Raw genomic sequence first — 55,772 nt, 5'->3', positions numbered from 1 at the left:
GTCGCTGCGCTGCCAGCCGTGCTGGGCGTCGAGCGGCATCTGCTCGATGAAGCGCAGCTCGTAGTCGTTGTCGACGGCCCATTGCAGCAGCTCGGGGGCCTCGTCGTCGTTGACGCCGCGCATCAGCACGGTGTTGACCTTGACGGGGGCGAGGCCGGCGGCCCGTGCGGCCTCGAGGCCGCCTATGACGTCGTGGTGGCGCTTGCGGCGGGTGAGGGCCTGGAAGACGTCCGGGCGCAGGGTGTCGAGGGAGACATTGACCCGGTCCAGGCCCGCGTCGCGCAGCGCGGCGGCGGTGCGCTGAAGGCCGATGCCGTTGGTGGTCAGCGACAGCCTGGGGCGCGGCGCCAGGGCGGCGCAGCGCTCGACGATACCGACGATGCCGGGGCGCAGCAGCGGCTCGCCGCCCGTGAAGCGGACGTCCTTGACGCCGAGGTCGGTGACGGCGATCCGCACCATCCGGACGATTTCGTCATCGGTCAGCAGCTCGGGCTTGGCGAGCCACTGGAGGCCTTCCTCGGGCATGCAGTACGTACACCGCAGGTTGCAGCGGTCGGTGAGCGAGACGCGCAGATCTGTGGCGACGCGCCCATACGTGTCGATCAGCATGTTTCGCCTCCCGCGGGGTTGGGGGTCCCGGGTGCGGCCGGACCCGCCCCCGTAGTGCTGAAGCCTACGTGACGGGTCCGACATTCAACAGTCTGTTGATATCACCGTGGTGATCAGTGGGCGCCGGCGCCGGTGAGGGCGCGTACCTCCAGCTCCTTGTACTTCTCTATGTCCGCTTCCTCGCGGGACAGGACCGTGCCGAGCCAGCCGAGGACGAAGCCCAGCGGGATGGAGACGATGCCGGGGTTGGTCAGCGGGAACCAGTGGAAGTCACTGCCGGAGAAGAGGGCCTCGGGCGAGCCGGAGACCACCGGGGAGAAGACCACCAGGACCACGGCGGAGATCAGGCCGCCGTAGATGGACCACGTCGCGCCCTGAGTTTTGAAGCCCTTCCAGTAGAGGCTGTAGAGGATGGTCGGGAGGTTGGCGGAGGCCGCGACCGCGAAGGCGAGGGCGACCAGGGCCGCCGCGTTGAGTTTGGTTGCGTACATACCGAGGACGATCGCCACCGCGCCGATCACGACCGCCGCGATCTTGGCGACGACGACCTCGTTCTTCTCGGTCGTCTCCCCCTTACGGATCACATTGGCCCACAGGTCGTGGGCGAAGGAGGCTGACGAGGCCAGGGTGAGCCCCGCGACCACGGCGAGGATCGTCGCGAAGGCGACCGCCGAGATCACCGCCAGCAGGATCGCGCCCCAGGTCGAGCCCGCGCCGCCGCCGACGGCCTCGGCGAGCTGCGGGGCGGCGGTGTTGCCGGACTTGTCGACGGCGGTGATCTTCGCCGCGCCGACCAGGGCGGCGGCACCGAAGCCGAGCGCGATGGTCATCAGGTAGAAGACGCCGATGATGCCGATCGCCCAGTTCACCGACTTACGGGCGGCCTTGGCGGTCGGGACCGTGTAGAAGCGCACCAGGATGTGTGGCAGGCCGGCGGTGCCCAGGACGAGGGCGAGGCCGAGCGAGATGAAGTTGATCTTACTGGTGCTGTCGACGCCGTATTTCAGGCCCGGCTCCAGGAACTTCGAGCCCTGGCCGCTCTTCTCGGCGGCTGCGCCGAGCAGCGAGGAAACGTTCCAGTTGAACTTGTTGAGCACCAGGATCGTGATCAGCAGGGTGCCGAGGATCAGGAGCACGGCCTTGATGATCTGCACCCAGGTGGTGCCCTTCATGCCGCCGATCGTCACGTAGAGGACCATGACGATGCCGACGAGCGCGACGATCAGCCGCTTCGGCCCGTCGCCGGTGACCCCGAGCAGCAGCGAGACGAGCGCGCCGGCGCCGACCATCTGCGCCAGCAGATAGAAGATCGAGACGACGATGGTGGAGGTGCCGGCCGCCGTACGGACCGGGCGCTGCTTCAGCCGGAAGGCCAGGACGTCGGCCATGGTGAAGCGGCCGGAGTTGCGCAGCGGTTCGGCGACCAGGAGCAGGGCGACGAGCCAGGCGACCAGGAAGCCGATGGAGTAGAGGAAGCCGTCGTAGCCGACCAGGGCGATGGCGCCGGCGATGCCGAGGAACGAGGCGGCGGACATGTAGTCGCCGGAGATCGCCAGGCCGTTCTGGAAGCCGGTGAAGGAACGGCCGCCGGCGTAGAAGTCGGTGGCGTCCTTGGTCTGGCGGCCGGCCCAGACGGTGATGGCGAGGGTGGCGAGGACGAAGACCGCGAACAGGCTGATGATCAGGGTGCGGTGCTCGCTCGCGACGGCCGCCGCGAGCGGGACCGTGTCCTGGGCGGTGGTCAGCGGCGCGCTCATTCGGCTTCCTCCAGACGGCTCTTGAGCGCTGCGGCGCCCGGGTCGAGCTTGGCGTTGGCATAGCGGGAGTAAAGCCACGCGATGAGGAAGGTGGTGACGAACTGCGCGAGTCCCAGGACGAAGGCGACATTGATATTGCCGACGATCTTGGTGCCCATGAAGGAGTCCGCGTAGCTCGACAACACCACGTACAGCAGGTACCAGGCGATGAAGGCCACCGTGACGGGGAAGGTGAAGTTACGGTACGAGCGCCGGAGTTGGCCGAACTCCGTGCTTGCCTCGACCTCGGAGTAGGAGGCCGGGGTCGGCGGACTGGAGGTGCTGGAGGTGCTGGAGGGTGGTGCGGAATCCACGGTTCCTCCTGTGGGGCGGAGCGGGTGTGGCGGCGACGTGCGGGAGTGTGTGACGTGAGGTGCGCCACGTAAAGATCGGACTCGCGCATGGTAAAGGCCGGGCCACAGGCTTCGACAGGGGGCGGTAATTGAAAATTGGCCCTCTTTCGACCCTCCGTCACGAACCCCTGTACGAAATGGAATCCGAGCTTTCCGCCGGGATCCATTGAAGGCACCCTCTGACCAGCGCTAGTTTCCATCGTCATGTACCCGTCCAAAGGCAACCCTGCCGCCGGACGGGTCGCTGGACGATTGGAGAACCCATGGTTCCGCTGGCTAACCGGCCAGGGTGGCGTCCGAGACGGCGCCGCGCGCTCGCGATACCCATCGGCTTCGCGCTGGCGAGCGCGCTGGTGCTCCTGCCCAACTCGGCCTCTGCAGCGACGACCGGCAGCACGACGACCACAGCGGCGGCGGCCGACGGCCCGCTGTTGTCGTACGTGGTGAACACCAGGCCCGACCGCTCCACCATCAAGTCCGTCGAGCGCGCGATAATCGCGACCGGCGGCGAGGTCGTCACCAGCTACGACAAGATCGGCGTCATCGTCGTCCACTCGGCGAACCCCGCCTTCGGGCCGACGATCCGCAAGGTGCGCGGGGTGCAGACGGCCGGCGCGACCCGCACCGCCGCGCTCTCGGCGGCCTCGACCACGGACGAGGGCGCGCCGGAGGTGCTCACCGCCGCCCAGGTGGCCAAGGCGCAATCCCAGGCCGCCGACGGGCAGGAACCGCTCGAGGCCAACCAGTGGGATCTGCGGGCCATCGGCGCCGACAAGGCCGCCAAGATCAACCCGGGCAGCAGCAAGGTCACCGTCGCCGTCCTCGATGTGGGCGTCGACGACACCCACCCGGACCTGACCGCCAACTTCTCCGCCTCGCAGTCCGCGAACTGCGTCGGCGGCGTGGCGGACACGAGCTACGGAGCCTGGCGCCCGTACACCACCGCCAACTATCACGGCACCCACGTGGCCGGCGAGATCGCCGCCGCGCGCAACGGCATCGGGGTCGCCGGGGTTGCCCCCGGCGTGAAGGTCGCCTCCATCAAGGTGGCCGACCCGGTCACCCAGCTCTTCTACCCGGAGAGCGTGGTCTGCGCCTTCGTCTTCGCCGCCGACCACGGCGTCGAGATCACCAACAACAGCTACTACATCGACCCGTGGCTCTACAACTGCCTCGACGACCCGGACCAGTTGGCCATCGTCGACGCCGTCAACCGCGCCTCGCTCTACTCGCAGAGCAAGGGCGTCCTCAACGTCGCGTCGGCCGGAAACTCCAACGACGACCTCGACTCCAACGCGATCGTCGACGAGTCCAGCCCGGACGACTCGACCGCGGTCACCCGCACCGTCGATCCGCACAAGTGCTTCGACATCCCGACCCAACTGCCGGGCGTCGCCACCGTGTCCGCGACGGGCGTGCAGAACCTCAAGTCGTACTACTCCAGTTACGGCCTCGGGGTCATCGACGTCGCCGGCCCCGGCGGTGACAAGTACCAGATCCCGGACACCCCGGACGCCAACGGCCGGATCCTGTCCACCCTGCCGGGTAACACGTACGGCTACCTGCAGGGCACCTCGATGGCGAGCCCGCACGTGGCCGCCGTCGCGGCGCTGGTGAAGAGCACGCACCCCCTCGCCACCCCGGCGCAGGTGCTGTGGATCCTCAAGGCCGAGGCCGACAACCCCGGCTGCCCGACCGGGATTTACGACCCCGACGGCAACGGCGTCGAGGACTCGACCTGCACTTCGGGCAAGGACGTCAACAGCTTCTACGGCTCCGGCATCGTCGACGCGCTCGCCGCGGTGAAGTAGCCGGCGCGCACCGCCCTCGGGACGCTCAGAGCTTGACGAGCGTCTTGAGGGCGGTGCGGTCGTCCATCGCCGCATAGCCGCCCGGGACGCCCTCCAGGCCCACCGTGAGGTCGAAGACCGGGGACGGGTCGATGGTGCCGTCCAGCACGTCGGGCAGCAGCTCGGGGATGTACGTACGGACCGGGGCGACCCCGCCGCGCAGCGCGATGTTGCGGTTGAACATGATGCCCAGGTCGAGCCCGGTGCCGCTGCCGTGGGGGACGCCGACGTAGCCGATGGCGCCGCCGTCGCGGGTGATGCCGACGGCGGTGCGCATGGACTGCTCGGTGCCCACGGCCTCGATGACCGCGTGGGCGCCCTTGCCCCCGGTGAGCTCGCGGACCGCCTCGACGGCGGCGTCCCCCCGCTCGGCCACGATGTCGGTGGCGCCGAACTTCCGGGCGATGTCGGTACGTACGGTGTGGCGCCCCAGCGCGATGATCCGCTCCGCGCCCAGACGGCGGGCGGCCAGCACGCCGCACAGGCCCACCGCGCCGTCGCCGACCACGGCGACCCTGCTGCCGGGCTTCACGCCGGCGCCCACGGCGGCGTGGTGGCCGGTGCCCAGCACGTCGGACAGGGACAGCAGGGCGGTGAGCAGCCGCTCGTCGGAGGCCGCCTCCGCGGGGAGCTTCACCAGGGTGGCCTCGGCGAAGGGCACCCGTACGGCCTCGCCCTGGCCGCCGTCGGAGCCCACCGAGCCCCAGAAGCCGCCCGCCGGGCAGGAGGTCGTCAGGCCCTCGACGCAGTGCTCGCAGGTGCCGTCCGACCAGACGAACGGCGCCACGACAAGGTCCCCCGCCTTGAGTCCCGCCACCTCGGAGCCGGTCTCCTCGACCACGCCCAGGAACTCGTGCCCGATCCGCTGGCCCGGCTGCCGCGGCGACTCCCCCCGGTACGCCCACAGGTCGCTGCCGCAGATGCAGGCCAGCACCACCCGCACCACGGCGTCCCCGGATTCCTTGATCGCGGCGTCCGGTACTTCCTCGACCCGGATGTCGCGAGGGGCATTGATGACGGTCGCGCGCATGGTGTGTCCTTGTCGGTGCTCAGGTGGTGATCGAGGTCCTTTCACGGTACCTGAGCAGGCCCGAGGCCAGCGCGTACTGGGCTGCCGCGTAGGTCAGCATGATCCAGAAGCCCGGCGCGCCGGTGATGATCAGGGTGTCCGACAGCAGGAACAGCGCGCCGCCCACCGCCGCGCGCGGGCCTCGCGTCGTCGCGGCAGCCGCCATCGCGGGCGGTTGCCCGGAACCAGGGGTCCAAGGGGCTTGCCCCCTGGTTTCGGGCAGGGGCTGGGTGGGGGAAGAGCCGCTGTCACCCGCAGCAGCGGTCACGCCGCACGCTCAGCGACGGGCTCTGGGGCCGTGGGCGCCGGGGGCGCCCAGCCGGGGCCGCGGAAGACGCGACCGGCGCGTTCGCGCCAGGTTTGGGCGGCGCGGAGGTCGCGGGCGATGGCGGCGTATTCGTGGGTGGCGACGCGGAGGGGGTTGTAAGTGGAGATGTTCTTGGTGAGGCCGTAGACGGGGCGGTCGGTCTCGGGGGTGAAGGAGCCGAAGAGGCGGTCCCAGAGGATGAGGATGCCGCCGAAGTTACGGTCGAGGTAGCCGCCTTGGGAGGCGTGGTGGACGCGGTGATGGGAGGGGGTGTTGAGGATGTACTCGAAGGGCCGGGGCAGCTTGTCGATGCGCTCGGTGTGGATCCAGAACTGGTAGACGAGGTTGGCCGACGAGCAGAAGGCGAGGGCGGCCGGGTGGACGCCGCAGGCGATCAGGGGGAGGTAGAAGGGCCAGACGGTGAGGCTGGTCCAGGGCTGGCGCAGGGCGGTTGAGAGGTTGAACTTCCGGCTGGAGTGGTGGACCACGTGGCAGGCCCACAGGATGCGGATGACGTGGTGGCCGCGGTGGGACCAGTAGTAGAAGAAGTCCTGCACGAGGAGCATCAGCGGGACCGTCCACCACAGCACGGGGACGCGCAGCGGCGTCAGCTCGTAGACGGCGGTGTAGATCGCGACGATCGGGATCTTCCAGGCCAGGTCGAAGACGAGGCTGCCGAGCCCCATGGAGATGCTGGTGGCGGCGTCCTTCGCCGCGTACCCGGCGGAGTCCTCGTCGGGGTGGAGGCGGTAGCTCACGATCTCGACGACGGTGAGCAGAACGAAGGCAGGTATGGACCACACCACGACATCGGGCAGGTTCGGCATGCGTGCACCGTAAAGGCGCACGGCGGCCACGGCTAGATGTTGTTACCGAGAAGTATGTAAGACGTGGTGTCAGCGACGCTCACACCCCGGCCGCCCCCAGTAGCGACCCCACCCCGTACGTCACCGCCATCGCCAGCGCGCCGCCGGCCACGTTGCGCAGGATCGCCGGGCGGACCGGGGCCGCGCCGAGGCGGGCGCTGCCCCAGCCGGTCAGGACGAGGGCCACGAGGACCGAGCCGACAGTGATCGGCAGGCGGAGGGCCGTGGGCGGCAGCACGATGGCGAGGAGCGGCAGCAGGGCGCCGACGGTGAAGGCCAGGAAGCTCGCCCCGGCGGCGTGCCAGGGGTTGGTGAGCTCGTCGGGGTCGATGCCCAGCTCGATGCTGGCGTGAGCGCGCAGGGCGTCCCGGGCGGTGTACTGCTGGGCCACTTCCCGGGCCAGTTCGGGGGTGAGCCCCTGCTCCTCCAACAGCCCGGCCAGCTCGGCGAGTTCGGCCTGCGGCTCGGTGCGCAGCTCCCGCGCTTCCTTCGCCAGGGCGGCCTTCTCCGAATCGCGCTGGGTGCTCACCGACACGTACTCGCCGGCCGCCATGGACAGCGACCCGGCCAGCAGTCCCGCAAGGCCCGCCGTGAGCAGGGCGCTGCGCGAATTGGTGGCCCCGGCGACGCCGACCACGAGGCCGGCCGTCGAGACCACGCCGTCGTTGGCGCCCAGCACGGCCGCCCGCAGCCAGTTGAGCCGCGCGCCGATGTCGCCGTTGTGGGCCTCGTCGTGCGTGGGTGTCTCGTCGCTCACCCGCAGAGCGTACGGCTTACGGGGGTTCGGCCACTGTCAGTGGCGACCCGTATTGTGTTCCACCATGCACGCGTCCCTGATTCCGCAGCAGCCGTGGCCAGAGGCCTACCCCGACGGATACGCCGTCGTGGATGTCGAGACCACCGGGCTGGGCCGCGACGACCGGATAGTGTCGGCGGCCGTCTACCGGCTGGACGCCCGGGGCGACGTGCAGGACCACTGGTACTCCCCCGTCAACCCGCAGCGCGACCCGGGACCCGTGTGGATCCACGGCCTCACTAGCCGGATGCTCGCCGACGCCCCCCTCTTCCCGGAGATCGCCGCCGAGCTGGCCGAGCGTCTCGACGGCCGGGTCCTGGTCGCGCACAACGCGGTCTTCGACTGGTCGATGCTGGCCCGCGAGTACTCCCGCGCCAACTCGGCTGCGCCCGTGGAGCACCGGCTGTGCACCATCGTGCTGTCCAAGGAGCTGCGGCTGCCGCTGGCCAACCACAAGCTGGAGTCGCTGGCCGCGCACTACGGCGTCGCACAGCAGCGCGCCCACCACGCGCTGGACGACGCCCGCGTGCTGGCCGAGTCCTTCCGGCCCAGCCTGCATCTGGCGGCGGCCGCCGGGATGCGGCTGCCGCTGCACGCCTGCCGGCCGCTGACCGAATGGGTCGACGGCGGCATGTCCGGCCGTTCCAGCGGCTCGGCCGGCTACCGCTCGACGTACCGGCCGATGAGCTGGCGGCCGTCCCGCAAGCGGCCTGCGTGCCCGTACCCCAATCCGGGGCGGATGGCGGCGGACGGGCCGCTGGTGCAGGGCATGCGGGTCGCCTTCTCGGGTGACACGGCGATCGACCGGGAGCTGCTGGAGGACCGGGCCACCGACGCCGGGCTGCATGTGGCGTCGTCGGTGAGCCGGCTCACCAGCCTGCTGGTCACCAACGACCCGGACTCCCCCAGCACCAAGGTCGCCAAGGCCGGTGAGTTCGGGACGCGGGTCATCGACGAACGGCGCTTCGTCGAGCTGCTGAAGGCAGTGGCTCCCGCGCCGGATGTCCACGGCTGACCCTCCGATCGGGTGGTGCCGCCGCGACGCACCCGGCTTCCGGTTGCCGGGTCCGGCGCCGCGCCGCAGTCTGGGCCCCATGGCCCGATGTGAAGTGTGCGGAAACGACTACGTCATGAGCTTCGAGGTGCACGCCCAGGGGGCGGTGCACGTGTTCGACAGCTTCGAATGCGCCATCCACCGGATGGCCCCCATCTGCGAGCACTGCATGGTGCGGATCGTCGGTCACGGCGTCGAGGTCGACGGCCGCTGGTACTGCGGCGGTCACTGCGCCAAGGCGGAGGGCGCGGCCGGCATCGTCGACCGGGTGGGCTCGCTGCCGGCCTGAGCCACGGCCCGAGCGGGCCCCCTCCGGTAGGGCGCCGGGACAGCGGATGTAACGTCGATGCCGTGTACCGCTTCCTGTTGTCCCGGCAGTGGGTGATCCTCACGCTGGTCGCCCTGCTCGTCATGCCCACCATGTACCGGCTGGGCTTCTGGCAGCTGCACCGGCACGACCGTAAAGACGCGACCAACCAGCTCATCCACCGGAATATGGCCGCCAAGGCCGTGCCGGTCGAGTCGCTGACCGGGCCGGCGCGGACCGTGCCGTCCGCGGACACGTACCGCACGGTCCTCCTGCAAGGGCATTACGACACCGCTCACGAGCTGGTCGCCCGGCAGCGCACGGCAGCTGACGGCAGCAGCATCGGCTACCACGTCATCACGCCGCTGGTGCTGGCCGACGGCAAGGCCGTGCTGGTCAACCGGGGCTGGATCGCCGCCGGGAACGACCTCACCACGTTTCCGAAGGTCCCCGAGGCGCCCACCGGCGAGGTCACCCTCACCGGGCGGCTGCGCCCGGACGAGACCACGGCCGAGACAGGTATCCGCAACCGTGCCGGCCTGCCCGCCCGCCAGATCTCGCTGATCAACAGCACCCTGGTCACCAACCAGGTGCCCGAGACCCTGGTCGGCGGCTACGTCGAGCTGGCCACCACGTCCCCCAAGCCGACCGGCAAGCAGCCCGAGCTGATTGCCGAGCCCGCCGACATCAGTTCCGCGCTCAACATGGGCTACGCCATCCAGTGGTGGCTGTTCACCGCCATGGTCCCGGTCGGCTGGGTCATCCTGGTCCGCCGCGAGCGCAGGGAACGCCTCGCGGCGAAGGCGACGACCGAGGGCCGGGCCCTGGAGCCGGACCCGGCAACCGCCGGAGTCGCGTCCCCCTAGCCCGCAGGGGCACCCTACAGAGACGGGACCACCGATCCGTAGATCCTGAGAGAGGCGGGCACGGTGCCAGGACTCATCGAGGACTACGCGCTCATCGGCGATCTGCAGACCGCCGCGCTGGTCGGCAGGGACGGCTCCATCGACTGGCTGTGCCTGCCCCGGTTCGACTCCGCCGCCTGCTTCGCCGCTCTGCTCGGCGACCAGGAGAACGGCCACTGGCGGATCGCCCCGGCCCATGGGCCCGGAAACTGCGCCCGGCGCTCGTACATCGGAGACACCCTGGTCCTGGAGTCGGTCTGGGAGACCGGCTCCGGCACCGTCAAGATCATCGACCTGATGCCACAGCGCGATCGCGCCCCGGACGTCATCCGCATCGTCGAGGGCGTGTCGGGCCGCGTGGAGATGAAGGGTGAGCTGCGGCTGCGCTTCGACTACGGCAACATCGTCCCCTGGGTGCGGCGGGTCGACGGCCACCGGGTCGCTATCGCCGGGCCTGACTCCGCGTGGCTGCGCAGCGAGCCGGAGGTCCATACCTACGGCAAGGACTTCTGCACCTACGCCGAGTTCGCGGTCTCCGCGGGCGAGCGGGTCGCCTTCGTCCTCACCTGGCACCCCTCGCACGAGAAGCGACCGCAGCTGGTCGATCCGTACAAGAGCCTGGAGCAGAGCCTCCAGGACTGGGAGAAGTGGGCCTCCCAGTGCCGCTACGACGGCCCGTGGCGGGACGCGGTGCTGCGCTCGCTGATCACCCTCAAGGCACTCACGTACGCGCCCAGCGGAGGCATCGTCGCCGCCGCGACCACCTCCCTCCCCGAGGAGATCCGGGGCGTACGCAACTGGGACTACCGCTACTGCTGGCTGCGCGACTCGACGCTGACCCTCAACGCGCTGGTGACCAGCGGTTTCATGACCGAGGCCGCCGAATGGCGGGACTGGCTGCTGCGCGCGGTCGCCGGAGACCCCGCCGACCTGCAGATCATGTACGGCATAGAGGGCGAACGGAGGCTGGCGGAGACCGAGATCCCGTGGCTCGACGGCTACGAGGCCTCGCTGCCGATCCGGGTCGGCAATGCGGCGGTCGACCAGCTTCAGCTCGACGTGTACGGGGAGGTCATGGACTCCCTCTTCCTCGGTCACGCCGCCGGGATGCCCACGGAGCAGCACACCTGGGCGGTCCAGCGCGCCATGATGAACTTCCTTGAGGGCAAGTGGCGCGAGCCCGACGAGGGCTTGTGGGAGGTGCGCGGCGACCGGCAGCACTTCGTGCACTCCAAGGTCATGGCCTGGGTCGCCGCCGACCGCGCCGCGCGCACGCTGGAGAGCCGGCCCCAGCTCAAGGGCAGCCCGGCCCGGTGGCGGGCGATGCGCGACGAGGTGCACCGCGAGGTGCTGCGCAAGGGATTCGACCCGGTGCGCAACACCTTCACGCAGTTCTACGGCTCGCGGGAGCTGGACGCCGCGACGCTGCTGATCCCGCAGGTCGGCTTTCTTCCGGCGACCGACCCACGGGTCATCGGCACGGTCGAGGCGGTCCGGCGCGAGCTGGACCACGGCGGGTTCGTACGCCGGTACACGCTGGAGGAGAGCAGCGTCGACGGCCTGCCCGGCGGTGAAGGGTCCTTCCTCGCCTGCTCGTTCTGGCTGGCGGACGCCCTGCACAGGACCGGCCGGGAGGACGAGGCCCGGGTGCTGTTCGAGAAGCTACTGGCGCTGCGCAACGACGTCGGGCTGCTCGCGGAGGAGTGGGACGCGGTCGAGGGCCGCCAGCTCGGCAACTTCCCGCAGGCGTTCAGCCACATCGGCCTGGTCAACACGGCATTGACGCTGTCCGGCTTCGACGGCGCCCGGCAGGGCGTCAGCTGACCCGCGAGGCCCGGTGGCTGACGGCCCGCAGCCGTGCCTCCGCCGGGAGTGCGGGCAGGGCGGCCGAGGTGCGGGCGCGCTCCAATACGTAAGTGTCGAGCTCGGTGAGCAGGGCGCCGGGGTCGGCGTGCGGGGCGAGGGCGAGGAGCAGCCGGACGGTGGGGGCATCGAGCAGCGTGGTGAGGGCCGCCTGGGCGTGGGCGACGCCGGGGAGGCTCTCGGCCTCGGCGGCGACGATGTGCTCCAGGGCCCGGCCGCGCAGCATCACGCCCTGGCCGTCGCCGCTGTCGCGGCCTTCCACCTGGATCTGGCGGATCCGGCGGTCGCGGAACTGCGCCAGCAGCCACCACAGCGCCACGAGGACGACGATGCCGAGGACCCCGATCGCCGTGGGCCACCACCAGTGCTCGCCCCGGTAGCGGCGGCGGGCGGTGGCGCTGAGCAGGACGTCATGCGCGCTGCCGTACGGCCAGTGGCCGAGGCCGCCCGCCAGCACGGCCAGGCCGACCGCGAGCAGCACCAGCCCGGTCAGCCCGAGCATCAGCCGGTTGACGGTGCTCCGCATCCCGCCCTCACCCCCCTGCCGTGCGGCGGACCGACAGCGCCAGCGCCGGCGGGCGGGCCAGGGACAGCCGCGCCAGCCCGTCGGCGAGCGCGGCGTCGAGGTCCGCGCGCACGGAGTCGGTGTCCCGGTGGTTCACTTCGGCGCGCACCCTGGCCCGCCGCCGGCCGACCGAGACCCGCGCCGACCGGACGCCGGGGACCTCCATCGCGCGGTCGCGCAGGGCGAGTTCGGCGGCGTGGCGGTCGAGCCCGGCCCGGATGGGGGTGGTGTCGCGGCGCATGGGAAGCACGGCCCGCAGCCCCGGCGTGGCGGCCAGCAGCAGGAGCCAGAGGCCGATGGCGGCGGCGACCGCGGCGCCCGTGACGACCCAGACGTCGTTCAGCGGGCGGCTCGCCAGTTCGTGGGCGAGCGTCCTGCGCCAGGTCATCCCGGGCCGGTGGGCGCGTACGGCCGTGACGTCGTAGAGCAGCAGCCCTGCCGTGCCGAGTACGACCAGCGCCGTCAGGGCGGCCGGGATCCTGCGGGCGGACCAGAAGCGCCGGGCGCGGGGCGCGGCTGTCGCGGTGGTGGGCGGGGTCTCGGTCGGGGCGCTCATCTGACCCTCCCTTCTTCCGCGCGGTGCGTGGCCGGCGAGTGCAGCCGCTCCACCTCCACGGCGACCTCGGGGACCGTGATGCCGGTCAACGCCTCGACGCGGTCGGCGACATGGCGGCGTACGGTGCGGGCCACGGCAACGATGTCATTGGGGTAGCCGAGTTCGACCGACAGCCGGACGTGGGCCTGCCCGCGGCGCATCGCGACGGAGGCGTTGGGTTCGGTGCCGGGGGGCACGTGCTGGGCCTGGGGCGCGTCGGACAGGGCGTCACGGGCCGCGCGGGCGGCGATCTTGGCGATGACGCGGTCCGCGATGCGCAGTGAGCCTCGGTCGGCGGCGGCGGTGGTCACCGGTGCCCTCTCACGGTCACCGGCGCCGGTCGCGGCCGCGAAAGAAGTCGCCCAGCTCCATGTCGCCGTCGAGCAGCCGTCCTGCGACGAAGCCGATGGCGCCGAGCGCTGCGACCAGCAGGAAGGCGGCGAACCCGCCGAAGTATCCGGCGAAGCCGAGCGCCATTCCCGCGATCAGGCCCACCACGGCATTGCTCATCAACGGCACCTCACTGGACCCTCTGCTCGGTCTGCTCGTCATCGTAGTCGTCGGGCAGCTTCACATCGCCGACCGCGATGTTGACCTCGACGACCTCGAGGCCGGTCATCCGCTCGACCGCCGCGATCACGTTCTCCCGCACCACGCGGGCGACTTCGACGATCGCCACGCCGTAGTCCACCACGATGGCCAGGTCGAGCGCGGTCTGCACTTCGCCGACCTCCGCCCTGACGCCGGGCGTCTGCGTCTTCCCGCCGGGGACCCGGTCGCGTACAGCGCCGAAGGTGCGGGAGAAGCCGGTGCCGAGGGCGTGCACGCCCAGGACGTCCCGCGCGGCGAGCCCGGCGATCTTCTCCACGACGCCGTCGGAGATGGTGGTCCGACCCCGGGTGGCCGGATCGCCGAGGGGTGCCCGCCGTCCCGACACGCCCGGGCCCACGCCCGGACTGGTGCCCTGCTCCAGGGTCTTGCCGTTGCCGGCGCCCTCCAGCGCGGTGTCGCTCATCGCGAGTCGTCCCCTCTCCGGTGCGGGCTGGTCCATGCCCCACACTAGGTCCCGGAGGTGATACCTGCGATGACGTCGGACCGTTTGGCTCAAGCCGTACGCGACCAGGTCGCCATCGGCCGCATCCTGCCGCTCGGCGGGCCCGCCGACACGGCCTGGATCACCGAGCAGGCGGCAGCGGAGGTGCTGCGTTCGGCGGCCGCCGCGTTGGGCTCCGTACGAATCACAACCCTGCGCATCGGCCAGGACGGCCACGTGGCCGCCGACTTCGAGGCCACCCCCGACCGTCCGCTGCCGGTCACCTCCGACGCCCTGCGGCGCGCGCTTTGGGACGCCGCGCACGACCGGCTCGGCCTGGAGGTGACCGCCGTCGACCTGACGGTCACCGGGCTCCTGGACGAGGCCCCGCCCCCGCCGGAGCGCGGGCCCGTGTCGACCGACCCCGGTCCGGGGCCGGTCCCCGGCCTGGCCGGAGTCACCTCGCGACTGGGCGGGGCGGGTTCTGAGGCGTACTTCCAGATCGTGGTGGCGGCCGGTCACCGAGCGTTGGACGTCGCCCGGGCGGTCAGGGAGATGGCGGCGCCGCAATCGGTGCTGATCACCGACGTGGAGTAAGTGGAGTAAGAGGCCGCGCAAATAGGTGGGGCGGGGGAAGGAGCGTGTCGAGGGCCGAGTCTGGCAAGGCGGTGGGGGCACTCCCCCCCAGACTCCGTCCGGGGGGAGGACCCCCACCCAGCCGCCAGGCTGGGGGACGTCGTCGACCGACGACAACGCCGCCAGGCGAGAGCCATCGGCACGCGACACCGCCCCACCTATTCGCGCGGCCTCTAACCCGGCGGCCCCGGCCCATCAAGAACCGTCCACTCCCGCGTGGTCCCGCAGGCGGCGGCCCTGCGCGGCGCGCTCGGCGCCGCGCTGGTCGTCGTACGTACGGCCGGAGCCGTCCCGCAGCAGCGCCTTGGTCTCGATGACGGCGTCGCGGGGGGCGGCGAGGAGCACGCCGGCGAGGTCCTTGACGGCGGCGTCGAGCCCGGCCGCGGGCACGACGATGTTGGCGAGGCCCATGCTCAGGGCGTCGTCGGCCTTGACAAAGCGGCCGGTGGCGCAGATCTCGAGCGCGCGGGAGTAGCCGACGAGGTCGAGCAGCGGCTTGGTGCCGGTGAGGTCGGGGACGAGCCCGAGGCTGGTCTCGCGCATGGCGAACTGCACGTCGTCCGCGACGACCCGCAGGTCGCAGGCGAGGGCCAGCTGGAAGCCCGCCCCGATGGCATGACCCTGGACGGCGGCGATGGAGACGATGTCATTGCGCCGCCACCAGGTGAAGGCCTCCTGGTAGGAGGCGATGGTGGCGTCGAGTTCGGCCTCGGAAGCGCGTGCGAGGTCGATGAAGGACGGTTCGCCGTCAAAGCCTTCGGGGGTGAACGCCTGGCGGTCGAGCCCTGCGGAGAAGGACACGCCTTCCGCGCGCAGTACGACCACCCTGACACTGCCCGGCAGCAGCCGGCCGGCCTCGGCCAACGCCCGCCACAGAGCGGGCGACTGGACATTCCGCTTGCCCGGGTTGCTCAGCGTGACAGTGGCGAGGTGGAGGGGTTCCTCCGCCGTGAGCCGTATGCCGTCACGGTCGAGCAGCACAGTGGGGTCGGACATCGGGCACCTCCGAGCGAACCGCGGATTCGATTACCGAAGAGTAACCACCCGGTCGGTCATCAATGCGACCGGGTGGCACCGCAACGGATACCGGAAAACCGCGAACCGCAACCACGAGAGGTGCCGACGTCCGTCAGGACGCGGGGACCTTCTTGCCCCGTGTCGCTCCGCCGCGCCCACGCAGGGACACGCCGGACTCGCTGAGCATCCGGTGAACGAAGCCGTAGGAACGGCCGGTCTCTTCGGCCAGTGCCCGGATGCTCGCACCGCCGTCGTACTTCTTCTTCAGGTCTGCCGCGAGCTTTTCGCGCGCGGCTCCGGTTACCCGGCTGCCCTTCTTCAGAGTCTCGGCCACCCGTGCCTCCTCCAGGGAAGTGCGCTTCGGACTCTCATGATCACCCCTTGGGCGCTTCCTGGCCACCCATTCGGCAAGGTCCGTGCGACAACATTTCCGCCCCGACAGGCGCCCGGGGCCCCGCATTCCCGGCCCCGGAGCGAGTGTCGTGAAGAAAGGGCAGGTCACCATGGTCGGTAAGGAGTTTCCCCACGTGACACGGCTGATCGACACAGAGAGTCGCCATGGGACGGATCACCACGCCGGGGTATGAGCTCATCTCACACAGATGAAGGATCACCCGTAGGCCGAATGATCCATACGGTTGATCCGACCGAGGACGTCAGGCCAGCGAGACGAGGTCCGCGTAGTCCTCGCCCCAGAGGTCCTCGACGCCGTCGGGCAGCAGGATGATCCGCTCGGGCTGCAGCGCGTGCACCGCGCCCTCGTCGTGGGTGACGAGCACCACAGCGCCGGTGAAGGTGTGCAGCGCGCCGAGGATCTCCTCGCGGCTGGCCGGGTCGAGGTTGTTGGTGGGCTCGTCGAGCAGCAGCACGTTGGCGCTGGAGACCACGAGCGTGGCCAGGGCGAGGCGGGTCTTCTCGCCGCCGGAGAGCACCCCGGCGGGCTTGTCGACATCGTCACCCGAGAAGAGGAACGAGCCCAGCGTCTTGCGGATCGCGACCAGGTCCATGTCGGGCGCGGCCGAGCGCATGTTCTCCAGGACGGTGCGGTCCGGGTCGAGGGTCTCGTGCTCCTGCGCGTAGTAGCCGAGCTTGAGGCCGTGGCCGGGCTCTACCTGCCCGGTGTCGGGCTTCTCGACGCCTGCGAGGAGCCGCAGCAGGGTGGTCTTGCCGGCGCCGTTGAGGCCGAGGATGACGACCCGCGAGCCCCGGTCGATCGCCAGGTCGACGTCCGTGAAGATCTCCAGCGATCCGTACGACTTGGACAGACCCGTGGCCATCAGCGGCGTCTTGCCGCACGGCGCCGGGTCGGGGAAGCGCAGCTTGGCGACCTTGTCGGACTGCCGTACCTCGTCCAGGCCGGCGAGCAGCTTCTCGGCGCGACGGGCCATGTTCTGCGCGGCGACGGTCTTGGTGGCCTTGGCGCGCATCTTGTCGGCCTGCGAGTTGAGGGTGGCGGCCTTCTTCTCGGCGTTCTGACGCTCGCGCTTGCGGCGCTTCTCGTCGTCCTCGCGCTGCTGGAGGTACTTCTTCCAGGTCATGTTGTAGATGTCGATGTGGGAGCGGTTGGCGTCCAGGTAGAAGACCTTGTTGACGACCGTCTCGACCAGGTTGATGTCGTGGGAGATCACGACGAAGCCGCCGCGATAGGTCTTCAGGAAGTCCCGCAGCCAGCTGATCGAGTCGGCGTCGAGGTGGTTGGTCGGCTCGTCGAGCAGCAGCGTGTCCGCGTCCGAGAACAGGATCCGCGCCAACTCGACCCGGCGGCGCTGACCGCCGGAGAGGGTATGCAGCGGCTGGCCGAGTACGCGGTCGGGCAGGCCGAGGGCGGCGGAGATGGTGGCGGCCTCGGCCTCGGCGGCGTAACCGCCCTTGGTGAGGAACTCGGTCTCCAGGCGCTCGTACTTCTTCATCGCCTTTTCGCGGGTGGCGCCCTGGCCGGTGGCCATCCGCTGCTCGTTCTCGCGCATCTTGCGCAGCACCTCGTCCAGCCCGCGGGCGGACAGGATGCGGTCGCGGGCGAGCACGTCGAGGTCGCCGGTGCGCGGGTCCTGCGGGAGGTAGCCCACCTCGCCGGAGCAGGTGACGGTGCCGGCCGCGGGCTGGCCCTCGCCGGCCAGGACCTTGGTGAGGGTGGTCTTGCCGGCGCCATTGCGGCCGACAAGGCCGATGCGGTCGCCGCGGGCGATACGGAAGGAAGCGGACTCGATGAGGACGCGGGCTCCGGCGCGCAGCTCAAGACCGGTGGCAGTGATCACGGGAAAGACTCCAGGGCGTGGCGGACGGCAGTGCGGACGGTCGAGGTCGTGCGGTGCCGTCTAATGCGCGAGGAGAACTGCCATGCGACCAGTCTACCGGGCGGGGGCCACCGGATTGCCAAGCGGTTTTTCGGTCACCCGCACTCTATGGACGACGTAACGCGGACAAACACCGAGAAGGTGCTGTACCCGGCCACCGGCTTCACCAAGGGCGAGGTGCTGGATTACCGGGAGCCGGTCGCCCCGGCCCTGCTGCCCCGCGTCCGCGGACGCCCGGCCTCCTTCAAGCGCTTCCCGGACGGGGTGGACGCGGAGGGCTTCTTCCAGAAGAACGCGCCGCGCGGCACCCAGGACTGTCACCGACGCCCACCAGGCGCGGGCGGTGGCAGCAGGCGCCGAGGTCGTCATGCCGCTGACCGACCAGGTCTACGGATCTCGGGACTACACGGCCCGCGACCCCGAGGGCAACCTCTGGAGCTTCGGGACGTATCTGCCGCAGATACCGCCGACAGCGGGCTGACCGCAGCCTGAGTCACTCGGCTCCTGTGTGCACCTGGAAGGCGGCGCGGCGCATCGCCTTGGCCAGGGCCGGGTCCGGGTGGGCGGAGGCGAGCGCGACCAGCACCTGGACGGTGCGGGGGTGCCCTATGGCGGTCAGCTCCGCCAGGAGGCGGGGCACCGAGCCCTGCAGGGCGGCCTCCAGGTGGCTGACCAGCAGATGGCTCTCGCCGTGCTCGGCGACGGCGGCGGCGGTGTCCACCCAGAGCCAGGTGGCCTCTTCGCGGGTGAGGAGTTCGGCGGCGGCGTCGGGGTCGCCGCCTTCCTGCTCGGCGATCCACATCAGCGCGTAGGGGCGCAGCGAGGGCTCGTCCGTGACGGCGCGCACGGCGGGCTCGGCGGGGGCGCCCACGGAGCGGAGCACCTCGAAGGCGAGGCCGCGCAGCAGGGCGTCGTCGCCGCGGGCGACGTCGAGCAGTTCGGCGACCGCCTGGGCGACCGGGCGGGCGGCGAGCCACGCCTGGTGCTCTGCGCGGGCCGGCCGGGGGGAAAGGCCGACGCAGGCCTTGAGCATCTCCTCGGCGGACTGCTCGATGTTCCCGGCGGGGCCCTGGGCAGCCACGCAGATCTGCTCCAGCTTGACCCATACCGCCCAGCTGCCGAGCGCGGTGATCGTCACCTCTTCCGCGCTCCCGGGGCCGCGCGGATGCAGGGAGCCCACGCGGGCGAGGGCGTCCAGGGTCCAGTCCAGGAGCTGCGGCAGCTCGTCCCGGCTGCCGCTGCTGCCGTCGGCGGGGGGCTCATGGCGTTCCTCGCGCAGCTCGGCCACGCGCTGCCGCAGCAGGTCGAGCAGCACGGCGACCGCCACGGGCCCGGAGGACAGATGCAGGAGGGAGAGCAGCTGAGGGGCGGCCTCGACGACCTCCGCGACCAGCGAGGGGTCGGCGCCCTCGCACGCGGGGTGCTCATCGGCGGGGTGCGCGAGCGACCACGCGTCGAAGAGGGCGACCCAGCCGCGCAGCACGGCCGTGTCGTCCCGGTCCCAGGCGCGCAGCCGCCAGCCCGGGCGGGCGGAGCCCTTGTGCAGCTCGATCAGCCCGGCGAGGCGTGCCCGGTCCCATGCCGCCCGCACCTGCCGGTCCGTCAGCCGCAGCGCGGCCGAGGCCCGTTGGACGTCGGCGTCCCGCAGTATCCCGCCGGCCCCCGGGCGGGCGGTGCCGGTCGCCATGCCGGTCGCGGCGTCCGCCCAGCGGGCCAGGCGTACGGCATCGACGAGCTCGTTTCTGGCCCGGCGGGCGAGTTCGGACAGCGGCGGGGTCCCCTCCGGTGGTCTGGGCGGACGTGAGCGGCGCGCTGCGGCGGCGCGGGGCGCGGCTGCCATCGGCCTGCGGGGGACGAGGCGGAGCGGAGTGTCTCGCGGGATACGGGACGTCACGGGAGCAGTCTTGCGGGTGAGTACCCGGATTCCCAAACGAGCGCCTCCGCCGAGCGGTTGACCATGGGTGATTTGTCGTGATGGTGATATTTTGCACCCGCGCCGGGCCGCCGGGCGAGGTCAGACCAATGGCGTCAGGAAACGGCGCAGTGCTTCCTCGTAGCTCTCCGGGTCGCGGTTCCACATGGCGGCGTGCGGCGCGTCCGCGACGGCTTGGAGGGAGACGAGGTCGGGTCGGGATTCGGCGAGGTGCCGGGAGGGCCCCCAAGGGGCGAGGGTGTCGTCCGGGCCGTGGACGATCAGGGTGGGGACGCGAAGGCGCGCCGGGTCGGCCGAGTCGGTGATACGGGCCGCGTGCAGGCCGGTGCGGCCTTCGGCGGCGCGTACGCCGAGCGGGAGCAGCGGGGCGGGGACCCCGTGGTTGGCGGCGGCCTCGCGGACCGTGGACCGCCAGTCCAGGACGGGCGAGTCGAGGACCAGGCCGCTGACCCGGTTGTGCAGCGGGGAGTGGTCGGCGGCACGCAGCGCCATGGTGGCGCCGATGGACCAGCCGTAGAGCACGAAGCGCTGGGCTCCGTGCCGGACGGCGTAGCGCATGGCCGCGTCGAGGTCGCGCCATTCGGTGTCGCCGAGGTGGGCGATGCCGTCCGGGGAGCGGGGCGCGCCGGGGTCGTTGCGGTAGGTGATGTCCAGAACGGGGATGCGGCAGCGGTGCAGGGCGGGCACGACGACGAGCGAGTGCTCGCGGGTGGTGCCGAGGCCGTGGGCGGTGATGACCCAGACGTCGCGGGCGCCGGGGATGAACCACGCGGGCAGCAGGCCCAGTTCGCCGCGGACCTGGACCTCGCTGAAGTCCAGGCCGAGCGCCTCGCGCGGGTCGCCGGCGTAGACCTGCGGGGTGAGACGCACCGCCGCACCCGGCTTGAGGGCGCCGCGCTGGACGTGGCGCAGGCGGCGGGTCACGGAGTCGGGCGCCGTGGAGGTGATCTCCCCGACCTGGGCGTGGACGCCGTCGCCGGTCAGCCCGTAGACGCCGGGCCGGGCGGAGGCGAGGGTGCGGGTCAGGGTGACGTGGGTGTCATCGGCGGCGTGCACGGTGAGCGGCGGCTCGGGTTCGGCACCGTCGCGGGAGGGCTTCAGGGCGAAGCTCGAGGCGTACCGGCCGGCCGCGACGGCGGCGGTGCCGGCGCCCAGGATTGTCATGGCGGTCAGGGCTGCCGCGGTTCGGAGGCGCATCCGTACCAGTGTCGGCGCCGTGCGGCGCGACGGCCAGTGGGCGTCCTCAAACGCCGGACGGGCTGAGACAGGAGCAGCTAGTTGTGCGGGCCGTAGTCGCGGAGTTTTTCCGCTACGCGGGCCAGTTCGCGCTTGGAGAGCAGCGAGGGGGAGAAGCCGTCCACGGAACGGGCGGCGAGCCAGACCTGGCACATCCATTCGAGCTGGGCGGTGCGCTCGTACGCCTGATCGAGGTCGTCGCCGTAGACGATGGTGCCGTGGTTGCGGATCAGGCAGCCGGTGCGCTCGCGGAGGGCGTGGAGGACGTTGGCGGCGAGCTCTTCGCTGCCGTACGTGGCGTAGTCGGCGACGCGGATCTTGCCGCCGAGGGCGGCCGCCATGTAGTGGATGGCGGGCAGCTCGTAGAGCAGGGTGGAGACGGCGGTGGCGTGCACGGCGTGGGTGTGGACGACGGCCCGGGCGTCGGTGCGGAGGTAGACGGCCAGGTGCATGGGCAGTTCACTGCTGGGCCGCAGCTCGCCGACGACCTGCTTGCCGTCGAGATCGACGGCGACGATGTCCTGGAGGCCGATGCGGTCGTACGGGATGCCGCTCGGGGTCACCAGGATGAGGTGGCCGACCCGGGCGGAGACGTTGCCCGACGTGCCGACCACCAGTCCGTCGTCGACCATGCGGCGGGCCGTGGCCACCAGTTGCATCCACGGCTGCTCCAGACCGTCCCGGCCTTCGCGCTCCGACATTCGCCCCACCTCCGAGCCCTGATCCTGACAGGTTGCTCGTTGCCGCGCGCTCCCGGGGCGCAGTAACGTCCCGCCAAATCCTTCCGCGCCGATAAGCCATACGAATACAGAGGCATCCATGACCACCGTCAACGGCGGAATCTCCTTCTGGTACGCACAGGAGGGCATTCCGGCACCGCGCGAGCCGCTGCCCGGCGACACGACCGCGGACGTGTGCATCGTCGGCGGCGGCTACACCGGCCTGTGGACCGCGTACTACCTGAAGAAGGCCGTGCCGTTCCTGCGCATCGTCGTCCTGGAGCAGAAGTTCTGCGGCTACGGCGCCTCGGGGCGCAACGGCGGCTGGCTCTACAACGGCATCGCCGGCCGGGACCGCTACGCCCGCCTGCACGGCCATGAGGCCGCCGTCGCCCTCCAGCGGGCCATGAACGACACGGTGAGCGAAGTGGTGCGGGTCGCCGCCGAGGAGGGCATCGAGGCCGACATCCACCAGGGCGGCGTGCTGGAGGTGGCCTACTCCCCCGCCCAGCTGGCCCGGCTGAAGGCCTTCCACGAGGCCGAGGTCGCCTTCGGCGAGAAGGACCGGCTGCTACTCGGCGCGGCCGAGTCCGCCGAGCGGATCCGGGTCGCCGGGACGGCCGGCGGCACCTGGACCCCGCACGGCGCGCGCATCCACCCGGTGAAGTTGCTCCAGGGGCTCGCCCGGGCGGTGGAGGCGCTGGGCGTGGCGATCCACGAGTCGACCCGGGTGACCGAGATCCGCCCGAAGCACGCGGTCACCGCCTACGGCACGGTGCGGGCGCCCTATGTGCTGCGCTGCACCGAGGGGTTCACCGCCTCCGTCAAGGGTCAGAAGCGGACCTGGCTGCCGATGAACTCCTCGATGATCGCGACCGAGCCGCTGCCGGAGCACATCTGGAAGACCATCGGCTGGGAGGGCCGCGAGACCCTCGGCGACATGGCGCACGCCTACATGTACGCGCAGCGCACTGCCGACGGCCGGATCGCGCTGGGCGGCCGGGGCGTTCCGTACCGCTTCGGCTCGCGTACGGACAACGACGGGCGTACGCAGGCGGCGACCATCGAGGCGCTGCGCGAGATCCTGGTCCGCTTCTTCCCGGCCACGGCGGGCGTGGCGATCGACCACGCGTGGTCCGGCGTCCTCGGCGTGCCGCGCGACTGGTGTGCGAGCGTCGAGTTGGACCGCTCCACCGGGCTCGGCTGGGCCGGCGGCTATGTCGGCAGCGGTGTCGCCACGGCGAACCTCGCGGCGCGCACCTTGCGCGACCTCGTGCAGCTGGACTCCGGCCAGGCCCACGGCACGGCGCTCACCGCGCTGCCGTGGGTTGGGCACAAGGTGCGCAAGTGGGAGCCTGAGCCGCTGCGCTGGGCCGGGGTGCACGGGATGTACGCGGCCTATCGCGGCGCGGACCGCCGTGAGCTGACCGGACGCAGCGCGGAGACGGACCGGGTGGCGCAGCTCGCGGACCGGGTGGCGGGGCGCCACTGAGGGGACCGATTCGGTGGCGTGGCGGCTCTGGGCGGGAGCTCTGAGGGGGCGCATGATGCCCTCTCAAGGCGAACAAGGCGTGTCCTTCAGGCGAATATTTCGGACGCGTTTCATGCGGCACCGAGCGGCCGCCCTTCGTTCACCTTCCGTTCATTCAGGGTCCGTACGGTCGCCACCGCCACTGTCGGATCAAACGATTGCCTGGGTAAATGGAACACGTCACGCTCCTGATCGGAATCGTGATCATCACCGCTCTCGTGTTCGACTTCACGAACGGTTTCCACGACACCGCCAATGCGATGGCCACCACCATCTCCACTGGCGCACTCAAGCCCAAGACGGCGGTGGCGATGTCCGCCGCGCTGAATCTTGTCGGTGCCTTCATCTCCGTCCAGGTCGCCCTGACCATCTCCAAGGGCATCATCGACGAGAGTGCGGGCGTCCATCCTGAAGTGATCTTCGCCGGTCTGGTCGGCGCGATCCTCTGGAACCTGGTCACCTGGTACGCCGGGCTGCCCTCCAGTTCCTCCCACGCACTGATGGGCGGCCTCATCGGCGCCACCGTCGCCTCCGTCGGCCTGGCAGGGGTCAACGGTGAGGCGGTTGCCGAGAAGGTGCTGATCCCCGCCATCGCCGCGCCGATCGTCGCGGGCATCGCCTCACTGCTGGCGACCCGCCTCACGTACCGGATCGGCCGCGACGCCGACCCGAAGGCCACGGCCAAGGGCTACCGCGCCGGCCAGATCGCCTCGGCAGGTCTGGTCTCGCTCGCGCACGGCACCAACGACGCGCAGAAGACCATGGGCGTCATCACCCTCGCCCTGGTCACGGGCAAGGTCATCGCCCCGGACGCCAACCCGCCGCTGTGGGTCATCATCTCGTCCGGCATGGCCATCGCGCTCGGCACCTTCATCGGTGGCTGGCGGATCATCCGCACCATGGGCAAGGGCATCACCGACATCCAGCCACCGCAGGGCTTCGCCGCCCAGACCGGCGCCGCGACCGTGATCCTCGCCTCGTCCCACATCGGTTTCTCGCTGTCGACGACGCATGTGGTCTCCGGCTCCGTCATGGGTGCCGGGCTCGGCCGCAAGGGCGGCGTCGTGCGGTGGAGCACCGCGGGCCGGATGCTCGCCGCCTGGGCGCTGACCCTGCCGGCCGCCGGCCTCGTCGCGGCGGGCGCCGCGCTGCTGGCCGACCAGGGCACCTGGGGCGTCGCCGTGGTGGCTCTCCTCGCGGCCGCCGGATGCGCCACGATCTGGGTCGCGTCGCGCCGCAAGCCGGTCGACCACACCAACGTCAACGACGGGGCGGTGGACGAGACCGGTGTGGTGACCACCGCGATCGCCGCCGTCACCCCGCCGCCGGCCGGCTCCCTGCCCGCGGACGGTCTGACCGCGACCATCCCGGCCCCGGCCGGCACCCCGGTGGCCCCGGTCTCCCCCACCGACCCCGCGCAGGCCACGGCCTGACGGCCCCGGACACCCGGAAAAGGAACCCCACCCCATGAACATCGATTGGGCAGCTCTCGGCTCCGTCCTCGGCGTCAGCCTCGCCGTCACTGTCGGCCTCGTCGGCGTCTTCACGCTCGGCATCGTCGGCCTCTCCAAGGAAGGCGCGGTGGCCGCCCGCACAGGCGCGTACGCCGCGTTCGCGGTGTGCGCGGCCGCGGTGGCGTACGGGATTTACATCATCGTCGCCTGACCGCCGCCTGATCGCGGCCTGACGGGCCGTCGCGTACGCCGGAGCGGGGCACGGACCAAGTCCGTGCCCCGCTCACGTTTGTGCTCGTGTGCGTACTCGTGTGTGTCTTCACACATCTCCCGATGCAGGTCAAGGGTGAGTTGACGGGCATTCGCGGCGCGTGGTGGACTTCCGGGGCCAAGCGGCGGCAGGAGAGGAAGTCCGGTGAGAATCCGGCGCGGTCCCGCCACTGTCACCGGGGAGTGCACCTCCGCACGTGGTCACGGCTCGTACGTCGGGCTGGAAGGCCGGAGGTGTGCCGATCCGGGAGCCAGGAGACTCTCACCGCCGGTCACGTCGAACCAGGGCGCGGACCCTGAGTGAGGACATCTGCAGATGCCGCGTGCCCACACGTACGGCGCTGTGCTCGGCTTTGTCGCCGACCGCGCATTCGGCGACCCCCGGCGCGGTCATCCCGTCGCCGCCTTCGGTCGCATCGCGGGATCTCTCGAACGGCGCCTGTGGCGTGACCACCGGGGCCGGGGTGCGCTCTACACGGCCCTGTGCGTGGGCGGAGCGGTGGCCGGCGCCGCGGTGGCCTCCCGGGTCGTACGTTCTTCCGCTGCCGCGTCCGTGGGGCTGACGGCCGCAGCCACCTGGGCCGCGCTCGGCGGGACTTCGCTGGGGCGCGAGGCTCGGGCGGTGGGGGCCGCGCTTGAGGCCGGTGATCTGGCGGCAGCGCGGGAACGGCTGCCGAACCTGTGCGGACGCGACCCGCAGGCCCTGGACGGGCAGCAGATCGCGCGGGCCGTCGTCGAGTCCGTCGCCGAGAACACCTCGGACGCGGTGGTCGGCGCGCTCGTGTGGGGTGCGGTGGGTGGCGTACCGGGGCTCGTCGGCTTCCGGGCCGTCAACACGCTCGACGCGATGGTCGGGCACCGGTCGGCCCGGCTGCGCCGCTTCGGTTGGGCGTCGGCGCGGCTCGACGACGTTGTGGGGTGGCCCGGTTCGCGGCTGACGGCGGTCCTTGTGGTGCTGGCGGGGGCGGATCCGCGCGGGGCGTGGCGGGTGTGGCGGATGGATGGGGCGGCCCATCCCAGTCCTAATGCGGGGCCGGTTGAGGCTTCGTTCGCGGGGGCGCTGGGTGTGCGGCTGGGCGGGACGCTGGCTTACGGGGGGCGGGTTGAGCACCGGCCGGTTCTCGGGGGTGGCAACCGGGCGGTGGAGGTCGCGGATATCGAGCGGGCGGTTCGGCTTTCGGGGCGGGTGAGTTTGCTGGCGCTGGCCGTTGCGGTCGGGGGTCGGCTGGCGTGGGCAGTTCTGTCTCCCCCAGACCTTCTGGGAGGCGCCCCCACCACCCCGCCCCTTACCGAAACCGGGCTCTCCCCCAAACCTTCGTTTGGGTGGGGGTCCTCCCCCTGGCTTCGCCGGGGGTGCCCCCACCGGCCGAAGGCTGGGGGAGTGTCCCCACCGGCCGAAGGCTGGGGGAGTGCCCCCAGGTCCTCAAACGCCGGACGGGCTGAATCATGAGCGGCGGGGCGCTGTTGGTGGCCGGGACCACGTCCGATGCCGGGAAGAGCGTAGTGACAGCGGGCATCTGCCGGTGGCTCGTCCGGCAGGGCGTGCGCGTTGCGCCGTTCAAGGCGCAGAACATGTCGCTGAATTCGTACGTGACGCGCGAGGGCGCGGAGATCGGCCGGGCCCAGGCGATGCAGGCGCAGGCGGCGCGGATCGAGCCGACGGCGTTGATGAATCCGGTGCTGTTGAAGCCGGGCGGGGATCGGACGAGCCAGGTGGTGGTGCTGGGGAGGCCGGTGGGCGAGATGAGTGCGCGGGGGTATCACGACGGGAGCCGGGCGCAATTGCTGGACACTGTCGTGGGGTGCTTGGAGGAATTGCGTGGGCAGTATGACGCGGTGATCTGCGAGGGGGCGGGGAGCCCGGCGGAGATCAATCTGCGGCGTGGGGACATCGTGAACATGGGGCTGGCGCGGGCGGCACGGTTGCCGGTGGTGGTGGTCGGGGATATCGACAGGGGCGGGGTGTTCGCGTCGTTCTTCGGGACGACGGCGCTGCTGAGCGCGGAGGACCAAGCCCTGGTGGCCGGGTACATCGTGAACAAGTTCCGGGGCGATGTGTCGCTGCTGGAGCCGGGGCTGGAGATGATGCGCGGGCTGACCGGGCGGCCGTTCTACGGGGTGTTGCCGCACCGGCACGGGCTGGGGATCGACCAGGAGGACGGGCTGGAGATCGCCCGGGAGCGCAGGGCGGCCGGGCCGCCGTACGGGGAGGACGTGCTGCGCGTGGCCGTCGCCGCCGTGCCGCTGATGTCGAACTTCACGGATGTGGACGCGCTGGCGGCCGAGCCGGGTGTGGTCGTGCGCTTTGCCGACCGACCCGAGGAACTGGCGGACGCCGACCTGGTGGTGGTGCCCGGCACGCGCGGCACCGTCAGAGCCCTGGCGTGGCTGCGGGAGCACGGGCTGGCCGACGCCATCAAGCGGCGGGCGGCGGAGGGGCGGCCGGTGCTGGGGATCTGCGGCGGGTTCCAGGTGCTGGGCGAGTCGATCGAGGACAAGGTCGAGTCGCGGGCCGGGACCGTGAAGGGGCTCGGGCTGCTGCCGGTGCGGGTCCGGTTCGCGGCGGAGAAGACGCTGGCGCGGCCGGTCGGCAAGGCGTACGGGGAGCCGGTGGAGGGTTACGAGATCCACCACGGGGTCGCCGAGCTGCGCGAGGGCGGCGACGAGGCCTTCCTGGACGGCTGCCGGGCCGGCGCCGTGTGGGGTACGCACTGGCACGGTTCACTGGAGAGCGACGGCTTCCGGCGCGCCTTTCTGCGCCGGGTCGCGGAAGCCGCCGGGCGGCGGTTCGTACCGGCGCCGGACACGGCGTTCGCCGCGCTGCGCGAGGAGCAGTTGGACCGCCTCGGCGATCTGATCGAGGAGCACGCAGACACCGCCGCGCTGATGCGGCTCATCGAGGACGGCGCACCCGCCGGCCTCCCGTTCGTAGCCCCGGGGGCACCGTGAGCACCGTACTTCTGCTGTCCACCGCCGACACCGATCTGCTGGCCGCGCGGGCGTCCGGCGCGCCGTACCGGATCGGCAACCCGACGCGGGTGGACGCGGCGGCGGACCTGCCCGCGCTGCTGGCGGGCGCCGACATCGCCGTCGTACGGCTCCTGGGCGGCAAGCGGGCCTGGGAGGACGGGCTGGGCGCGCTGCGGGCCGCCGGGATTCCGACGGTGCTGCTGAGCGGTGAGGCGGTGCCGGACGCGGAGTTGATGGCGGAGTCGTCGGTGCCGGCGGGCGTGGTGGCGGAGGCGCTGCGCTATCTGGTCGAGGGCGGGCCGGGGAACCTGCGGGAGCTGGCGCGGTTCCTGTCGGACACGGTCCTGCTGACGGGCGAGGGCTTCGAGCCGCCGGCCCCGATGCCGGACTACGGGACGCACGGCTCGTACGCGTACGAGAAGGGCCGCCCGACGGTCGGCGTGCTCTTCTACCGGGCGCACGAGCTGTCGGGGAACACGGGCTTTGTCGACACGCTGTGTGAGGCGATCGAGGCGAAGGGCGCCAACGCGCTGCCGGTGTACTGCGGTTCGCTGCGCGGCGCGGACGCCGGGCTGTACGAGCTCCTGCAGCGGGCGGACGCGATCGTCGCGACGGTGCTGGCGGCCGGCGGGACCCGGGCGAGCGACGCGAGCGCCGGCGGGGACGACGAGGCGTGGGACATCGGGGCGCTGGCGGAGCTGGACGTGCCGGTGCTGCAGGGGCTGTGTCTGACGTCGTCACGGGCGGCGTGGGACGCGTCGGACGCGGCGCTGTCGCCGATGGACGCGGCGATGCAGGTGGCGATCCCGGAGTTCGACGGACGGCTGATCACCGTACCCTTCTCCTTCAAGGAGCAGGGCGAGGGCGACGTGCCGGTGTACGTGGCCGATCCCGAGCGGGCGGCGCGGGTGGCCGGGATCGCGGTGCGGCACGCCGCGCTCAAGCACAAGCCGAACGCGGAGAAGCGGCTGGCCGTGGTCTTCACCGCCTACCCCACCAAGCACTCGCGGGTCGGCAACGCGGTCGGCCTGGACACGCCCGCGTCGGCGGTGCGACTACTGGACGCGCTACGGGGAGCGGGATACGGCGTTGACGGCTACCCGGACCATGGGGATGAGCTGATTCATCGACTTATCGCTGCCGGTGGCCATGACGTGGAGTGGCTGACGGAGGAGCAGTTGGCCTCCGCCCCCGCTCGGGTGCCGCTCGCCGACTACCAGCGGTGGTTCGCGGGGCTGGACGACCAACTGCGCGAGGGCATGCTGCGGCACTGGGGAGAGCCGCCGGGCACGCTCTACGTGGACGGCGAGGACATCGTGCTGGCGTCGCTGCAGTTCGGCAACATCGTCATCATGATCCAGCCGCCGCGCGGGTTCGGCGAGAACCCGATCGCGATCTACCACGACCCCGATATGCCGCCGTCGCACCACTACATGGCGGCCTACCGGTGGCTGGAGCTCTCGTTCGGCGCCGACGCGATCGTGCACATGGGCAAGCACGGCACCATGGAGTGGCTGCCGGGCAAGGGCCTCGGCCTGTCGGCCGGTTGCGCGCCCGACGCGGTGATGGGCGCACTGCCGCTGGTCTACCCCTTCATTGTCAACGACCCGGGCGAGGGCACCCAGGCCAAGCGTCGCGGCCACGCCACGGTCGTGGACCACCTGGTGCCGCCGATGGCGCGGGCCGACTCGTACGGCGACCTGGCGAAGCTGGAACAGCTGCTGGACGAGTACGCGATGGTCAGCGACCTCGATCCGACGAAGGCCCCGGCCGTACGCAGCCAGATCTGGACGCTGGTGCGGGCCGCAGAGCTCCACCACGACCTGCATGTGGACGACCAGCCGGACGACGACGACTTCGACGAGTTCGTCATGCACGTCGACGGCTGGCTCTGCGAGATCAAGGACGTCCAGATCCGGGACGGCCTCCACATCCTCGGCGGCGGCCCGGTCGGCGAGGCCCAGGTCAACCTGGTGCTGGCGGTGCTGCGTTCGTCCCAGGTGTGGGGCGGCGTCGGCGGCGCCCTGCCGGGTCTGCGGGCGGCGCTGGCGGCGTGGTTCGGCCTGGAGGAGAAGTCGCTGCTGGCCGAGCCGGGCGCCCGGGTGGAGGTGCCGGCCTCGTTGACCGCGCTGGCGGAAGGGCCTTCCCGTACGGCCTCCGACGCCGTGGACCTGCTGGAGACGCTGGCCCGGCGGCTGGCGGAGGCCATGGAGGCCGACGGCTGGGCGACCGGCGCGGCCAAGAGCGTCGTGGCGGAGGTCCTCGGGCACGAAGTGCCGGACGCCGTAAGGGTGCTGGAGTTCGCGGCGGAGGAGGTCGTGCCCCGCCTGGCCCGTACGACGGATGAGATCGACAACATCCTGCGCGCCCTGCGCGGCGGCTACGTCCCGGCCGGCCCGTCCGGCTCGCCCACGCGCGGCCTGGTCAACGTCCTCCCGACCGGCCGCAATTTCTACTCCGTCGACCCCAAGGCCATTCCGTCGCGGCTGGCCTGGGACGTCGGCACGGCCCTCGCCGACTCGCTGCTGGCCCGGCACCTGGCCGACACCGGCGCGTACCCGAAGTCCGTGGGCCTGACGGTCTGGGGCACGTCCTGCATGCGTACGCAGGGCGACGACATCGCCGAGATCCTTGCCCTGCTCGGCTGCCGGCCCGTGTGGGACGACGCGTCCCGGCGGGTGACCGGCTTCGAGGTGGTGGGGCTCGAGGAGTTGGGCCGTCCGCGTATTGACGTGACCGTGCGGATTTCCGGGTTCTTCCGGGACGCCTTCCCCCATGTAGTGGCCTTGATCGACGACGCCGTACGTGCCGTCGCCGAGCTCGACGAGCCGGCCGACCAGAACTTCGTACGCGCCCACGCCGACGAGGACACCGCCCACCACGGCGACCGGCGAAGGGCGACGGCTCGTATCTTCGGCTCCAAACCGGGCGCTTACGGCGCGGGGCTGCTGCCTCTCATCGACGCACGCAACTGGCGCAGCGACGCGGACCTCGCCGAGGTGTACGCGGTGTGGGGCGGCTACGCGTACGGGCGCGGGCTCGACGGGCGGGCGGCGCGCGGTGACATGGAGCAGGCGTTCAGGCGGATCCAGGTCGCGGCGAAGAACGTCGACACTCGTGAGCACGATCTGGTCGACGCGGATGACTACTTCCAGTACCACGGCGGCATGGTCGCCATGGTGCGCCATCTGGCGGGCGTCTCCCCGGAGGCGTACGTCGGCGACAGCGCCATGACCGACCAGGTCAAGACCCGGACCCTGGGTGAGGAAACGCACCGGGTCTTCCGCGCGCGGGTCGTCAACCCGAGGTGGATGGCGGCGATGCGGCGGCACGGCTACAAGGGTGCGTTCGAGATGGCCGCGACGGTTGATTATCTGTTCGGGTACGACGCGACGGCGGGTGTCGTGGACGACTGGATGTACGAACGGCTGGCGAGCGAGTACGTCTTCTCCCCGGAGAACCGGGAGTTCATGGAGAAGTCCAACCCCTGGGCGCTGCGCGGGATCAGCGAGCGGCTGTTGGAGGCGGCGGAGCGGGGGCTTTGGGCGGAGCCGGAGTCTGCGACGCTTGACCGTCTCCGCGAGACGTACCTCCAGCTCGAGGGCGATCTGGAGGGCGACGCGTGAGCGGCGGCTCGGGCCCGGGCGTCTCGCTCCCCTACCCCGCCCCTTCCCGAAACCAGGGGGCCGGCCCCCTGGACCCCCGGCCCGCCACCGTCGAGGTACTCGCCGTTGCCGGGTGCAGGTGGGTTGTGCCCACCTCCCCCAAAGCTTCCTTTGGGTGGGGGTCCCCCCGCCCAAGGCTGGGGGACCCCCACCCTCGGACTCCGTCTGGGAGGTACCCCCATATCGCTTCGCTCGCCACAGCGGAACGCCTGCCCACAACCCCAAGGAGCGCCGCATGAGCACCCCTTACCCCTTTAGCGCGATCGTCGGGATGGATGATCTGCGGCTGGCGTTGCTGCTCAACGCGGTCTCCCCAGCCGTGGGCGGCGTGCTGGTACGTGGCGAGAAGGGCACTGCCAAAAGCACCGCCGTACGCGCCCTGTCGGCGCTCATGCCGGAGGTGAAGGTCGTGCCGGGGTGCCGGTTCAGTTGTGATCCGGGAGCGCCGGATCCGGCGTGCCCGGATGGGCCGCATAAGTCGACGGACGGGACGGCGCGGGCCGCGCGGATGGTGGAACTGCCGGTCGGGGCGTCGGAGGACCGGCTGGTGGGGGCGCTGGATATTGAGCGGGCGCTGGCGGAGGGCGTGAAGTCTTTCGAGCCGGGCCTGCTCGCGGCGGCGCACCGGGGGGTGCTGTATGTGGACGAGGTGAATCTGCTCCACGACCACCTGGTGGACCTGTTGCTGGACGCGGCGGCCATGGGGGCGTCGTACGTGGAGCGGGAGGGCGTGTCCGTGCGGCACGCGGCGCGGTTCCTGCTGGTGGGGACGATGAACCCGGAGGAGGGGGAGCTGCGGCCGCAGTTGCTGGACCGGTTCGGGCTGACGGTCGAGGTGGCGGCGTCGCGGGAGACGGACGAGCGGGTCGAGGTGGTGCGGCGGAGGCTGGCGTACGACGAGGATCCGGCGGGGTTCGCGGGGCGTTGGGCAGATGAGGAGAGCGCGCTGCGGAAGCGGATCGCTGGGGCCCGTGCGTTGTTGCCGGAGGTGCGGCTGGGGGACGGGCCGTTGCGGCAGATCGCGGCGACGTGCGCGGCGTTCGAGGTCGACGGGATGCGGGCGGACATCGTGATGGCCCGTACGGCGACGGCGCTGGCGGCGTGGGCGGGCCGCACGGAGGTGCTGGCGGAGGACGTACGGCAGGCGGCGCTGCTGGCGTTGCCGCACCGGCGCAGGCGCAACCCCTTTGACGCGCCCGGCCTGGACGAGGAGAAGCTCGACGAGACGCTGGAGCAGAACCGGGGCGGGGACGAGGACCCGGACCCCGACCCGGACCCCGATGGCCCGGATGACGGCGGCGGGCAGCCGCCGGAGGACGGACCTGGCGACGGCGAAGGGACTGAGCCGGCCCAAGGCACCGCCCCTGCTACCGGCGGCGAGCAGAAGACCGCCCCCGCCGGGGAGCCGTTCAAGGCGAAGGCGCTGAGCGTGCCGGGGCTCGGCGAGGGCGCCGCAGGACGCCGCTCAAGGGCGCGGACGGCGCACGGGCGGACGACGGGGGCCCGGCGGCCCCAGGGCGCCCTGAGCAAGCTGCACTTGGCGGCGACCGTGCAGGCGGCGGCCCCGCACCAGCGGGCGCGGGGGCGTAGTGGTGCCGGGCTGGTGATACGTAAGGACGACTTGCGGCAGGCCGTACGGGAGGGCCGCGAGGGCAACCTCGTCCTGTTCGTGGTGGACGCGTCCGGGTCGATGGCGGCGCGGCAGCGGATGAGCGCGGTCAAGGGCGCGGTGCTGTCACTGCTGCTGGACGCCTACCAGCGACGGGACAAGATCGGGCTGATCACCTTCCGGGGCAGCGGGGCCGAGTTGGCGCTGCCGCCGACGTCGTCGGTGGAGGCGGGCGCGGCGCGCCTGGGCATGCTGCCGACCGGCGGCAGGACGCCGCTGGCGGCCGGGCTTCTGAAGGCCCGCGAGGTGTTGCGCGTGGAGCGGCTGCGGGACGCGTCGCGGCGGCCGCTGCTGGTCGTGGTGACCGACGGCCGGGCGACGGGTGGCCAAGAAAAAGGTGCAGGGTCCTCCCCCAGCCTGGCGGCTGGGTGGGGGCGCCCCCAGCGAAGCGAGGGAGAGTGCCCCCACCAGCCGGAGGCCGGGGGAGCTTCCGCAGAAGGGCGGGGGCGGGAGACCGGCGGGCCGGTGGCGCTCGCGTCGCGGGCGGCGCGGCTGCTGGCGGCCGAGGGCGTGGCGTCGGTGGTCGTGGACTGTGAGTCGGGGCCCGTACGGCTCGGGCTGGCGGGTGCGCTGGCGCGGGATCTGAGCGGCGCCGCCGTGACGCTGGAGGAATTGCGCGCGGACACCGTGTCCGCGCTCGTACGGGACGTACGCAGGAGGGCCGCGTAATGCCGCAGGGAAAGCCGAGCGTCGTGCCGGAGGACGGGCTGACGACGCGGCAGCGCCGCAACCGGCCGCTGGTCGTGGTGCACACGGGCATCGGGAAGGGCAAGTCGACGGCGGCCTTCGGGCTGGCGCTGCGGGCGTGGAATCAGGGCTGGCCGATCGGGGTGTTCCAGTTCGTGAAGTCGGCGAAGTGGAAGGTCGGCGAGGAGCGGGCGCTGCGCGTGCTCGGCGACTCCGGCGAGGGCGGGACCGTCGCCTGGCACAAGATGGGCGAGGGCTGGTCCTGGGTGCAGCGGGACCTGGAGACCAGCGAGGAAGCCGCCCGGGAGGGCTGGGAGCAGGTCAAGCGGGACCTGGCGGCGGAGACGTACGGGCTTTACGTGCTCGACGAGTTCGCCTATCCGATGCACTGGGGCTGGGTGGACACCGACGAGGTCGTCGCGGTGCTGCGCGACCGGCCCGGGACGCAGCACGTCGTCATCACCGGCCGCAACGCGCCCGAGAAGCTGGTGGTGGCCGCCGATCTGGTGACCGAGATGGGCAAGGTCAAGCACCCGATGGATGTCGGCCAGAAGGGCCAGAAGGGCATCGAGTGGTGACCTCGTCCTCGTCCAACGTCCCCCGGCTTGTGATCGCCGCGCCGGCCTCCGGCAGCGGCAAGACGACCGTCGCCACCGGGCTGATGGCCGCCTTCGCGGAGGCCGGACTCGCCGTGTCCCCGCACAAGGTCGGGCCCGACTACATCGACCCGGGGTACCACGCGCTGGCCACGGGGCGCGTCGGCCGCAATCTCGACGCGTACATGTGCGGGGAGGAGCTGGTCGCTCCGCTCTTCCTGCATGGTGCGGCCGGTGCCGATCTCGCGGTGGTCGAGGGCGTCATGGGGCTGTACGACGGCGCCTCGGGGCAGGGCGAGCTGGCGTCGACCGCGCATGTGGCGAAGCGGCTGCGGGCGCCGGTCGTGCTGGTCGTCGACGCGTCGTCGCAGTCGCGGTCGGTGGCCGCCCTGGTGCACGGCTTCGCCTCCTGGGACCCCGAGGTGCGGGTCGCGGGCGTGATCCTCAACAAGGTCGGCTCCGACCGCCACGAGGCCTTGCTGCGGGCCGCCCTGGACGAGTCCGGGGTGCCGGTGCTCGGCGCCCTGCGGCGCGACGGTGCGCTGGGCGCGCCCTCGCGCCACCTCGGGCTGGTGCCCGTCGCCGAGCGGCGGCCGGAGGCCCTGGAGTCCGTGCGCGCGCTGGCGGCACGGGTACGCGCCGGGTGCGACCTGGAGGGGCTGCTGGCGCTGGCGCGCAGCGCTCCCCCGCTTGCGGCTGCGCCGTGGGACGCGGCGGAGGTGGTCGCGGACGGCTCCCCGGACGGCGGACGGGCCCATTCGCCGGTGATCGCCGTGGCCGGCGGGGCCGCGTTCACGTTCTCGTACGCCGAGCATGCGGAGCTGCTGGCGGCCGCCGGGGCGGAGGTCGTGACCTTCGACCCCCTCCGTGACGAGAGCCTGCCGGAGCGCACTGCGGGCATCGTCATCGGTGGCGGCTTCCCGGAGGTGTACGCGCCCGAGTTGTCGGCCAACGAGCCGCTGCGCAAGGCCGTGGCGGCGTTCGACGGGCCCGTGGCCGCCGAGTGCGCCGGGCTGCTGTACCTGGCGAGGGAGCTGGACGACCTGCCGATGTGCGGCGTGCTGGACGCGACCGCCCGCATGTCGGAGCGGCTGACGCTGGGCTACCGGGAAGCGGTGGCGGTGTCGGACAGCGCGCTGGCGGTGGCGGGGACGCGCGTGCGGGGGCACGAGTTCCACCGGACCGTGATCGAACCGGGGGCGGGCGCGGCGCCGGCGTGGGGGCTGACGAAGCCCGAGCGGCGCGTTGAGGGCTTCGTCAAGGCAGGCAGGGTGCACGCCTCGTACCTGCACGTGCACTGGGCGGCGGAGCCGTCGCTCGCACGGCGGTTCGCGGAAGGCGCCACACGATGAACGGACGAGGAGCAGCAGCATGACGACACACCGGCTGATCGGGGTCGGGGTCGGACCCGGCGACCCGGAACTGGTGACCGTGAAGGGCGTGAACGCGCTGCGGGCCGCCGACGTCGTGGTGGTCCCGGTGATGGACACGGGCGAGCGGGGCCGGGCGGAGGCGACGGTGCTGCATTACGTGGCGCAGGAGAAGGTCGTACGGGTGGTGTTCGCGCTCAACGAGCGGAGTGACCGCGCGCGGCGCGAGGCGGCGTGGGACGCGGCGGGCGGGCGGGTCGCTGAGTTGCTGCGGGCGCACGGGACGGTGGCGTTCGCGACGATCGGGGACCCGAACGTGTACTCGACGTTCACCTACCTCGCGCAGACGGTCGACGGGCTGGTCGACGGGCTCACCGTCGAGACGGTGCCGGGCATCACGGCGATGCAGGACCTGGCGGCGCGCAGCGGGGCCGTACTGACCGAGGGGACCGAGCCGTTGACGCTGGTGCCGGTGACGGCGGGATCGGCGGTGCTGAGGGAGGCGCTGGAGGGGCCGGGGACGGTCGTGGCGTACAAGTTCGGGCGGCTGGCGGAGGAGGTGGCGGCGGCGTTGAAGGAGACGGGCCGGACCGAGGGCGCGGTGTGGGGGTCTGCGCTGGGGCTGCCGGAGGAGTCGATACGGCCCGCGAGCGAGCTGCTGGACGGTCCGTTGCCATATTTGTCGACATTGATCGCGCCCGCGTCGCGGGAGACCCGTGGAGGAAAGCTGTGACGGTCACCGGGACCAATGGGAAAGTGACCTTCGTCGGGGCCGGTCCCGGCGCGGCCGATCTGCTGACCTTCCGGGCCGCGAAGGCCATCGCCGACGCGGACGTCGTGATCTGGGCGGCGAGCCTGGTGCAGGCCGAGGTGCTGGAGCACGCCCGCGAGGGTGCGGAGATCCTGGACTCGGCGACGATGTCGCTGGAGGACGTGGTCGCCGTCTATGAGCGGGCGCAGCGCGACGGCCTGCGGGTCGCGCGGATCCACTCCGGCGACCCGGCCCTGTGGGGCGGTACGCAGGAGCAGCTCGACCGCTGCGTGGAACTGGGGCTCGAGACCGAGATCGTGCCGGGCGTGTCGTCCTTCTCGGCGGTCGCGGCCATCGCGCAGCGCGAGCTGACGATCCCCGAGGTCGCGCAGTCCGTGATCCTGACCCGACTGGGCGGCGGCAAGACGCCGATGCCGCCGGGCGAAGAGGTACGGGAGTTCGCGCGGCACGGCACGACGATGGCGCTGTTCCTGTCGGCGGCCCGGTCCGGGCAGCTGGTCGGCGAGTTGCTGGAGGGCGGCTATCCGGAGGACACGCCGGTGGTGATCGCCTACCAGGCGACCTGGCCGGAGGAACTGGTGCTGCGCTGCACGATCGCGACGCTGGAGGCCACGGTCAAGGAGCACAAGCTCTGGAAGCACACCCTGTTCCTGGTCGGCCCGGCCCTGTCGGCGACCGGCACACGCTCGCACCTCTACCACCCCGGCCACTTCCACGGCTATCGCCGGGCCGACCCGGTGGCGCGCCGCGAGCTGCGTGAATCGCGCGGCTAGCCGACCTGCCCGTACAGACTGACGAGACCCCGGAAGGAGGGACGGCCTTGAGCGACACCCCCTACGAAGAGCCTTACGAAGGACCCGAGCTGCGCGAGCCCGATCTGCCGCGCACCGCCAAGGAGCGTCCCAAGGCGCTGCGTACCGGCTGGACGACCGGCACCTGCGCGTCAGCCGCAGCGCGGGCGGCCGCCCTGCACCTGGTGACGGGGACCGCGAAGCCGTGGGTGGAGATCGGGCTGCCGTCCGGGCGACGGGTGACCTTTGCAGTGGAGCGGTCGGTGGAACTGCGGCCGGGGCGTACGGAGGCGGTCGTGGTGAAAGACGCCGGCGACGACCCGGACGTGACGCACGGCGCGCACCTCACGGCGACGGTCAGCTGGCGGGACACGCCAGGGATCGCGCTGCACGGCGGCCTTGGCGTCGGGGTGGTGACCAAGCCGGGGCTGGGCCTCGAGGTCGGCGGGCCCGCGATCAACCCGACACCGCGCGCGATGATCACGCAGGCGGTCGGCGAGGTCGTGGACCTGGCGGTGCGCGGGGTCGACGTCACGATCAGCGTCCCCGACGGCGAGCAGCGGGCCAAAAAGACGACGAACGGCAAGCTGGGCATCCTGGGCGGCATTTCGATCCTCGGGACCACCGGCATCGTCCGGCCCTTCTCGACCGCCTCCTGGCGGGCGAGCGTCGAACAGGCCGTGGCCGTCGCCGCAGCGCAGGGCGAGCAGGCGGTCGTGCTGTGCACCGGCGGCCGCACGGAGAAGGGCGCGATGGAGCTGCTGCCGCAGCTGCCGTCGGTGTGCTTCATCGAGGTCGGCGACTTCACGGGCGCGGCGCTGCGCCGGGCGGTGGAACTGGGCGTCGGGCGGGTGATCTTCGTCGGGATGGCCGGCAAGCTGACGAAACTGGCGGCGGGTGTGCTGATGACGCACTACACGCGCTCCAAGGTCAACACGGCCGTCCTCGCCGACATCACGCGCGCGGTGGGCGGCGACGCGGAGCTCGCGGCGGAGGTGGCCGCCGCCAACACCGCCCGCCACGCGTACGAGTTGTGGGACACGGCGGGGCTGCTCGCCCCGGCCGGGGTCGAACTGTGCCGGCGTGTCGCGGACGTCATGGAGCGCTTCACGGAGGGCCGGGTCGCGGCGGAGGCGGCGATGGTCGACTTCACGGGGCGCGAGCTCGTCGCGCGGTGGGGCGGGGGGCTGCTGGCGTGATCACGGTCATCGGTACGGGTACGGCTGCTGGGCCCGCGGCTTCGGGGGTGCCCGCTGACGCGACCCTGGTCGTCGGCGCCCGGCGCCACCTGGACGCCGCCGCGCTCCCGCCCGGCGTCCAGCGGATCGGCCTCGGGCCGCTCGCCCCCGCGCTGGACGCCATCGAGGAACACCTCGCCAAGGGCGGCACGGCGACCGTCCTCGCCTCCGGCGACCCCGGGTTCTTCGGGATCGTACGCGCCCTGGCCGAGCGCTTCGGCCCGGCGGCACTGGACGTACGGCCCTCGGCACCGTCGGTGGCCGTGGCCTTCGCACGGCTCGGCTTGACGTGGGACGACGCGGTCGTCGTCAGCGCGCACGGCCGCGACCCGCGCACGGCGGTCAACGTGTGCCGTGCGCACGCGAAGACCGCCGTGCTGACCGGCCCGGGGGCCGGGCCGGGTGAGCTGGGCGCGGCGCTGGCGGACACCGGCATCGAGCGGACGCTGGTCGTCGCGGCGGCGCTCGGCACGGCCGAGGAGTCCGTCGAACGGCTCTCCCCGGCGGACGCGGCAGCGCGGGACTGGTCGGCGGTGGGTGTCAGCGTCGTCCTGTGCCTCGATGAGGGGCGGGTGTTGTCGCCGGTGCCGCGTACGGTCGCCGGTCCGCGGCCTTCGCCTGCCGGCTGGGCGCTGCCGGAGGATGCGTTTGCCTACCGGGACTCCATGGTCACGAAGTACGAGGTCCGGGCGCTGGCGCTTTCCCGGCTCGGCCCCCGCACGGGCGACCTCGTCTGGGACATCGGCGCCGGCTCCGGGTCGGTGGCCGTCGAATGCGCGCGCTTCGGGGCTGCGGTGGTGGCCGTCGAGCGCGCCGCCGACGGCGTCGACCGGGTCTTGGCCAACGCCGCCGCCCACGGCGTGGACGTGCAGGCCGTGCACGGCTCCGCCCCTGCCGTCCTCGGCCAACTCCCCGATCCGGACGCGGTTTTCATCGGCGGCGGCGGTGCGGACCTTCCGGCGATCGTGGCTGCGTGCGCTGCCCGGGTGCGGCGGGTCGTGGTCGTGACGCTGGCCGCGCTTGACCGCGTCGCGGATGTCCGGGCGGCTCTTGCCGGTGCGGGGCTCGTCGTCGAGGGGGTTCTGTTGCAGTCCTCGCGGCTCGCCCCGCTGCCGGGTGAGGTCAGCCGGCTTGCGGCGACCAATCCGGTCTTCGTCCTCTGGGGTACGCGGGACGGTGGCGGGTCCGGGGACGCGGACCCCCTACTTGCCGATGGGTTGGGGGTAGGCCGTCCGCCTGACGCGAGCAAGCGAGATGGGGGCACCTCCCAGCGTCTAGCTGGGGGTGGGGGCACCTCCCGAAGGAAGCTTTGGGGGAGGCTGGCCCAACCCACCAGCACCCGGGAACGGGCTCGCACCACGACGGTGGGTTGCCGGGGGTGCGTCGGCGGCCCGAGGCACGTGGCCGGGTTGTGCCAGCCGGTTCCGCCTGGCGGAACGTTCTCCCAAAGCCCGAGGTCGACTGCAGAGCGCAGCGGGCCGGGCGGCCTGTGCCGGGTGCGCCTGATTGTGCCCTGGGTCTGGGGCGCCACCGGGCAGCCTCCTCAGCGCTTGAACGTCACCGGGGGCGTTGTGTTGCCCCCCGTGTGTTCTCGTCGCTTCCGGGGGCAACCCGGCGCACCCTCTCAACTTGTCGCGCGGCAGCGGCTCGGTGGGGGTCCTGTTCTGGCAGAAGATCCACCCGAAGGGCCGCGGCCGCCGACCGCGAACAACCACCCATGAGAGGCCAGAAGCCGACGGGCCGGCGAACAGGCGGGCGGGCGGGAGGAAGCCCGCCGCAGGCGCAACGACGCCGCACGTGGCAACGAACCCCGGCGCAGGCGGCACCAGCCGCACCGCACAACCACCGAAGGAGCAACACAGTGATCGGCCTGATATCCGCCACCGCGGCGGGACAGCGCGGCTGCGAGCAGCTCGCGGCCGCCTGGCCGGACCGTACGCGGCTGTACGGCGGCCCGGTCCGCGAGGCCGTGACACAAGCCTTCACCGAGTGTGAGCAGTTGGTGTGCTTCCTGGCGACCGGAGCGGTGGTGCGGCTCGTTGCGCCGCTGCTCGAGGGCAAGGCGGCCGACCCGGGCGTGGTGTGCGTCGACGAGGCGCAGCGGCACGCGGTCGCGCTGCTGGGCGGGCACGGGGGCGGGGCGAATGCACTTGCGGAGGCGGTGTCGGACGTGCTCGGTACGGCGCCGGTGATCACGACGGCTACGGATGCCACGGACGCAGCTGGGCTCGACATGCTCGGGCTGCCGGTCGAGGGCGCGGTGGCGGCCGTAAGCCGCGCAATGCTCGACGGTGAGCCGGTCGCGCTGCGGGCGGACGCCATCTGGCCGTTGCCCGCGCTTCCGCCCAACGTGGGGGCGGCCGGGGAGGCCGAACTGCTGGTGACCGACCGCGTCTTGGCCGAGAGGGACCGGACCGCCGTGCTGCGGCCGCCGTCGCTCGTGGTGGGGGTCGGGGCCAGCCGGGGTGTGCGTGCCGACGAGGTGCTGGCGATCGTTGAAACTGCCCTGGCGGAAGGGGGGTTGTCGCCGAAGTCGGTGGCCGCGCTTGCGACGGTGGACGCCAAGGCGGACGAGGCGGGGATCGTGGCGGCGGCGGAGCGGCTGGGGGTGCCCCTGGAGACGTACGGGGCCGAGGTGTTGGCCGGCATCGCGGTGCCGAACCCGTCGGCGGCGCCCCTCGCGGCGGTGGGGACGCCGTCCGTGGCGGAGGCGGCGGCGCTGGCGGCGGCGCCCGGCGGTGAACTGGTGGTCCAGAAGCGGAAGTCGGCGATGGCCACGGCGGCCGTGGCGCGGCGGCGTCCGCGCGGGCGGCTGGCGGTGGTCGGGCTGGGCCCGGGCGCGCGGGACCTGGTGACGCCGCGGGCCCGTGAGGAGCTGCGGCGGGCGTCGGTCGTGGTGGGCCTGGACCAGTACGTGGACCAGATCCGGGATCTGCTGCGCCCGGGCACCCGGACCCTGGAGTCCGGGCTGGGCGCGGAGGAGGAGCGGGCCCGTACGGCCGTGGCCGAGGCACGGGCGGGGTACGCGGTCGCGCTGATCGGGAGCGGGGACGCGGGGGTGTACGCGATGGCCTCCCCCGCCCTGGCCGAGGCGAGTGGCGACATCGACGTGGTGGGCGTACCCGGGGTGACGGCCGCGCTGGCGGCCGCCGCGATTCTGGGGGCGCCGCTGGGCCACGACCACGTGTCGATCAGCCTGTCGGATCTGCACACGCCGTGGGAGGTCATCGAGCGGCGGGTGCGGGCGGCGGCGGAGTCCGACCTCGTGGTCACCTTCTACAACCCGCGCAGCCGGGGCCGCGACTGGCAGCTTCCCAAGGCGCTGTCCATCCTGGCCGGCCACCGCACCCCGCAGACCCCGGTCGGCGTGGTCCACGCGGCCTCGCGCGCCGACGAGCGCAGCGAGGTCACGACCTTGGCCGCGCTGGACGTGACCACCGTCGACATGGTCACCGTGGTGACCATCGGCAACACCGCCACCCGCAATGTCGCCGGCCGCATGGTCACCCCGCGCGGCTACCGGTGGCAGGTGTGACGGCCCCGGTCCGCGTCACCTCGCGCTGCGCGGGCTGCGGGGCGTGTCTGCTGACGTGCCCGACGCACGCCATCCGGCCGCGGGGCGGGACGCTGCACGTGCTGGCGGAGCTGTGCACCGGGTGCGTGGAGTGCATCGAGGTGTGCCCGGTCGACGCCATTGAAGAGACGACCCTTACCGGAGGAGTCCGATGAGCCGGACGACGGTTCACCCGATCGAGCAGGAGTCGTTCCGCATTCTGCGGTCGCGGCTCGACACGTCACCACTTCCGCCGCTGACGCGCGCGGTGGTGGAGCGCGTGATCCACTCCAGCGCGGACCTGGACTACGCGGACGACCTGGTCTGCGACGAGCCGTCGCTCGTCACCGCGCACGCGGCGCTGCTCGCGGGCGCGCCGATCGTCGCGGACGTCGAGATGGTGGCCTCGGGGATCACCACCCGCAAGGCGGTCTGCCGCCTCAAGGAGGCCAAGTCCGGCCCCGCGCTGACTCGTTCGGCCCATGCGATCCGCCTCGCGTACGAGGAGGTGGGCCCCGGCGCCATATGGGTGATCGGGTGCGCGCCGACCGCGCTGGAGGAGCTGCTGACGCTCGAGGCGGCGGGTCCGGCCCTCGTGATCGGGCTGCCGGTCGGCTTCGTCGGCGCGGCGGAGAGCAAGGCGGCGCTGCGGGCCTCCGGCCTGCCCGCCGTCAGCAATGTCTCGGAGAAGGGCGGTTCTGCGGTGGCCGCGGCCGCGCTCAACGCCCTGCTCTATACGGAATACCCCAACAAGGAGAATCACCTGTGACCCCGCCCGCACCACCCGCACTCCTCCTCGTCGGCCATGGCACCCGTGACGACGCCGGGGCCGATGCGTTCCGCGCGTTCGTGGCGCAGCTCGGTGAGCGGAATCCGGGGCTGCCGGTCGGCGGCGGCTTCATCGAGCTGTCGCCGCCGCCACTGGCGGACGCCGTGGCCGAGCTGGTGGAGGGCGGCGCCCGCCGCTTCGCCGCCGTGCCGCTCGTGCTGGTGTCGGCCGGACACGCGAAGGGCGACATCCCGGCCGCGCTGGCCCGAGAAGAGCAGCGGCACCCTGGCACCTCGTACGCGTACGGGCGGCCCCTCGGCCCGCATCCGGGGCTGCTGGCGGTGCTGGAGCGGCGGCTGGACGAGGTGGTCGGCCTGGCCGAGCGCGAGGACACCACGGTGCTCGTCGTCGGCCGTGGCTCGACCGACCCGGACGCCAACGCCGAGGTCTGCAAGGTCGCCAGGCTGCTGTGGGAGGGCCGGGGGTTCGCGGGCGTGGAGACCGCCTTCGTGTCGCTGGCGGCGCCGGACGTGCCGTCGGGGCTCGACCGGTGCGCGAAGCTGGGCGCCAAGCGGGTCGTGGTGCTGCCGTACTTCCTGTTCACCGGGATCCTGCCGGAGCGCGTACGCCAGCAGGCGGAGGGCTGGGGGGCGGCACACCCGGAGGTGGCGCTGCGGCAGGCCGATGTCATCGGGCCGGAGCCGGAGTTGGCGGAGCTGGTGATGGAGCGGTACCGGGAGACGCTCAAGGGCGATCTGCGGATGAACTGCGACACCTGCATGTACCGCATCAAGCTGCCGGGGTTCGAGGACCGGGTCGGCTCGCCGCAGCAGCCGCACCACCACCCGGACGACCCGTCGCACTCCCACGGCCATCACCACCACGACCATGCCCACTGACGGCTACGATCTGCGCCACCACGGGGACCAGGAGGTCGGCGACGGCCTCGTCGACCTCGCCGTCAACGTCCGCACCGGTACGCCGCCGCCCTGGCTGAAGAAGCGCATCGCCGCCTCCCTCGACGGGCTCGCCGCCTACCCCGACGGCCGGGCGGCGCGCGACGCGGTGGCCGTACGGCACGGCCGGCCACCCGGCGAGGTGCTGCTGACGGCGGGTGCGGCGGAGGCCTTCGTCCTGCTCGCCCGGGCGTTGTCACCGCGCCGGGCGGTCGTGGTGCACCCGCAGTTCACCGAGCCGGAGGCGGCGCTGCTGGACGCCGGCCACGCGGTCGAGCGGGTGCTGCTCAGCGGCTCCGACGGCTTCCGGCTCGACCCGGCGCTGGTTCCCGATGACGCCGACCTGGTCGTCATCGGCAACCCGACCAACCCGACGTCCGTACTGCACCCGGCCGCCGACATCGCCGCGCTGGCCCGCCCCGGCCGGACCCTGGTGGTCGACGAGGCCTTCATGGACGCGGTCCCGGGCGAGTCCGAGTCCCTGGCCGGGCGGCGCGATCTGCCCGGGCTGGTGGTGCTGCGCAGCCTCACCAAGACCTGGGGGCTGGCGGGGCTGCGGATCGGCTACGTGCTGGCGGACCCGGCGCGCATCGGCGAGTTGGAGCGCGCCCAGCCGCTGTGGGCGGTGTCCACGCCGGGGCTGACCGCCATCTCGGCGTGCGTGGAGTCCGCCGCGCTGGCCGAGGCGGCGGAGGCGGCGCTGCGCATCGCGGCCGACCGCGAGTATCTCGCCGCCCGGCTGCGGGAGTTCGCTGGGCTGGAGATCGCGGGCGACGCGCCTGCGGGGCCTTTCCTGCTCGTACGGCTGCCGGGTGCGGACGTCGTACGCGAGCGGCTGCGGGACCTCGGCTTCGCGGTGCGGCGGGCCGATACGTTCCCTGGGCTGGGCCCGGAGTGGCTGCGGGTCGCCGTGCGGGACCGGGACACCACGGATCGGTTCGCGGAGGCGCTGGGCAAGGCGCTGGTGGGCTGAACACCGGTAGTGGTGGAGGGCGGCGCCGGACACGTCGCCGCCCTCCACGTTTCCCCCCGGCCCCCTGTCCCCCCCGGGGTCCGGGTCAGTCCCGGACGTTCACCGTGGCCGGCTTGCGGCGGCGGGCGGCGTAGACCACGGCGCCGCCGATGGCGAGCAGGCCGGCCGCGCCTGCTGCGAGGTACGGGGTGGCGGAGCTGCCGCCGGTCTCGGCGAGGTTCTGTTCGCTGGTGGCGACGTTCTGGGCCTTGGCCTTGGTTCCAGTGCCGGTTCCGGTGCCGCTTCCCGCGCCGGTGCTCGTACCGGGGCTGGGATCGGAGCTACCGCCCGTCGAACTGCCGGCCTTCGGCGACTCGCAGGTCGCCTTGGCCAGCGTGACCGTCCCGTTCACTTCGGCCACGTTGAGGTTGAGCGGGTTGACCGACACCGTCAGTTCGAGCGCGGTGGCCGCCGCCGTACGCGAAGTCACCTCCCGCTTCGACAGATCAAGCCGGACCTCACCGACCCCCGGCACCGTGACCTTGGTCGTACCGCCCGTGCTGACCGTCACCCTCTTGCCGAGGACGGCCACATGTCCCAGCAGATTCGATTCGGCCGTCGGCTGCTTGCCGGCCTCGCAGGTGGCTCTGGACGTCACCGTCCCGACTTTGATCAGGCCGATCAGCGGCAGGCCCGGGACATGGACCTGCGCGTTGACCAGATTCACGTATCCCTCGGCCTTGTGCTTGTCCGCCGTGGCCCGCGCGGTGGCGACGTCGGCGCGCACCACGCTGAACGGCTTGCCACCGTCGACCCCGTCGAGCTTGGCGATCAGGGCGGTCTGGCCGGCGTCGGCGGGCGCGTGCACGTCGTTGAGCGAGAGATTCAGCGGCACGTCGACCGTGTTGTTGAGCAGCGAGACATCGAGCCCGGTCCGCAGGACAACGGCCGTGGCCTTTCCGCTGCTGCTCGTGTTCCCCGTCGCGTGTGCGGTGGCCGCGGGCGCCAGAGCGAGCGTGCCTGCCGCGAGTGCGACGACGGGCATGCTGAAGGCAGTGCTGTACAAGGTGGAAAACCCCCAACTGGCATGGGTCGTCGACGCTTGCTGATGGGGACAGCGCGTTCGCGACGACCTTGACGCACGTAATGATTTACGTACTGAGAGTGAACTGGCGACTACCTGGCGCCAGTTCACTCCAAAGGGTGGTTTTCGCCCGCATATTCGAACCTTTCGGTACGCCCATTCCCATCCGTCACCCGTTCAACGGGGTGACGCCTCCCACCTCCCTTGACGCGCCGCGGCGCACACCGTGGTGAGCAACGAGCGCCTCGCACTCCGGGTCACGCAGCGTCAACTCGCGTACTCCCTCGCGTAGGCGATCAGCGTCGCGAAGTCGATCGCACCGGGATCCCCATGGAGGTTCTCGGGGACGTGGCAGTGCCCGCACACTCCCTTGAAGCCGTTCCACGTCCGCCCCGACATCCGCTCCCCGTTGTGGGCCCCGTACGACTCGGGATACGGCTTCCACACCTTGGGCCCGCTCAGCGGCACGTCGTGTTCCTCGCTCATCCAGGCCAGGAACCGCGCCAGTTCACGCAGGGCCCAGTCCGGTGCCTCCGGCCAGTAGAGGTGCGGGCTGCCCCCCCCCCACCGGTGATGCCGGCCCGGGTCGCAGGTGCCCACCAGCTCGACCTGGCAGACGTTTAGCGTGTTGGTCTCCACGCCGACCGGCAGGTTGGCCAGCGCGCGCGACGAGATGTCGATGTCGAAGTGCTGGTACCACTTCAGCTTCTCCGCCCCGAAGTCCGGGACCGCCGTCAGATTGGGCGCATTGCTGCCGCCTTCGTACGACGGGACGGTCCGGCACTCGGTCGTGTGGAGGACGACGACGTTGACCTCCATGGCGTCGCCGCCGAAGTCGTCCTGGTACCAGTAACGCAGCGATGCGCCCGGGAACTTCTGTGGTCCTCGCCTGGTCATGGCGGTTCCCCGTCCTGTGTGCTTTCTGACCGGTTGCTTCCGATGTCAACACGGACGGGGCAAGCGGATCCGTCGGTTCCGCCAGGGATCACCCGAATTGGGGTTCTGATTTCCCGCCGGTTCCTACCCGACCACCCGGCCCCGCAGGACCGCCCGGCGCGGGGCGGCCAGGACGCGTACGTCCTCGCGGGGGTCGGAGGGGAGAACGACGAGGTCGGCGGAGGCGCCCTCGGTGAGGGAGGGGCGGCCGAGCCATTCGCGCGCCCCCCAGGTGGCGGCCGACAGGGCGGCGGTGGGCGGGAGGCCGGCGCGGACGAGCTCGGCGACCTCGTCGGGAATGAGGCCGTGGGCGAGGGAGCCGCCGGCGTCGGTGCCCGCGAAGACGGGGATGCCGGCGTCGTAGGCGGAGCGGACGGTGTCGTAGCGGCGGGCGTGGAGGCGCCGCATGTGGTCGGCCCAGCGGGGGAACTTGGCGTCGGCGGGGGCCGCGAGCTGCGGGAAGGTGGCGATGTTGACCAGGGTGGGGACGACGGCGACGCCACGCTCGGCGAAGAGCGGGATGGTGTCGTCGGTCAGGCCGGTGGCGTGCTCGATGCAGTCGATGCCGGCCTCGACCAGGTCCCGGAGGGAGTCCTCGGCGAAGCAGTGCGCCGTGACCCGGGCGCCCTCCTCGTGGGCGGCGGCGATCGCGGCCTCGACGGCGCCGCGCGGCCAGCAGGCGGTCAGATCGCCGGCCTCGCGGTCGATCCAGTCGCCGACCAGCTTGACCCAGCCGTCGCCGCGCCGGGCCTCCTGGCGGACATAGGCGACCAGGTCCTCGGGCTCGATCTCCCAGGCGAAGTCACGGATGTAGCGCCGGGTGCGGGCGATGTGGCGGCCGGCACGGATGATCCGGGGCAGGTCCTCGCGATCGTCGACCCAGCGGGTGTCGGAGGGCGACCCGGCGTCGCGGAGGAGAAGGGTGCCGGCGTCCCGGTCGGTGAGGGCCTGCTTCTCGGCGGTGGCCGCATCGACGGCGCCCTGCTGGCCGAGGCCGACATGGCAGTGGGCGTCGACCAGGCCGGGCAGGACCCAGCCGTCGACGGTCACCGCATCGCGGGTGCCGGTCGGCCGGTCGTAGCTGATCCGGCCGTCGATCACCCACAGCTCGTCCCGTACGTCCCCGTCGTCGGGGCCGGTGAGGACCCGGCCCCTGATGTGCAGCACCTCGCGTTCTCCCATGCCATGCACTCTACGAGGCACCGGTTACCCTCGGCCCATGGCACATCCCCTCCTTGATCAGCTGCCCCCGATGACCGCTGCCCGCTTCGCCGGCCAGTACAACCACGCACAGGGCGGCCGTGACACCGGCGGCGACCTCTACGCGGCGCAGGGGGACGGCTCCGATGGCACGGTGGAAGTCCGCGGCGACTTCTACTGAGCCTTTGCGGGCGGATGCTTCCCCCTATTCCGACGGGCACTCCTCCCGGAATTCCAAGTGAATTCCCGGCAATTGTCACCGGATATTCCTCCGACACACTCCTGCCCAATCGATCACGGGCCAAACGCCAAGATTTCGTGAACGTCTCACGGTGATTTCCCATGTGTGACCGACCCCACATCCGGACCGTTCTGTCCGGTATTGTGCTGATAAATACCCCCGATACCCGGCCACTCTCACGCACGCGTGATAACCGATGAAGTCCGCCGCGTAAAGGCCATTGCCCCGTGCAATTCCAATTTCCACTCGGTAGCTTCGTGCCGCATGACCGCCGCAACGCAATTGCTGCTCGACATCCCGGATATCGGGGACGGTGCCGCGCTCTGGCGTATCGCCCGCGATTCGGACGCCCTCGACCTCAACTCCTCGTACAGCTATCTCCTCTGGTGCCGCGACTTCGCCCGCACCTCGGTGGTGGCGCGCGGGGACGGCGGCGAGCCGGTGGGCTTCGCGACCGGCTACGTACGGCCCGACCGGCCGGAGACGCTGGTGGTGTGGCAGGTCGCGGTGGACCGCGCGCACCGTGGCCGGGGGCTGGCCGGCGCGATGCTGGACGACCTGGCGCAGCGCGTGGTCGCCGAGGGCGTACGGGGCGTCGAGACGACGATCACGCCGGACAACGAGGCCTCGCACCGCCTGTTCATGTCCTTCGGCGAGCGGCACGGCGCCCGCATCGAGCGCGAAGTGCTGTTCGACGGTGCCCTGTTCCCCGACGGGCACGAGCCCGAGTTGCTGTACCGCATCGAGCCGATCGCCTGACTTTCCCCCATCCCCCCACGCACATCGTAAGGATCTGGAATGACCATCACCCCGCCCGTCATGACCGTTTTCGAGACCCTGGAGTCCGAGGTACGCAGCTACTGCCGTGGCTGGCCCGCCGTGTTCGACCGCGCGCAGGGCAGCTGGATGTACGACGAGGACGGCCACGGCTACCTGGACTTCTTCTCCGGCGCCGGAGCGCTCAACTACGGGCACAACAACCCGGTCCTCAAACGCGCCCTGCTGGACTACCTGGAACGCGACGGCGTCACCCACGGCCTGGACATGAGCACCACCGCCAAGCGGGCCTTCCTGGAGCGCTTCCAGGACCTGGTGCTGCGCCCGCGCGGCCTGGACTACAAGGTGATGTTCCCCGGCCCCACCGGTACCAACGCCGTGGAGGCCGCGCTGAAGCTGGCCCGCAAGGTCAAGGGCCGTGAGTCGGTCGTGTCGTTCACCAACGCCTTCCACGGCATGTCGCTGGGCTCGCTCGCCGTCACCGGCAACTCGATGAAGCGGGCGGGCGCCGGCATCCCCCTCGTCCATGGCACGCCGATGCCGTTCGACAACTACTTCGCGGGCCGCGTCCCGGACTTCCTGTGGTTCGAACGGCTGCTTGAGGACCAGGGATCGGGGCTCAACAAGCCCGCCGCCGTGATCGTCGAGACCATCCAGGGCGAGGGCGGCATCAACGTCGCCCGCCCGGAGTGGCTGCGCGGCCTGGCCGACCTGTGCAAGCGGCGCGACATGCTGCTGATCGTCGACGACATCCAGATGGGCTGCGGCCGCACGGGGACCTTCTTCTCCTTCGAGGAGGCCGGGATCGTCCCCGACATCGTCACCCTCTCCAAGTCCATCGGCGGCTACGGCATGCCCATGTCGCTGGCCCTGTTCAAGCCCGAGCTCGACATCTGGGAGCCCGGCGAGCACAACGGCACCTTCCGGGGCAACAACCCGGCCTTCGTCACCGCGACCGCCGCCCTGGACACGTACTGGGCCGACAGCGGCATGGAGAAGCAGACCATCGCGCGCGGCGAGCAGATCGAGGCGGCCCTGCGGCAGATCTGCGACGAGCACGCCCGCCCGTCGCCCGCCACCACCCCTTCAACGAGCGCTTCGCGCGCCCCTCTTACTGCCGGGGCCGAGTACCGGGGCCGTGGCATGGCATGGGGGCTGGAGTTCACCGACACCGGCCGCGCCGAGAGGGTCTGCGCCCGCGCCTTCGAACTCGGCCTGCTCGTCGAGACCTCGGGCCCGCAGAGCGAGGTCGTCAAGCTGCTGCCCGCCCTGACCATCACCCCCGAAGAGCTGGACGAGGGGTTGCGTACCCTCGCCCGCGCCATCCGCGAGACCGCGTAAGGAAGGAGAACGCAGAGATGATCGTCCGTTCCCTGAAGGACATCGAAGGCACCGACCGCGACATCGCCGCCGAGGGCGGCACCTGGCGCAGCAAGCGCATCATCCTGGCCCGCGAGGGCGTCGGCTTCTCCATGCACGAGACCGTCATGTACGCGGGCACCGAGACCTCCATGTGGTACGCGAACCACATCGAGGCCGTCCTCTGCGTCGAAGGCGAGGGCGAGTTGACCAACGACGAGACCGGCGAGACGCACCGGATCTCCCCCGGCACGCTCTATCTCCTCGACGGTCACGAGCGGCACACCATGCGGCCGAGGACCGATCTGCGCTTCGTGTGCGTCTTCAACCCGCCCGTCACCGGCCGCGAGGAGCACGACGAGAACGGCGTCTACCCCCTGCTGACGGGGGGAGTCTGAGATGACGACGACGACACAACCGGCCGACCTGTACCCGACCCGGGGCGCCACCGAGGTGATCAGCCCCCGCCAGGACCCCGTCGTCTGGGGCGAGTCGGGAGCGGCGGACCTGCGTGACTACGACCGTGACGGCTTCCTGACGGTCGATCAGCTGATGACGCCCACCGAGGTGAAGACCTACCGCGCCGAACTCGATCGGCTGCTCGCCGATCCCGCCGTGCGCGCCGACGAGCGGGCGGTGATCGAGCCGAAGTCCCAGGAGATCCGCTCCGTCTTCGAGGTGCACAAGCTCAGCGAGGTCTTCGCCGGTCTGGTCCGCGACACCCGCCTGCTGGACTACGCCCGCCGGATCCTCGGCTCCGACGTCTACGTCCACCAGAGTCGTGTCAACGTCAAGCCGGGCTTCGGCGCCTCCGGCTTCTACTGGCACTCGGACTTCGAGACCTGGCACGCCGAGGACGGCCTCCCCCGGATGCGTACGGTCTCCGTCTCCATCGCCCTGACGGAGAACCACGCCACCAACGGCGGCCTGATGATCATGCCTGGCTCGCACCGCACCTTCCTCGGCTGCGCGGGCGAGACCCCCGCCGACAACTACCGGCAGTCCCTGAAGATGCAGGAGGCCGGCACCCCGTCCGACGCCGCGCTCACGGAGCTGGCCGGGCGGCACGGCATCAAGCTCTTCACCGGCCCGGCCGGCTCGGCGACCTGGTTCGACTGCAACTGCATGCACGGGTCCGGCGACAACATCACACCGTTCCCACGCAGCAACGTCTTCATCGTCTTCAACAGCGTGGAGAACGCCGCCGTCGAGCCCTACGCGGCCCCGGTGCGCCGACCCGACTTCATCGGCGCCCGGGACTTCGAGCCCGTCGGGTAACCCCGGCGGACCGGGGGGCGGCCGCCGGCGGGCGGCCGCCCCCCGGCATCAGGCCTCGCGGTGGCCGTCCACCCGGCGCGGCAGGCCGAGCGGGTTGTCGTCGCGGAGCTCGGTCGGGAGGAGGGCTGCCGGGGCGTCCTGGTAGACGACGGGGCGGAGCCAGCGCTCGATGGCGGTGCCGCCGACGGAGGTGGAGGTGGAGGTGGTGGCGGGGTAGGGGCCGCCGTGGTGCATGGCGGGGGCGACGGCGACGCCGGTAGGCCAGCCGTTGACCACGACGCGTCCGGCGAGGGGGGTGAGGCGGGCGAGGAGGTCGGCGCCGGGGCCGTCTCCGGAGGCCTCGGCCTCGCTGATGTGGGCGGTGGCGGTGAGGTTGCCGGGGAGGCGGCCGAGGACGGCCTCGAGCTCGCCGGGGGTGGCGTAGCGGGCGACGACCGTGACGGGGCCGAAGCACTCCTCCAGCAGGGCGTCGTAGTCACCCGGCTCCGTGAGCCGGGCCGCCGGTACGGAGACGAAGCCAGGGCGCACCAGGTGCTCGCCGCCGTCGCCGGGCTCGACGGGGGCCTGGACGCCGGGGAGTTCGGCGCGTTCGCGGACGCCGGCGATGAAGTTGTCCCGCATCCGGGCGTCGAGGAGGGTGCCGGCGGGGGCGTCGGAGACGGCGCCGGTGAGGGACTTGAGCAGCCGGTCACCCGCCTCTCCCTCCGGGGCGAGGACCAGGCCGGGCTTGACGCAGAACTGGCCGACGCCGAGCGTCAGGGATCCGGCGAGGCCGGCGCCGATCTGCTCGGCGCGCTCCTCTGCGGCGGCCTCGGTGATCACCACCGGGTTGAGGGAGCCCAGTTCGCCGTGGAAGGGGATGGGCACGGGCCGGGCGGCGGCCGCGTCGAACAGCGCCCGGCCGCCCCGTACGGAGCCGGTGAAGCCGGCCGCCGAGACCAGCGGGTGCTTGACCAGCTCAACGCCGGCCTCGAAGCCGTGCACGACCGCCACCACGTCCACCGGGAGGCCCACCGCGACAGCGGCGCGCCGCAGCGCGTCGGCGCACAGCTCCGAGGTGGCCGGGTGGTCGGGGTGGGCCTTGACGACGACCGGGCAGCCGGCCGCCAGCGCGCTCGCCGTGTCGCCGCCGGGGACGGAGAAGGCGAGCGGGAAGTTGCTTGCCGAGTAGACCGCGACGACGCCCAGCGGGATCTTGTAGCGCCGCAGGTCGGGGCGCGGGGGCGCCAGCGAGGGATCGGCGTGGTCGATGATCACGTCGAGGAAGGCGCCCTCGTCCACGATGTCGGCGAAGGCCCGCAACTGGTAGGTGGTGCGGCCGAGTTCGCCGGTGAGCCGGCCCGGGCCGAGTGCGGTTTCGGCGTCGGCGGCCTCCAGGATGCGGGGGCCGGCCTCTTCCAGGAAGTCGGCGGCGGTGCGCAGCAGCCGGGCGCGTACGATCCGGTCGGCCAGCGCCGGGGCGGCGGCTGCCGCCGCCCGTACGACCGCGTCGATCTCCTCGGCGGTAGCTTCTACGGCGACCTGCTCCCGCTGCTTCCCGGTACGGGGATCTACGCTCCACACTGGTACAGCCATCGCGGTGCCTCCACCTTATACTTCGTTCGATATACTGAACAGCGTCTGTAACCGTGAACTGTGTCGGGAGCCTACTTCCGGGCATCCCGGCCGAACAAGAGGGGTCGACCGATGGCTGCTGGTGACGCCGGAGCGCAGGTCAAGTCGGCGGTCCGTACCGTGGAGCTGCTGGAGTTCTTCGCCGGGAGCCCCGGCATGCACAGCCTTGCCGCCGTGCAGGAGGCCGTCGGATACCCCAAGTCCAGCCTCTACATGCTGCTGCGCACGCTCGTCGAGCTCGGCTGGATCGAGACCGACGCCACCGGCACGCGCTACGGGATCGGCGTACGGGCCCTGCTCGTCGGCACCTCGTACATCGACGGCGACGAGGTGGTCGCGGCCGCCCGCCCGGCCCTCGACCGGCTCTCGGACGACACCAGCGAGACCATCCACCTCGCCCGCCTCGACGGCACCAACGTGGTCTACCTCGCCACCCGCCAGTCCCAGCACTATCTGCGCCCCTTCACACGCGTCGGCCGCCGCCTCCCCGCCCACTCGACCTCCCTGGGCAAGGCGTTGCTCGCGACGTACACCGACGAGCAGGTCCGCAAGCTGCTCCCGGAGACCCTGGACCCGCTGACCGAGCACACCCACACCGACCGCGAGAAGCTCATCCTCGAACTCCAGCAGATCCGCGAGCAGGGCTACGCGATCGACCGCGAGGAGAACACCCTCGGCCTGCGCTGTTACGGCGTCGCGATCCCCTACCGCACCCCCGCCCGGGACGCGATCAGCTGCTCGGTCCCGGTGGCCCGGCTGACCCCGGCACACGAGCAGATGATCAAGGACGCGCTCTTCGACGCCCGCGACCGGCTGACGCTCGCCACGCGGCGGCTCTGACGCGGGGCTCTGACGCCTCAGCGGTGGTTGAACCACCTCATCGTCGGCAGCGCCCTGTCGCCGTAGTCGAACAGTGCCTGGTTCTCCCACGCGTCGCCCGATGACGGGTCGGCGGGATCCCAGCCGTTGCCGGTGACGGCGGTCCAGGTCGGCTCCCAGTAGAAGACGCCCAGGCCGAGGCCGTTGGGGACGGCCTCGACGACGTTCATGATATCCCGCAGGTTCGCCGCCTGCCCGGCGGGCGTGGCCGGGTAGCCGGAGACGAGCTGCGAGGAAGTCGCGATGTTGTTCTCCAGCGCGTCGTCAGCCGCCGGGCTGCCCGCGCTCTTCCCGCGACCGTACGAGCTGGGGCTGAGCCGGCTCGCCGAGGACTTCGGCCTCGTACTCCGGTGGAGTACGCGACGACCCGCCGGATGGACGCGAGCCCGCAGGAGCGGGCGGCCGACATTCACGCGGCGTTCGCGGATCCGACGATCAAGGCGGTCTTCACGAGCATCGGCGGGGATGACCAGATCACGGTTCTGCGTCATCTGGACCGGGAGTTGGTCAAGGCCAATCCGAAGCCGTTCTTCGGCTGGAGCGACAACACCAACTTCCTTGTCTACCTGTGGAATTCGGGGATCGTCGGCTATTACGGCGGCGCCGTGATGGCGGAGTTCGGTCGCCCGGTCGCGATGCATCCGCTGACCGAAGGCGCGCTGCGCGCGGCGGTGTTCACCTCGGGTGAGGAGTACGAGCTGGCATCGCCCGGTGAGACGCGGTACGTGGCCGGGCGGTGGGAGGACCCGGCGACCTTCGAGGCGGCCCCGGCGATGGAGCCCGCCGGGGGCTGGATCTGGCACAACGCCGATCGCGTCGTCGAGGGCGTGAGCTGGGGCGGGTGCCTGGAGATCGTGTCCTGGCTGATGATGGCGGACCGGGAGATACTTCCGGCGGAGCGGTACGAGGGCTGCGTGCTCTTCCTGGAGACCTCGGAGGAGATGCCGAGTGCCGATGAGGTCTACCGGATCCTCCGGAACATGGGCGAGCGCGGTCTGCTCGCGCGGTTCCCGGCGCTGCTGATGGGCCGGCCGCAGAGCTGGTCCTTCGAGGCTCCGCTGGCGGCGGAGGAGCGTGGGCGTTACGTCTCCGGGCAGCGCGAGGCCGTCCTCCGCGCCCTCAAGGAGTACGCCCCCGACACCCTCGCCGTCCTCGACGTCGACCTCGGCCACACCGACCCGCGCATCGTCATGCCGTACGGCGGCCGGGTGCGGGTGGACGGGCTGGCGCGGCGGATCTTCGTCACCTACTGACCTGTACTCACGCCGAGGCCGGGGCGCCCCCGGCACGACGGACGGAGTCCGGCGCAGCCGTCCCGAAGCCTGCGAAGCAGTGCGAGGGCGGCGTGAAGGATCGGA

General features: G+C 71.8%; 50 protein-coding genes, 6 pseudogenes and 1 riboswitch (1 of these 57 running past the window's edge). Of the genes and pseudogenes, 33 read left to right on the top strand and 23 right to left on the bottom strand.

Annotated features, from left to right (window positions below):
* The 3 genes from moaA to EFK10_RS04190 form a co-directional block, all read right to left on the bottom strand.
* On the bottom strand, window positions 1-609 hold the 5' portion of the coding sequence (gene moaA, locus EFK10_RS04200) for a GTP 3',8-cyclase MoaA (RefSeq protein WP_240676974.1). The gene continues 381 nt to the left of window position 1, outside the view; the window shows 609 of its 990 coding nt (coding positions 1-609); it begins with the start codon at window positions 607-609; the stop codon falls past the left edge of the window.
* Window positions 610-722: 113 nt separating this feature from the next.
* Window positions 723-2,366 carry a solute symporter family protein gene (locus EFK10_RS04195; protein WP_127354423.1) on the bottom strand — a complete coding sequence of 548 codons (1,644 nt, stop codon included), beginning with the start codon at window positions 2,364-2,366 and terminating at the stop codon, window positions 723-725.
* The gene (locus EFK10_RS04190) at window positions 2,363-2,719 is read right to left on the bottom strand and encodes a DUF485 domain-containing protein (RefSeq protein WP_127354422.1); all 357 of its coding nucleotides are present in this window, start codon (window positions 2,717-2,719) and stop codon (window positions 2,363-2,365) included. Before EFK10_RS04190 ends, EFK10_RS04195 begins: the two co-directional genes overlap by 4 nt.
* 302 nt (window positions 2,720-3,021) lie before the next feature.
* Between EFK10_RS04190 and EFK10_RS04185 the strand changes: the two genes are divergently transcribed.
* On the top strand, window positions 3,022-4,569 hold the full coding sequence (locus EFK10_RS04185) for a S8 family serine peptidase (protein WP_127354421.1): 1,548 nt from the start codon (window positions 3,022-3,024) through the stop codon (window positions 4,567-4,569).
* A 25-nt stretch (window positions 4,570-4,594) separates the two neighbouring features.
* Here the strand turns inward: EFK10_RS04185 and EFK10_RS04180 are convergent, their stop codons facing one another.
* The 4 genes and pseudogenes from EFK10_RS04180 to EFK10_RS04165 form a co-directional block, all read right to left on the bottom strand.
* Window positions 4,595-5,638: a zinc-dependent alcohol dehydrogenase family protein gene (locus EFK10_RS04180; protein ID WP_127354420.1), complete on the bottom strand. Its 1,044-nt coding sequence runs from the start codon at window positions 5,636-5,638 to the stop codon at window positions 4,595-4,597.
* Window positions 5,639-5,657: 19 nt separating this feature from the next.
* Window positions 5,658-5,846 (bottom strand): annotated as a pseudogene (locus tag EFK10_RS04175) (lysoplasmalogenase family protein); the annotation flags it as partial.
* Between the two features lie 95 nt (window positions 5,847-5,941).
* Window positions 5,942-6,811 (bottom strand): sterol desaturase family protein, encoded by an 870-nt coding sequence (locus EFK10_RS04170; RefSeq protein ID WP_127354419.1) that lies wholly within the window; start codon window positions 6,809-6,811, stop codon window positions 5,942-5,944.
* Between the two features lie 79 nt (window positions 6,812-6,890).
* Window positions 6,891-7,607 (bottom strand): VIT1/CCC1 transporter family protein, encoded by a 717-nt coding sequence (locus tag EFK10_RS04165; RefSeq protein WP_127354418.1) that lies wholly within the window; start codon window positions 7,605-7,607, stop codon window positions 6,891-6,893.
* Window positions 7,608-7,671: 64 nt separating this feature from the next.
* On the opposite strand from EFK10_RS04165, the gene EFK10_RS04160 reads away from it, so the two are divergent.
* From EFK10_RS04160 to EFK10_RS04145, 4 genes are all read left to right on the top strand, one after another.
* Window positions 7,672-8,661, top strand: a complete 990-nt coding sequence (locus tag EFK10_RS04160) for a DEDDh family exonuclease (RefSeq protein ID WP_127354417.1) — start codon at window positions 7,672-7,674, stop codon at window positions 8,659-8,661.
* A gap of 79 nt (window positions 8,662-8,740) precedes the next feature.
* Complete coding sequence (locus EFK10_RS04155; protein WP_127354416.1) at window positions 8,741-8,989, top strand: hypothetical protein; 249 nt, start codon at window positions 8,741-8,743, stop codon at window positions 8,987-8,989.
* A gap of 62 nt (window positions 8,990-9,051) precedes the next feature.
* Window positions 9,052-9,873, top strand: a complete 822-nt coding sequence (locus EFK10_RS04150) for an SURF1 family cytochrome oxidase biogenesis protein (RefSeq protein WP_127354415.1) — start codon at window positions 9,052-9,054, stop codon at window positions 9,871-9,873.
* A gap of 63 nt (window positions 9,874-9,936) precedes the next feature.
* Window positions 9,937-11,736 carry a glycoside hydrolase family 15 protein gene (locus EFK10_RS04145; RefSeq protein ID WP_127354414.1) on the top strand — a complete coding sequence of 600 codons (1,800 nt, stop codon included), beginning with the start codon at window positions 9,937-9,939 and terminating at the stop codon, window positions 11,734-11,736.
* Here EFK10_RS04145 and amaP read toward each other — a convergent pair.
* Genes amaP through EFK10_RS04120 form a run of 5 tightly spaced genes read right to left on the bottom strand, consistent with a single transcriptional unit; the run spans window position 11,729 to window position 13,950 of the window.
* A complete protein-coding gene (amaP, locus tag EFK10_RS04140; protein WP_127354413.1) occupies window positions 11,729-12,301 on the bottom strand; it encodes an alkaline shock response membrane anchor protein AmaP in 573 nt (190 codons plus the stop codon). The genes EFK10_RS04145 and amaP overlap by 8 nt on opposite strands.
* Window positions 12,302-12,308: 7 nt before the next feature.
* Window positions 12,309-12,896: a DUF6286 domain-containing protein gene (locus EFK10_RS04135; protein WP_127354412.1), complete on the bottom strand. Its 588-nt coding sequence runs from the start codon at window positions 12,894-12,896 to the stop codon at window positions 12,309-12,311.
* On the bottom strand, window positions 12,893-13,246 hold the full coding sequence (locus EFK10_RS04130; protein WP_127354411.1) for an Asp23/Gls24 family envelope stress response protein: 354 nt from the start codon (window positions 13,244-13,246) through the stop codon (window positions 12,893-12,895). Before EFK10_RS04130 ends, EFK10_RS04135 begins: the two co-directional genes overlap by 4 nt.
* A 16-nt stretch (window positions 13,247-13,262) precedes the next feature.
* Window positions 13,263-13,445: a hypothetical protein gene (locus tag EFK10_RS04125; protein ID WP_127354410.1), complete on the bottom strand. Its 183-nt coding sequence runs from the start codon at window positions 13,443-13,445 to the stop codon at window positions 13,263-13,265.
* Between the two features lie 10 nt (window positions 13,446-13,455).
* On the bottom strand, window positions 13,456-13,950 hold the full coding sequence (locus tag EFK10_RS04120) for an Asp23/Gls24 family envelope stress response protein (protein ID WP_127354409.1): 495 nt from the start codon (window positions 13,948-13,950) through the stop codon (window positions 13,456-13,458).
* Between the two features lie 69 nt (window positions 13,951-14,019).
* Here EFK10_RS04120 and EFK10_RS04115 point away from each other — a divergent pair, with 69 nt between their 5' ends.
* Window positions 14,020-14,565: a hypothetical protein gene (locus EFK10_RS04115; protein WP_127354408.1), complete on the top strand. Its 546-nt coding sequence runs from the start codon at window positions 14,020-14,022 to the stop codon at window positions 14,563-14,565.
* 234 nt (window positions 14,566-14,799) lie between these two features.
* On the opposite strand, the gene EFK10_RS04110 is transcribed toward EFK10_RS04115, so the two are convergent.
* The 3 genes from EFK10_RS04110 to EFK10_RS04100 form a co-directional block, all read right to left on the bottom strand.
* The gene (locus tag EFK10_RS04110; RefSeq protein ID WP_127354407.1) at window positions 14,800-15,600 is read right to left on the bottom strand and encodes an enoyl-CoA hydratase/isomerase family protein; all 801 of its coding nucleotides are present in this window, start codon (window positions 15,598-15,600) and stop codon (window positions 14,800-14,802) included.
* 133 nt (window positions 15,601-15,733) lie between these two features.
* Window positions 15,734-15,955, bottom strand: a complete 222-nt coding sequence (locus EFK10_RS04105) for a helix-turn-helix domain-containing protein (RefSeq protein WP_206305296.1) — start codon at window positions 15,953-15,955, stop codon at window positions 15,734-15,736.
* 322 nt (window positions 15,956-16,277) lie between these two features.
* Window positions 16,278-17,876 carry an ABC-F family ATP-binding cassette domain-containing protein gene (locus EFK10_RS04100; protein ID WP_127354405.1) on the bottom strand — a complete coding sequence of 533 codons (1,599 nt, stop codon included), beginning with the start codon at window positions 17,874-17,876 and terminating at the stop codon, window positions 16,278-16,280.
* Between the two features lie 147 nt (window positions 17,877-18,023).
* On the opposite strand from EFK10_RS04100, the pseudogene ligD reads away from it, so the two are divergent.
* Window positions 18,024-18,230, top strand: a pseudogene (ligD, locus tag EFK10_RS49480) (non-homologous end-joining DNA ligase LigD); the annotation flags it as partial.
* A gap of 28 nt (window positions 18,231-18,258) precedes the next feature.
* Window positions 18,259-18,396: a VOC family protein gene (locus EFK10_RS04095; protein WP_407646997.1), complete on the top strand. Its 138-nt coding sequence runs from the start codon at window positions 18,259-18,261 to the stop codon at window positions 18,394-18,396.
* A gap of 12 nt (window positions 18,397-18,408) precedes the next feature.
* On the opposite strand, the gene EFK10_RS04090 is transcribed toward EFK10_RS04095, so the two are convergent.
* The 3 genes from EFK10_RS04090 to EFK10_RS04080 all read right to left on the bottom strand — a co-directional run bounded on the left by EFK10_RS04090 (window position 18,409) and on the right by EFK10_RS04080 (window position 21,785).
* Window positions 18,409-19,809: a hypothetical protein gene (locus EFK10_RS04090; RefSeq protein WP_206305295.1), complete on the bottom strand. Its 1,401-nt coding sequence runs from the start codon at window positions 19,807-19,809 to the stop codon at window positions 18,409-18,411.
* A gap of 120 nt (window positions 19,810-19,929) precedes the next feature.
* Window positions 19,930-21,045, bottom strand: coding sequence for an alpha/beta hydrolase (locus EFK10_RS04085; RefSeq protein ID WP_127354404.1), 1,116 nt, complete (start codon window positions 21,043-21,045; stop codon window positions 19,930-19,932).
* 77 nt (window positions 21,046-21,122) lie between these two features.
* Window positions 21,123-21,785, bottom strand: a complete 663-nt coding sequence (locus EFK10_RS04080; protein ID WP_127354403.1) for a class II aldolase/adducin family protein — start codon at window positions 21,783-21,785, stop codon at window positions 21,123-21,125.
* A 118-nt stretch (window positions 21,786-21,903) separates the two neighbouring features.
* Here EFK10_RS04080 and EFK10_RS04075 point away from each other — a divergent pair, with 118 nt between their 5' ends.
* The 18 genes and pseudogenes from EFK10_RS04075 to cobC all read left to right on the top strand — a co-directional run bounded on the left by EFK10_RS04075 (window position 21,904) and on the right by cobC (window position 45,067).
* Entirely contained in the window at window positions 21,904-23,295 is a 1,392-nt protein-coding gene (locus EFK10_RS04075) for an NAD(P)/FAD-dependent oxidoreductase (RefSeq protein WP_127354402.1), read from the top strand.
* A 209-nt stretch (window positions 23,296-23,504) separates the two neighbouring features.
* The gene (locus EFK10_RS04070; protein ID WP_127354401.1) at window positions 23,505-24,767 is read left to right on the top strand and encodes an inorganic phosphate transporter; all 1,263 of its coding nucleotides are present in this window, start codon (window positions 23,505-23,507) and stop codon (window positions 24,765-24,767) included.
* Window positions 24,768-24,801: 34 nt separating this feature from the next.
* Window positions 24,802-24,999 carry a hypothetical protein gene (locus tag EFK10_RS04065; protein WP_127354400.1) on the top strand — a complete coding sequence of 66 codons (198 nt, stop codon included), beginning with the start codon at window positions 24,802-24,804 and terminating at the stop codon, window positions 24,997-24,999.
* Window positions 25,000-25,192: 193 nt separating this feature from the next.
* Window positions 25,193-25,320, top strand: a riboswitch (cobalamin riboswitch).
* A gap of 54 nt (window positions 25,321-25,374) precedes the next feature.
* Window positions 25,375-26,289: pseudogene (locus tag EFK10_RS04060) on the top strand (cobalamin biosynthesis protein); the annotation flags it as partial.
* A 215-nt stretch (window positions 26,290-26,504) separates the two neighbouring features.
* Entirely contained in the window at window positions 26,505-28,007 is a 1,503-nt protein-coding gene (locus EFK10_RS04055) for a cobyric acid synthase (protein ID WP_127354399.1), read from the top strand.
* Window positions 28,004-31,654 (top strand): cobaltochelatase subunit CobN, encoded by a 3,651-nt coding sequence (gene cobN / locus EFK10_RS04050; protein WP_127354398.1) that lies wholly within the window; start codon window positions 28,004-28,006, stop codon window positions 31,652-31,654. The genes EFK10_RS04055 and cobN overlap by 4 nt, the downstream gene beginning before the upstream one ends.
* A gap of 274 nt (window positions 31,655-31,928) precedes the next feature.
* Window positions 31,929-34,031, top strand: coding sequence for a putative cobaltochelatase (locus tag EFK10_RS04045; RefSeq protein WP_127354397.1), 2,103 nt, complete (start codon window positions 31,929-31,931; stop codon window positions 34,029-34,031).
* Complete coding sequence (gene cobO, locus EFK10_RS04040) at window positions 34,031-34,627, top strand: cob(I)yrinic acid a,c-diamide adenosyltransferase (protein WP_127354396.1); 597 nt, start codon at window positions 34,031-34,033, stop codon at window positions 34,625-34,627. Before EFK10_RS04045 ends, cobO begins: the two co-directional genes overlap by 1 nt.
* Window positions 34,621-35,997, top strand: coding sequence for a cobyrinate a,c-diamide synthase (locus EFK10_RS04035; RefSeq protein ID WP_407646996.1), 1,377 nt, complete (start codon window positions 34,621-34,623; stop codon window positions 35,995-35,997). Before cobO ends, EFK10_RS04035 begins: the two co-directional genes overlap by 7 nt.
* Window positions 35,998-36,016: 19 nt before the next feature.
* Window positions 36,017-36,748: a precorrin-2 C(20)-methyltransferase gene (cobI, locus tag EFK10_RS04030; protein ID WP_127354394.1), complete on the top strand. Its 732-nt coding sequence runs from the start codon at window positions 36,017-36,019 to the stop codon at window positions 36,746-36,748.
* Window positions 36,745-37,560: a precorrin-4 C(11)-methyltransferase gene (cobM, locus tag EFK10_RS04025; protein ID WP_127354393.1), complete on the top strand. Its 816-nt coding sequence runs from the start codon at window positions 36,745-36,747 to the stop codon at window positions 37,558-37,560. The genes cobI and cobM overlap by 4 nt, the downstream gene beginning before the upstream one ends.
* 47 nt (window positions 37,561-37,607) lie before the next feature.
* A complete protein-coding gene (locus EFK10_RS04020) occupies window positions 37,608-38,777 on the top strand; it encodes a cobalt-precorrin-5B (C(1))-methyltransferase (protein WP_164835816.1) in 1,170 nt (389 codons plus the stop codon).
* Window positions 38,774-39,989, top strand: a pseudogene (gene cbiE, locus EFK10_RS04015) (precorrin-6y C5,15-methyltransferase (decarboxylating) subunit CbiE); the annotation flags it as partial. The gene EFK10_RS04020 and the pseudogene cbiE, both read left to right, overlap by 4 nt.
* Before the next feature lie 688 nt (window positions 39,990-40,677).
* Window positions 40,678-42,351, top strand: a complete 1,674-nt coding sequence (gene cobJ, locus EFK10_RS04010) for a precorrin-3B C(17)-methyltransferase (RefSeq protein ID WP_127354390.1) — start codon at window positions 40,678-40,680, stop codon at window positions 42,349-42,351.
* A complete protein-coding gene (locus EFK10_RS04005) occupies window positions 42,339-42,545 on the top strand; it encodes a 4Fe-4S binding protein (protein ID WP_127354389.1) in 207 nt (68 codons plus the stop codon). The genes cobJ and EFK10_RS04005 overlap by 13 nt, the downstream gene beginning before the upstream one ends.
* The gene (locus tag EFK10_RS04000) at window positions 42,542-43,138 is read left to right on the top strand and encodes a precorrin-8X methylmutase (RefSeq protein WP_127354388.1); all 597 of its coding nucleotides are present in this window, start codon (window positions 42,542-42,544) and stop codon (window positions 43,136-43,138) included. Before EFK10_RS04005 ends, EFK10_RS04000 begins: the two co-directional genes overlap by 4 nt.
* The gene (locus tag EFK10_RS03995) at window positions 43,135-44,037 is read left to right on the top strand and encodes a sirohydrochlorin chelatase (protein ID WP_127354387.1); all 903 of its coding nucleotides are present in this window, start codon (window positions 43,135-43,137) and stop codon (window positions 44,035-44,037) included. Before EFK10_RS04000 ends, EFK10_RS03995 begins: the two co-directional genes overlap by 4 nt.
* Complete coding sequence (gene cobC, locus EFK10_RS03990; protein ID WP_127354386.1) at window positions 44,027-45,067, top strand: Rv2231c family pyridoxal phosphate-dependent protein CobC; 1,041 nt, start codon at window positions 44,027-44,029, stop codon at window positions 45,065-45,067. The genes EFK10_RS03995 and cobC overlap by 11 nt, the downstream gene beginning before the upstream one ends.
* An 85-nt stretch (window positions 45,068-45,152) precedes the next feature.
* Here cobC and EFK10_RS03985 read toward each other — a convergent pair whose 3' ends face one another.
* The 3 genes from EFK10_RS03985 to EFK10_RS03975 all read right to left on the bottom strand — a co-directional run bounded on the left by EFK10_RS03985 (window position 45,153) and on the right by EFK10_RS03975 (window position 48,248).
* A complete protein-coding gene (locus EFK10_RS03985) occupies window positions 45,153-46,091 on the bottom strand; it encodes an SCO1860 family LAETG-anchored protein (RefSeq protein WP_127354385.1) in 939 nt (312 codons plus the stop codon).
* Window positions 46,092-46,397: 306 nt separating this feature from the next.
* Complete coding sequence (locus EFK10_RS03980; RefSeq protein ID WP_127354384.1) at window positions 46,398-47,027, bottom strand: hypothetical protein; 630 nt, start codon at window positions 47,025-47,027, stop codon at window positions 46,398-46,400.
* A gap of 123 nt (window positions 47,028-47,150) precedes the next feature.
* Entirely contained in the window at window positions 47,151-48,248 is a 1,098-nt protein-coding gene (locus EFK10_RS03975; protein WP_127354383.1) for an amidohydrolase family protein, read from the bottom strand.
* A 37-nt stretch (window positions 48,249-48,285) separates the two neighbouring features.
* Between EFK10_RS03975 and EFK10_RS46970 the strand changes: the two genes are divergently transcribed.
* From EFK10_RS46970 to thpD, 5 genes are all read left to right on the top strand, one after another.
* Entirely contained in the window at window positions 48,286-48,447 is a 162-nt protein-coding gene (locus tag EFK10_RS46970) for a hypothetical protein (protein WP_164835815.1), read from the top strand.
* A gap of 324 nt (window positions 48,448-48,771) precedes the next feature.
* A complete protein-coding gene (gene ectA / locus EFK10_RS03970) occupies window positions 48,772-49,266 on the top strand; it encodes a diaminobutyrate acetyltransferase (protein ID WP_127354382.1) in 495 nt (164 codons plus the stop codon).
* 39 nt (window positions 49,267-49,305) lie between these two features.
* Window positions 49,306-50,625 (top strand): diaminobutyrate--2-oxoglutarate transaminase, encoded by a 1,320-nt coding sequence (ectB, locus tag EFK10_RS03965; RefSeq protein ID WP_127354381.1) that lies wholly within the window; start codon window positions 49,306-49,308, stop codon window positions 50,623-50,625.
* 17 nt (window positions 50,626-50,642) lie between these two features.
* The gene (locus EFK10_RS03960; protein WP_127354380.1) at window positions 50,643-51,041 is read left to right on the top strand and encodes an ectoine synthase; all 399 of its coding nucleotides are present in this window, start codon (window positions 50,643-50,645) and stop codon (window positions 51,039-51,041) included.
* A 1-nt stretch (window position 51,042) separates the two neighbouring features.
* Window positions 51,043-51,921 (top strand): ectoine hydroxylase, encoded by an 879-nt coding sequence (gene thpD, locus EFK10_RS03955; RefSeq protein WP_127354379.1) that lies wholly within the window; start codon window positions 51,043-51,045, stop codon window positions 51,919-51,921.
* A 48-nt stretch (window positions 51,922-51,969) separates the two neighbouring features.
* Here the strand turns inward: thpD and EFK10_RS03950 are convergent, their stop codons facing one another.
* Window positions 51,970-53,496, bottom strand: a complete 1,527-nt coding sequence (locus EFK10_RS03950; RefSeq protein WP_127354378.1) for an aldehyde dehydrogenase (NADP(+)) — start codon at window positions 53,494-53,496, stop codon at window positions 51,970-51,972.
* Between the two features lie 111 nt (window positions 53,497-53,607).
* On the opposite strand from EFK10_RS03950, the gene EFK10_RS03945 reads away from it, so the two are divergent.
* The gene (locus EFK10_RS03945) at window positions 53,608-54,375 is read left to right on the top strand and encodes an IclR family transcriptional regulator (RefSeq protein ID WP_127354377.1); all 768 of its coding nucleotides are present in this window, start codon (window positions 53,608-53,610) and stop codon (window positions 54,373-54,375) included.
* 17 nt (window positions 54,376-54,392) lie between these two features.
* Here EFK10_RS03945 and EFK10_RS03940 read toward each other — a convergent pair.
* Window positions 54,393-54,683: pseudogene (locus tag EFK10_RS03940) on the bottom strand (glycosyl hydrolase 53 family protein); the annotation flags it as partial.
* Here EFK10_RS03940 and EFK10_RS03935 point away from each other — a divergent pair.
* Window positions 54,658-55,667: pseudogene (locus tag EFK10_RS03935) on the top strand (S66 family peptidase). The pseudogenes EFK10_RS03940 and EFK10_RS03935 sit on opposite strands and share 26 nt — an antisense overlap.
* Window positions 55,668-55,772: the final 105 nt, after the last annotated feature.

Source organism: Streptomyces soli, from assembly GCF_003999195.1.
Lineage (GTDB): Bacteria > Actinomycetota > Actinomycetes > Streptomycetales > Streptomycetaceae > Actinacidiphila > Actinacidiphila soli.
Note: the sequence above shows the minus strand (reverse complement) of the source record. Positions and strands in the feature narration are given on the sequence as shown.

Excerpts from the sequence above, each read along its gene's own strand:
- EFK10_RS03985 (WP_127354385.1), bottom strand. The coding sequence starts at position 46,091 with ATGCCCGTCGTCGCACTCGCGGCAGGCACGCTCGCTCTGGCGCCCGCG.
- EFK10_RS04070 (WP_127354401.1), top strand. The coding sequence starts at position 23,505 with ATGGAACACGTCACGCTCCTGATCGGAATCGTGATCATCACCGCTCTC.
- EFK10_RS04000 (WP_127354388.1), top strand. The coding sequence starts at position 42,542 with ATGAGCCGGACGACGGTTCACCCGATCGAGCAGGAGTCGTTCCGCATT.
- EFK10_RS04080 (WP_127354403.1), bottom strand. The coding sequence starts at position 21,785 with ATGTCGGAGCGCGAAGGCCGGGACGGTCTGGAGCAGCCGTGGATGCAA.
- EFK10_RS04135 (WP_127354412.1), bottom strand. The coding sequence starts at position 12,896 with ATGAGCGCCCCGACCGAGACCCCGCCCACCACCGCGACAGCCGCGCCC.
- EFK10_RS04170 (WP_127354419.1), bottom strand. The coding sequence starts at position 6,811 with ATGCCGAACCTGCCCGATGTCGTGGTGTGGTCCATACCTGCCTTCGTT.
- EFK10_RS04160 (WP_127354417.1), top strand. The coding sequence starts at position 7,672 with ATGCACGCGTCCCTGATTCCGCAGCAGCCGTGGCCAGAGGCCTACCCC.
- EFK10_RS03950 (WP_127354378.1), bottom strand. The coding sequence starts at position 53,496 with ATGGCTGTACCAGTGTGGAGCGTAGATCCCCGTACCGGGAAGCAGCGG.
- thpD (WP_127354379.1), top strand. The coding sequence starts at position 51,043 with ATGACGACGACGACACAACCGGCCGACCTGTACCCGACCCGGGGCGCC.
- ectB (WP_127354381.1), top strand. The coding sequence starts at position 49,306 with ATGACCATCACCCCGCCCGTCATGACCGTTTTCGAGACCCTGGAGTCC.
- EFK10_RS04065 (WP_127354400.1), top strand. The coding sequence starts at position 24,802 with ATGAACATCGATTGGGCAGCTCTCGGCTCCGTCCTCGGCGTCAGCCTC.
- cobI (WP_127354394.1), top strand. The coding sequence starts at position 36,017 with ATGACGACACACCGGCTGATCGGGGTCGGGGTCGGACCCGGCGACCCG.
- EFK10_RS04075 (WP_127354402.1), top strand. The coding sequence starts at position 21,904 with ATGACCACCGTCAACGGCGGAATCTCCTTCTGGTACGCACAGGAGGGC.
- cobO (WP_127354396.1), top strand. The coding sequence starts at position 34,031 with ATGCCGCAGGGAAAGCCGAGCGTCGTGCCGGAGGACGGGCTGACGACG.
- EFK10_RS03960 (WP_127354380.1), top strand. The coding sequence starts at position 50,643 with ATGATCGTCCGTTCCCTGAAGGACATCGAAGGCACCGACCGCGACATC.
- EFK10_RS04120 (WP_127354409.1), bottom strand. The coding sequence starts at position 13,950 with ATGAGCGACACCGCGCTGGAGGGCGCCGGCAACGGCAAGACCCTGGAG.
- EFK10_RS04180 (WP_127354420.1), bottom strand. The coding sequence starts at position 5,638 with ATGCGCGCGACCGTCATCAATGCCCCTCGCGACATCCGGGTCGAGGAA.
- EFK10_RS03975 (WP_127354383.1), bottom strand. The coding sequence starts at position 48,248 with ATGGGAGAACGCGAGGTGCTGCACATCAGGGGCCGGGTCCTCACCGGC.
- EFK10_RS46970 (WP_164835815.1), top strand. The coding sequence starts at position 48,286 with ATGGCACATCCCCTCCTTGATCAGCTGCCCCCGATGACCGCTGCCCGC.
- EFK10_RS03945 (WP_127354377.1), top strand. The coding sequence starts at position 53,608 with ATGGCTGCTGGTGACGCCGGAGCGCAGGTCAAGTCGGCGGTCCGTACC.
- EFK10_RS04110 (WP_127354407.1), bottom strand. The coding sequence starts at position 15,600 with ATGTCCGACCCCACTGTGCTGCTCGACCGTGACGGCATACGGCTCACG.
- ectA (WP_127354382.1), top strand. The coding sequence starts at position 48,772 with ATGACCGCCGCAACGCAATTGCTGCTCGACATCCCGGATATCGGGGAC.
- EFK10_RS04045 (WP_127354397.1), top strand. The coding sequence starts at position 31,929 with ATGAGCACCCCTTACCCCTTTAGCGCGATCGTCGGGATGGATGATCTG.
- EFK10_RS04085 (WP_127354404.1), bottom strand. The coding sequence starts at position 21,045 with ATGCGCCTCCGAACCGCGGCAGCCCTGACCGCCATGACAATCCTGGGC.
- EFK10_RS04125 (WP_127354410.1), bottom strand. The coding sequence starts at position 13,445 with ATGAGCAATGCCGTGGTGGGCCTGATCGCGGGAATGGCGCTCGGCTTC.
- amaP (WP_127354413.1), bottom strand. The coding sequence starts at position 12,301 with ATGCGGAGCACCGTCAACCGGCTGATGCTCGGGCTGACCGGGCTGGTG.
- EFK10_RS04115 (WP_127354408.1), top strand. The coding sequence starts at position 14,020 with ATGACGTCGGACCGTTTGGCTCAAGCCGTACGCGACCAGGTCGCCATC.
- EFK10_RS04185 (WP_127354421.1), top strand. The coding sequence starts at position 3,022 with ATGGTTCCGCTGGCTAACCGGCCAGGGTGGCGTCCGAGACGGCGCCGC.
- EFK10_RS04055 (WP_127354399.1), top strand. The coding sequence starts at position 26,505 with ATGAGCGGCGGGGCGCTGTTGGTGGCCGGGACCACGTCCGATGCCGGG.
- cobC (WP_127354386.1), top strand. The coding sequence starts at position 44,027 with ATGCCCACTGACGGCTACGATCTGCGCCACCACGGGGACCAGGAGGTC.
- EFK10_RS04195 (WP_127354423.1), bottom strand. The coding sequence starts at position 2,366 with ATGAGCGCGCCGCTGACCACCGCCCAGGACACGGTCCCGCTCGCGGCG.
- EFK10_RS03980 (WP_127354384.1), bottom strand. The coding sequence starts at position 47,027 with ATGACCAGGCGAGGACCACAGAAGTTCCCGGGCGCATCGCTGCGTTAC.
- EFK10_RS04155 (WP_127354416.1), top strand. The coding sequence starts at position 8,741 with ATGGCCCGATGTGAAGTGTGCGGAAACGACTACGTCATGAGCTTCGAG.